55 protein-coding genes, 3 tRNA genes and 1 pseudogene (1 of these 59 running past the window's edge) are annotated in these 57,671 nt (G+C 37.3%); 24 read left to right on the top strand and 35 right to left on the bottom strand.

The annotated features are described in order from the left end of the window. The 13 genes from ACUW6H_RS09000 to ACUW6H_RS08940 form a co-directional block, all read right to left on the bottom strand. Nucleotides 1-100: the 5' portion of a nitronate monooxygenase gene (locus tag ACUW6H_RS09000; protein ID WP_255261433.1), read on the bottom strand. It extends 881 nt beyond the left edge of the window; the window shows 100 of its 981 coding nt (coding positions 1-100); its start codon is at nt 98-100; the stop codon falls past the left edge of the window. Nucleotides 101-164: 64 nt separating this feature from the next. Next, nucleotides 165-1,082, bottom strand: coding sequence for an MBL fold metallo-hydrolase (locus ACUW6H_RS08995; RefSeq protein WP_447266784.1), 918 nt, complete (start codon nt 1,080-1,082; stop codon nt 165-167). A gap of 3 nt (nt 1,083-1,085) precedes the next feature. Next, on the bottom strand, nt 1,086-2,198 hold the full coding sequence (locus ACUW6H_RS08990; RefSeq protein WP_454364226.1) for an acyl-CoA dehydrogenase family protein: 1,113 nt from the start codon (nt 2,196-2,198) through the stop codon (nt 1,086-1,088). A 15-nt stretch (nt 2,199-2,213) separates the two neighbouring features. Beyond that, nucleotides 2,214-3,122, bottom strand: a complete 909-nt coding sequence (locus ACUW6H_RS08985; protein ID WP_160312967.1) for a LysR family transcriptional regulator — start codon at nt 3,120-3,122, stop codon at nt 2,214-2,216. A 194-nt stretch (nt 3,123-3,316) separates the two neighbouring features. Then, nucleotides 3,317-3,967 carry a 3-oxoacid CoA-transferase subunit B gene (locus ACUW6H_RS08980; protein WP_000644729.1) on the bottom strand — a complete coding sequence of 217 codons (651 nt, stop codon included), beginning with the start codon at nt 3,965-3,967 and terminating at the stop codon, nt 3,317-3,319. Between the two features lies 1 nt (nt 3,968). After that, a complete protein-coding gene (locus tag ACUW6H_RS08975; protein WP_000869892.1) occupies nt 3,969-4,691 on the bottom strand; it encodes a CoA transferase subunit A in 723 nt (240 codons plus the stop codon). Between the two features lie 15 nt (nt 4,692-4,706). Beyond that, nucleotides 4,707-5,486, bottom strand: a complete 780-nt coding sequence (locus ACUW6H_RS08970; RefSeq protein WP_000048041.1) for an enoyl-CoA hydratase-related protein — start codon at nt 5,484-5,486, stop codon at nt 4,707-4,709. A gap of 321 nt (nt 5,487-5,807) precedes the next feature. Further along, entirely contained in the window at nt 5,808-6,986 is a 1,179-nt protein-coding gene (locus ACUW6H_RS08965; protein ID WP_096408710.1) for an acetyl-CoA C-acetyltransferase, read from the bottom strand. A gap of 18 nt (nt 6,987-7,004) precedes the next feature. After that, on the bottom strand, nt 7,005-7,853 hold the full coding sequence (locus ACUW6H_RS08960) for a 3-hydroxybutyryl-CoA dehydrogenase (protein WP_096408713.1): 849 nt from the start codon (nt 7,851-7,853) through the stop codon (nt 7,005-7,007). Between the two features lie 80 nt (nt 7,854-7,933). Then, the gene (gene fadE, locus ACUW6H_RS08955; protein WP_000201480.1) at nt 7,934-9,142 is read right to left on the bottom strand and encodes an acyl-CoA dehydrogenase FadE; all 1,209 of its coding nucleotides are present in this window, start codon (nt 9,140-9,142) and stop codon (nt 7,934-7,936) included. 245 nt (nt 9,143-9,387) lie between these two features. Further along, nucleotides 9,388-9,936 carry a ribosome hibernation-promoting factor, HPF/YfiA family gene (gene hpf, locus ACUW6H_RS08950; RefSeq protein WP_000599113.1) on the bottom strand — a complete coding sequence of 183 codons (549 nt, stop codon included), beginning with the start codon at nt 9,934-9,936 and terminating at the stop codon, nt 9,388-9,390. A 79-nt stretch (nt 9,937-10,015) separates the two neighbouring features. Next, complete coding sequence (locus ACUW6H_RS08945; protein ID WP_096408716.1) at nt 10,016-10,678, bottom strand: ComF family protein; 663 nt, start codon at nt 10,676-10,678, stop codon at nt 10,016-10,018. Then, nucleotides 10,675-11,973, bottom strand: a complete 1,299-nt coding sequence (locus ACUW6H_RS08940) for a DEAD/DEAH box helicase (RefSeq protein WP_454364222.1) — start codon at nt 11,971-11,973, stop codon at nt 10,675-10,677. The genes ACUW6H_RS08945 and ACUW6H_RS08940 overlap by 4 nt, the downstream gene beginning before the upstream one ends. Before the next feature lie 56 nt (nt 11,974-12,029). Here ACUW6H_RS08940 and ACUW6H_RS08935 point away from each other — a divergent pair, with 56 nt between their 5' ends. The 3 genes from ACUW6H_RS08935 (at nt 12,030) to cysK (ending at nt 14,147) form a co-directional block, all read left to right on the top strand. After that, nucleotides 12,030-12,665 (top strand): YigZ family protein, encoded by a 636-nt coding sequence (locus tag ACUW6H_RS08935; protein WP_454364220.1) that lies wholly within the window; start codon nt 12,030-12,032, stop codon nt 12,663-12,665. 15 nt (nt 12,666-12,680) lie between these two features. Beyond that, nucleotides 12,681-13,124 carry a PH domain-containing protein gene (locus tag ACUW6H_RS08930; protein WP_000863904.1) on the top strand — a complete coding sequence of 148 codons (444 nt, stop codon included), beginning with the start codon at nt 12,681-12,683 and terminating at the stop codon, nt 13,122-13,124. A gap of 96 nt (nt 13,125-13,220) precedes the next feature. After that, entirely contained in the window at nt 13,221-14,147 is a 927-nt protein-coding gene (gene cysK / locus ACUW6H_RS08925) for a cysteine synthase A (protein ID WP_454364217.1), read from the top strand. 88 nt (nt 14,148-14,235) lie between these two features. Here the strand turns inward: cysK and tsf are convergent, their stop codons facing one another. The 12 genes from tsf to yfmF form a co-directional block, all read right to left on the bottom strand. Then, nucleotides 14,236-15,276 (bottom strand): translation elongation factor Ts, encoded by a 1,041-nt coding sequence (gene tsf / locus ACUW6H_RS08920; protein WP_454364215.1) that lies wholly within the window; start codon nt 15,274-15,276, stop codon nt 14,236-14,238. Nucleotides 15,277-15,355: 79 nt separating this feature from the next. Then, nucleotides 15,356-16,135, bottom strand: coding sequence for a 30S ribosomal protein S2 (gene rpsB / locus ACUW6H_RS08915; RefSeq protein ID WP_000268475.1), 780 nt, complete (start codon nt 16,133-16,135; stop codon nt 15,356-15,358). 220 nt (nt 16,136-16,355) lie between these two features. Then, the gene (pcsB, locus tag ACUW6H_RS08910; protein ID WP_061407739.1) at nt 16,356-17,567 is read right to left on the bottom strand and encodes a peptidoglycan hydrolase PcsB; all 1,212 of its coding nucleotides are present in this window, start codon (nt 17,565-17,567) and stop codon (nt 16,356-16,358) included. A 93-nt stretch (nt 17,568-17,660) separates the two neighbouring features. After that, nucleotides 17,661-18,155, bottom strand: a complete 495-nt coding sequence (mreD, locus tag ACUW6H_RS08905; protein WP_447266792.1) for a rod shape-determining protein MreD — start codon at nt 18,153-18,155, stop codon at nt 17,661-17,663. 2 nt (nt 18,156-18,157) lie between these two features. Then, nucleotides 18,158-18,973, bottom strand: a complete 816-nt coding sequence (gene mreC, locus ACUW6H_RS08900; protein ID WP_454364212.1) for a rod shape-determining protein MreC — start codon at nt 18,971-18,973, stop codon at nt 18,158-18,160. Between the two features lie 59 nt (nt 18,974-19,032). Beyond that, complete coding sequence (locus ACUW6H_RS08895; RefSeq protein WP_000377879.1) at nt 19,033-19,827, bottom strand: energy-coupling factor transporter transmembrane component T family protein; 795 nt, start codon at nt 19,825-19,827, stop codon at nt 19,033-19,035. After that, a complete protein-coding gene (locus tag ACUW6H_RS08890) occupies nt 19,820-20,659 on the bottom strand; it encodes an energy-coupling factor transporter ATPase (protein ID WP_454364210.1) in 840 nt (279 codons plus the stop codon). Before ACUW6H_RS08890 ends, ACUW6H_RS08895 begins: the two co-directional genes overlap by 8 nt. Next, a complete protein-coding gene (locus ACUW6H_RS08885; RefSeq protein WP_454364208.1) occupies nt 20,644-21,471 on the bottom strand; it encodes an energy-coupling factor ABC transporter ATP-binding protein in 828 nt (275 codons plus the stop codon). The genes ACUW6H_RS08890 and ACUW6H_RS08885 overlap by 16 nt, the downstream gene beginning before the upstream one ends. Further along, nucleotides 21,468-22,013 (bottom strand): CDP-diacylglycerol--glycerol-3-phosphate 3-phosphatidyltransferase, encoded by a 546-nt coding sequence (pgsA, locus tag ACUW6H_RS08880; RefSeq protein ID WP_049536489.1) that lies wholly within the window; start codon nt 22,011-22,013, stop codon nt 21,468-21,470. Before pgsA ends, ACUW6H_RS08885 begins: the two co-directional genes overlap by 4 nt. Nucleotides 22,014-22,023: 10 nt before the next feature. Then, nucleotides 22,024-22,845, bottom strand: coding sequence for a cytoskeleton protein RodZ (gene rodZ, locus ACUW6H_RS08875; RefSeq protein ID WP_172842409.1), 822 nt, complete (start codon nt 22,843-22,845; stop codon nt 22,024-22,026). A 36-nt stretch (nt 22,846-22,881) separates the two neighbouring features. After that, a complete protein-coding gene (gene yfmH / locus ACUW6H_RS08870; protein ID WP_454364205.1) occupies nt 22,882-24,165 on the bottom strand; it encodes an EF-P 5-aminopentanol modification-associated protein YfmH in 1,284 nt (427 codons plus the stop codon). Further along, nucleotides 24,162-25,412 carry an EF-P 5-aminopentanol modification-associated protein YfmF gene (gene yfmF / locus ACUW6H_RS08865; RefSeq protein ID WP_454364203.1) on the bottom strand — a complete coding sequence of 417 codons (1,251 nt, stop codon included), beginning with the start codon at nt 25,410-25,412 and terminating at the stop codon, nt 24,162-24,164. Before yfmF ends, yfmH begins: the two co-directional genes overlap by 4 nt. Before the next feature lie 158 nt (nt 25,413-25,570). On the opposite strand from yfmF, the gene yaaA reads away from it, so the two are divergent. Both yaaA and recF read left to right on the top strand, forming a co-directional pair. Then, nucleotides 25,571-25,939 carry a S4 domain-containing protein YaaA gene (yaaA, locus tag ACUW6H_RS08860; RefSeq protein ID WP_000455885.1) on the top strand — a complete coding sequence of 123 codons (369 nt, stop codon included), beginning with the start codon at nt 25,571-25,573 and terminating at the stop codon, nt 25,937-25,939. Between the two features lie 2 nt (nt 25,940-25,941). Next, a complete protein-coding gene (recF, locus tag ACUW6H_RS08855; RefSeq protein WP_096408752.1) occupies nt 25,942-27,039 on the top strand; it encodes a DNA replication/repair protein RecF in 1,098 nt (365 codons plus the stop codon). Between the two features lie 52 nt (nt 27,040-27,091). Here recF and guaB read toward each other — a convergent pair whose 3' ends face one another. Both guaB and trpS read right to left on the bottom strand, forming a co-directional pair. Next, on the bottom strand, nt 27,092-28,570 hold the full coding sequence (gene guaB / locus ACUW6H_RS08850; RefSeq protein WP_061407768.1) for an IMP dehydrogenase: 1,479 nt from the start codon (nt 28,568-28,570) through the stop codon (nt 27,092-27,094). 153 nt (nt 28,571-28,723) lie between these two features. Next, nucleotides 28,724-29,749 carry a tryptophan--tRNA ligase gene (trpS, locus tag ACUW6H_RS08845; RefSeq protein WP_000165461.1) on the bottom strand — a complete coding sequence of 342 codons (1,026 nt, stop codon included), beginning with the start codon at nt 29,747-29,749 and terminating at the stop codon, nt 28,724-28,726. 195 nt (nt 29,750-29,944) lie between these two features. On the opposite strand from trpS, the gene ACUW6H_RS08840 reads away from it, so the two are divergent. Beyond that, nucleotides 29,945-31,567 carry an ATP-binding cassette domain-containing protein gene (locus ACUW6H_RS08840; RefSeq protein WP_096408755.1) on the top strand — a complete coding sequence of 541 codons (1,623 nt, stop codon included), beginning with the start codon at nt 29,945-29,947 and terminating at the stop codon, nt 31,565-31,567. A 61-nt stretch (nt 31,568-31,628) separates the two neighbouring features. Beyond that, complete coding sequence (locus tag ACUW6H_RS08835; protein WP_096408757.1) at nt 31,629-34,181, top strand: YfhO family protein; 2,553 nt, start codon at nt 31,629-31,631, stop codon at nt 34,179-34,181. 21 nt (nt 34,182-34,202) lie between these two features. On the opposite strand, the gene ACUW6H_RS08830 is transcribed toward ACUW6H_RS08835, so the two are convergent. Next, nucleotides 34,203-36,857, bottom strand: a complete 2,655-nt coding sequence (locus tag ACUW6H_RS08830) for a YhgE/Pip family protein (protein WP_454364199.1) — start codon at nt 36,855-36,857, stop codon at nt 34,203-34,205. A 128-nt stretch (nt 36,858-36,985) separates the two neighbouring features. On the opposite strand from ACUW6H_RS08830, the gene ACUW6H_RS08825 reads away from it, so the two are divergent. Beyond that, a complete protein-coding gene (locus ACUW6H_RS08825; protein ID WP_061407778.1) occupies nt 36,986-37,528 on the top strand; it encodes a TetR/AcrR family transcriptional regulator in 543 nt (180 codons plus the stop codon). Nucleotides 37,529-37,566: 38 nt separating this feature from the next. Here the strand turns inward: ACUW6H_RS08825 and ACUW6H_RS08820 are convergent. The 7 genes from ACUW6H_RS08820 to rlmH form a co-directional block, all read right to left on the bottom strand. Next, nucleotides 37,567-37,640: transfer RNA gene (locus ACUW6H_RS08820), tRNA-Asn, on the bottom strand. A gap of 5 nt (nt 37,641-37,645) precedes the next feature. Next, a tRNA-Glu gene (locus tag ACUW6H_RS08815) sits at nt 37,646-37,717 on the bottom strand. Between the two features lie 51 nt (nt 37,718-37,768). Next, on the bottom strand, nt 37,769-38,521 hold the full coding sequence (gene comE, locus ACUW6H_RS08810) for a competence system response regulator transcription factor ComE (protein WP_000866077.1): 753 nt from the start codon (nt 38,519-38,521) through the stop codon (nt 37,769-37,771). Then, complete coding sequence (gene comD, locus ACUW6H_RS08805; protein ID WP_096408763.1) at nt 38,518-39,837, bottom strand: competence system sensor histidine kinase ComD; 1,320 nt, start codon at nt 39,835-39,837, stop codon at nt 38,518-38,520. The genes comE and comD overlap by 4 nt, the downstream gene beginning before the upstream one ends. Nucleotides 39,838-39,857: 20 nt before the next feature. Further along, entirely contained in the window at nt 39,858-39,983 is a 126-nt protein-coding gene (comC, locus tag ACUW6H_RS08800; RefSeq protein ID WP_096408765.1) for a competence-stimulating peptide ComC, read from the bottom strand. Between the two features lie 163 nt (nt 39,984-40,146). Beyond that, nucleotides 40,147-40,220: transfer RNA gene (locus tag ACUW6H_RS08795), tRNA-Arg, on the bottom strand. 43 nt (nt 40,221-40,263) lie between these two features. Continuing rightward, complete coding sequence (rlmH, locus tag ACUW6H_RS08790; protein WP_096408768.1) at nt 40,264-40,743, bottom strand: 23S rRNA (pseudouridine(1915)-N(3))-methyltransferase RlmH; 480 nt, start codon at nt 40,741-40,743, stop codon at nt 40,264-40,266. 185 nt (nt 40,744-40,928) lie between these two features. Here rlmH and ACUW6H_RS08785 point away from each other — a divergent pair, with 185 nt between their 5' ends. From ACUW6H_RS08785 to ACUW6H_RS08710, 16 genes and pseudogenes are all read left to right on the top strand, one after another. Then, nucleotides 40,929-42,119 carry a S1C family serine protease gene (locus tag ACUW6H_RS08785; RefSeq protein ID WP_096408770.1) on the top strand — a complete coding sequence of 397 codons (1,191 nt, stop codon included), beginning with the start codon at nt 40,929-40,931 and terminating at the stop codon, nt 42,117-42,119. Between the two features lie 57 nt (nt 42,120-42,176). Continuing rightward, the gene (locus tag ACUW6H_RS08780; protein WP_004239627.1) at nt 42,177-42,935 is read left to right on the top strand and encodes a ParB/RepB/Spo0J family partition protein; all 759 of its coding nucleotides are present in this window, start codon (nt 42,177-42,179) and stop codon (nt 42,933-42,935) included. Between the two features lie 216 nt (nt 42,936-43,151). Further along, nucleotides 43,152-44,513, top strand: a complete 1,362-nt coding sequence (gene dnaA / locus ACUW6H_RS08775; protein WP_096405645.1) for a chromosomal replication initiator protein DnaA — start codon at nt 43,152-43,154, stop codon at nt 44,511-44,513. A 158-nt stretch (nt 44,514-44,671) separates the two neighbouring features. Beyond that, nucleotides 44,672-45,808, top strand: coding sequence for a DNA polymerase III subunit beta (dnaN, locus tag ACUW6H_RS08770; RefSeq protein WP_000581142.1), 1,137 nt, complete (start codon nt 44,672-44,674; stop codon nt 45,806-45,808). Nucleotides 45,809-45,872: 64 nt separating this feature from the next. Then, entirely contained in the window at nt 45,873-46,067 is a 195-nt protein-coding gene (locus tag ACUW6H_RS08765; protein ID WP_000285177.1) for a DUF951 domain-containing protein, read from the top strand. An 84-nt stretch (nt 46,068-46,151) separates the two neighbouring features. Continuing rightward, nucleotides 46,152-47,267 (top strand): redox-regulated ATPase YchF, encoded by a 1,116-nt coding sequence (ychF, locus tag ACUW6H_RS08760; protein ID WP_001218699.1) that lies wholly within the window; start codon nt 46,152-46,154, stop codon nt 47,265-47,267. A gap of 72 nt (nt 47,268-47,339) precedes the next feature. Then, nucleotides 47,340-47,909 (top strand): aminoacyl-tRNA hydrolase, encoded by a 570-nt coding sequence (pth, locus tag ACUW6H_RS08755; RefSeq protein WP_096405649.1) that lies wholly within the window; start codon nt 47,340-47,342, stop codon nt 47,907-47,909. Then, nucleotides 47,910-51,413: a transcription-repair coupling factor gene (gene mfd, locus ACUW6H_RS08750; RefSeq protein ID WP_454364193.1), complete on the top strand. Its 3,504-nt coding sequence runs from the start codon at nt 47,910-47,912 to the stop codon at nt 51,411-51,413. 57 nt (nt 51,414-51,470) lie between these two features. Then, nucleotides 51,471-51,737 (top strand): RNA-binding S4 domain-containing protein, encoded by a 267-nt coding sequence (locus ACUW6H_RS08745; protein WP_001234973.1) that lies wholly within the window; start codon nt 51,471-51,473, stop codon nt 51,735-51,737. Then, nucleotides 51,730-52,098, top strand: a complete 369-nt coding sequence (locus ACUW6H_RS08740; RefSeq protein WP_000041917.1) for a septum formation initiator family protein — start codon at nt 51,730-51,732, stop codon at nt 52,096-52,098. Before ACUW6H_RS08745 ends, ACUW6H_RS08740 begins: the two co-directional genes overlap by 8 nt. Before the next feature lie 4 nt (nt 52,099-52,102). Continuing rightward, on the top strand, nt 52,103-52,225 hold the full coding sequence (locus ACUW6H_RS08735) for an SP_0009 family protein (RefSeq protein ID WP_000429343.1): 123 nt from the start codon (nt 52,103-52,105) through the stop codon (nt 52,223-52,225). Next, nucleotides 52,218-53,486, top strand: a complete 1,269-nt coding sequence (locus ACUW6H_RS08730; protein WP_454364190.1) for a serine hydrolase — start codon at nt 52,218-52,220, stop codon at nt 53,484-53,486. The genes ACUW6H_RS08735 and ACUW6H_RS08730 overlap by 8 nt, the downstream gene beginning before the upstream one ends. After that, nucleotides 53,483-54,760, top strand: coding sequence for a tRNA lysidine(34) synthetase TilS (gene tilS, locus ACUW6H_RS08725; RefSeq protein ID WP_096405655.1), 1,278 nt, complete (start codon nt 53,483-53,485; stop codon nt 54,758-54,760). The genes ACUW6H_RS08730 and tilS overlap by 4 nt, the downstream gene beginning before the upstream one ends. Before the next feature lie 4 nt (nt 54,761-54,764). Then, nucleotides 54,765-55,307 carry a hypoxanthine phosphoribosyltransferase gene (gene hpt / locus ACUW6H_RS08720; protein ID WP_096405657.1) on the top strand — a complete coding sequence of 181 codons (543 nt, stop codon included), beginning with the start codon at nt 54,765-54,767 and terminating at the stop codon, nt 55,305-55,307. A gap of 15 nt (nt 55,308-55,322) precedes the next feature. Next, nucleotides 55,323-57,281, top strand: a complete 1,959-nt coding sequence (ftsH, locus tag ACUW6H_RS08715) for an ATP-dependent zinc metalloprotease FtsH (protein ID WP_000744576.1) — start codon at nt 55,323-55,325, stop codon at nt 57,279-57,281. Between the two features lie 39 nt (nt 57,282-57,320). Then, nucleotides 57,321-57,566 (top strand): annotated as a pseudogene (locus tag ACUW6H_RS08710) (23S rRNA (uracil(1939)-C(5))-methyltransferase RlmD); the annotation flags it as partial. Nucleotides 57,567-57,671 lie beyond the last annotated feature (105 nt).

Genomic DNA, 57,671 nt, shown 5'->3' with positions numbered 1-57,671 from the left:
GAGCCATGGCCCCTTGGAAAATTGGATATTGAATCTGTAAAAGTTTTGTAATTGACATATGAGTCCTCCTTTTATTTTCTGTTGATTCTTGTTGGCAAATGGATGCACGATGCACCAATATCCCCGTCAACAAGAAAATGTTACATTTGTCTCCTCATATTCTGCTATCCTAAAAAGTCTGGCTTACGATCCTGCTGATCTGTAAAAGGAATAAGTGGGAGGCGAGAACGTAGAACATAATCTACAAATTCCTTCCCATCCTTGTCAAACTCTACCACCGCGAAAAATTGATCATGGTAAAAGAAAAACTTATAATGATTCTCAAAAGCTTGACGCAACCACTTCTCTTTGGCTAAAATTGATTTCATAGGATAATCATCAACTGCTGGAACCCAGAGAGGATTTCGATGAACATGTGATAACATCAAGTCCCCCATATGGATCATCGTATCTTTCCCCTGTTTGAGCAAGATAATACTGTGGCCATTGCTGTGACCACTTGTATGAATCATTTGGATTTCTGGAATGACATTGATATACTCTGAGAAAGTCGTCACCTGATCTTGAATCGGTTCCCAATTTTCTCTTAAATAAGTTCCCCGCGTTCGATTATTAGGGTTTCTCATCTCATACCATTCGACATCATTCACAATAATCTTGGCGTTTGGATACTTGGAAACCAGCTTCCCTTGATCATTCACATACGTCAAGCCACCAGAATGATCATGGTGCATATGTGTCATCAGCACGATGTCAATGTCTTCAGACGATAGTCCCAAAAGAGCTAAACTTTCTTCTACCCGACTTTCAGACAAGATTCCTAAGTTGCGCCTTTGTTTATCGGATAATTTTGCTGTATCAAAACTTGCATCTATCAAGTAATTTTTACCCTTGTACTGGATCAAAATAGGATCCGTCAATTCCGCCATCATATTAGCATCATTTGTTGGGTAGTAACGAGACCACACAACTTTCGGAACCGGACCAAAAAGAGTCCCTGCATCCGTCAATTTATCGGCTCCACGTAGCCATGTCAGTTTCATATCATGAAATTGATATTCCTGTAAGGTGAGTTCTGCCATGCTTTACTCCTTTATCCATTGGGCTGCTATTCTTTTACGAATCGAATCCCCAGATTTTCCATAGATTTCAATCGTTTTGGCATCCTTTAGATAACGGTCTATGGGGATGTCATCCAAGGTTTGAAGAGGTCCAATTAATCTAATAATTTCCTCAGAAATCTCAATTGCTACTTTTGTCGTATAAAGTTTTATCTGAGATACAAAGAGAGAATCCGCATTCATCCTGTCCTTGTAGGAAGCAAAGTAAGATTCAGCCGCACACAGCTTAGTATACAAGTCTACAAATTGATTCTGATAGACTGTCGCATCGATTAATCGTTTCCCAAATCCTCTTTTGACCTTTACAAAAGCCAGACCTTTTTCAAAAGCTCCCTCAGAGATACCAATAGAGATTGCGCTTAATCCTAGCTGTAATTTTTTGATAATATCATTTAACTGAGTTTCCCCATTTAAGGTCAATCCAAGCAGACTATCTTCTGGCAATATGACCCGATCAAAAGTTACCGAATTCACAGGTAAACCCTGTAAACCAGGTTTTGCTATATCATCTCCAAAAGCAACCCCCGGTCGAGTCGTATCAACAATGAAAAATCCATATCCATCTTCTCCGTTAGTTTCCTCAACCTTGGCTAAGATTAACAAAATATCTGTATAGCGGCAATTTGATACAATTGACTTCTTCCCAGTTAAAGACCAACCTGCCTCTGTTTTCCTTGCGGTTGTTGCAATAACCTCCAAGCTTTCCATCAATTTCCCTTCAGAAAATCCCAAGCCAGCTAAGATTTCTCCCCTCACTAATGGTTCTACATAACGCGATTTTTGTTCCTGACTCCCATATTGTAAAATAGGATAGATACCATAACATGCCTGAGTTAGTAGAACAGCAGAAAAAGCAGGAAAATCTTTTGAAATCAAGCGAATAAAGGTCAAAAACTCGGTTCTCAAAACAGAATCTTGACTATCTAAAAGCAAGGAAAAGATATCAAATTGCTCAATAAACTGATAAAGCAATTCTCTAGGGAACTGTTGTTCATCCTCACGAGACTTAAAATAGTCCCGAATCAACACTTTCACGTCTGCCTTCAATTCTCGCGCCAGCACGTCATTATAGGTCATCGCATTCACCTCATCTTAGTTGTCAGAAAACGGTTGGTAATAATCTTTCAACAATTCTTCATACACATAAGACTCTACTTCATTGTAGGAGTTTTTATAGGGTCTACAAAACCAAATATTAAATGGAATCGGATCCTTGAATCTAACCGCCTTAAAACGACTCTTATCCACAAAATATTCAACCGGCCTTGGCAAAAGGGCAATCAAATCTGTCTGATGAGTTGATTCAACTAGGAAGTCCCAAGTAGAGGAAAGATAAGCAAATTTAGCCTCTATTCGTTGTGAACGAAGTTTTTCTGTCACTAAATCATAAGTCGTAAATGTTTTGTTGAAGGTTGCCAATTCATAACTAGCAATATCAGACCATTCCAACAAGCTTTTCTGAGCCAGCGGATGATCCTTATCCATATAAGCAACGTATTCATCCAATTGAATGATATGTTGTTCATATTTTTTAGCATCCAGGCTCGTAGGCTCTATCAGAATAGAGAGATTCAAATCTCCATCAACCATTTTTTGACGAATTTCCTTCCCTCCACCTTCCGTAACCTGGATATGGATATGAGGATTATTTTTCAGAAAATGAGGCAAAGCACTAGCAAAGTAAACTCGTAAAATCAAGGACGGAATACCAAGATTAATGGTGCCTTTTTGCTTTTGAGCTTCTATATGGATCATGGAAAGCATTTCTTCATGTCGATTCACAATCTCGGTCGCATAACGATAAATTTTGCGTCCCGCCTCTGTTAAACTTTCTAACCTTCCATTCTTGCGATTGAATAATTGAACCCCTTCAGCTGCTTCAAAATTTGTCACGAACTGACTCAAGGCTGATTGACTAATGTGAATCTTCTTTGCAGCAATGGAAAGGTTGCATCCGCATTCTATGATATTGATGAAATAGTTCATTTGGATAATATCCACTTACCCATCACCTAGCTTTCCTTCACTATTTTAGCAAGTCAATTAGACAACTATTCTAGTGTTTGATAGTTGTCTACTGACTTTTTATCGAAATAACATTTCGAATACTTCATTTTAACGTTGTATATAAAGCGCTTACAATATTATCTAGTTTATATCATAACACACTAAGTAGAAAATAGCTCTTTTTTTGCTTAAATCGGCATTGTTTTTAGGTCTTCTGAGACAATGACTTCCCCAGCTGTTTTTTCAAGAACTTCTTCTAATGTCACACCAGGAGCCAGCTCTTTCAACAGGAATTTACCATCTTTGAATCCAAAAACAGCTAATTCTGTGATGACAAGATCCAATACTCCTTTAGCTGATAGCGGTAATGTGCACTCTTTCAATAATTTAGATTCACCACCTGTAGTATGTTGGATCGCTGCAATTACACGCTTAGCACCTACCAATAAGTCCATTGCACCACCCATACCAGGAGCAAATTTCCCTGGGATAATCCAGTTGGCAATGCTTCCATCTTGACTTACTTCAAGAGCTCCAAGAACAGTTGCATCCACGTGTCCACCACGAATAATGGCAAAGGAAGTTTGTAGATCAAACAAGGCTGCTCCGGGCAACAATGTGATAGGAGCTCCACCTGAGTTCGCTAAATTGGCATTATAGTTGTCCTTGGTTGGTGTTTCTCCAAATCGAAGGGCGCCATTTTCTGCCTGCAAAATAACATTTACACCTTCAGGGATGTAATCAGCAGAGGCGTTTGGAATCCCAAATCCAAGATTGACCACATCTCCATCTTTAAATTCAAGCGCTACACGTCTTGCGATAATTTCTTTTGCTTTCATCTTATTTCACCCCCGCCAGTTTGTTTGTCTCTGTCCACAAGTCTCCCATCATCTGATGATGTTCTTGTGGTGTCAATCCTTGAACGACATAGTCAACTAGGATACCAGGGATGTAAATATCATTTGGATCAATTTCTCCGGCTTCAACCAACTCGTTTGTCTCAACAATGACTGTGTCAGCCGCTAGAGCGAGTTGAAGAGAGATATTTTTAGTAGTCCCATCTAGATAAAGGTTGCCATACTTATCCGCCTTAGTAGCTTTAATCAAGGCAACATCGATTTTCAATGGATCATAAATCAAATATTCTTTTCCATTTCGAGTCACTTTTTCGTGCTCATCTTCAAGAATTGTTCCTACACCTGTTGGTGTTAAGACTGCTCCAAGACCCGCACCCGCAGCATGCAAACGTTCTACGACAGTTCCCATCGGAGTGAACTCCACTTTCATGGCTCCTGAGAAATAATCATGCTGAGCAGCAGCAGATGTCCCTACATGGGCTGCAATGTATTTTGTAACCTGATGGTTTTCACAAAGACGACCAACTCCAACTTCCTTACCGGGTTGAGAGGTTACAACAGACACCAAGGTCAAATCTTGCTGGTTTTGACGAACCAGTTCCTCAATTAACTCAAGTGGTTCTCCTACTCCGAGAAATCCAGAAATACCAACTTTATCTCCTGAATGAATCAAGGAAATAGCTTCAGACAATGTTACAACTTTCATAACCTATCTCCTCTCTTATTTACGTTGAAAGACAGCTTTGCGTTTTTCAACAAAAGCGCGCATTCCTTCTACCTTATCTTCTGTTGAGAAGAGTAGAGCTTCCGCTTCTGTTTCCAAACGAATAGCATTTTTCAGAGGGAGTTCTGAGCCAACTTGGATAATATGTTTAGCTTTTTCAACTGCTAGCGGTGCATTTTTCATAATCGCTGCTGCTAGCTCTTCTGCCGCAGGCAATAGTTCTTCTGCTGCTACCAACTTGTTAAGAATTCCAAGATCATATGCTTCTTGTCCTTTAACCATTCTAGCAGTGAAGATTAATTCCTTTGTTTTACTAGTACCAATCAAACGAGACATTCTTTGAGTACCTGCAAAACCAGGAATGATTCCCAAGCCGACTTCAGGGAAGCCAACCATTGTCTTGTCATAGCCGATTCGGATATCAGTTGAAAGAGCTAATTCTAAACCGCCTCCCAAAGCATAACCATTCAATACTGAAATAGTTGGCTGAGTCAATTCAGATAAGCGGGTAAAGGTGTCGTTCGCATAGGTCATGTATTCATGAGCCTGAATTGGAGACATTTGGTCCATCTCTTTAATGTCTGCTCCCGCGACAAATGCTTTCTCTCCTTGACCGGTCACAATGACAACACGAATGTCCTCGCTTGCTTCAATTTGGTCTAAAGCGAGATTCAAATCCTTTAAGACTTCTGAACTTAAAGCGTTCAAAGCCGATGGACGGTTAATTGTTAGATAGCCAAGACCATTCTTAACCTCTAATAAAACAGTTTTACTCATTGTTCTGCTCCTACTTGATTTATTTTGAGTACAGAGTACAGCGTCAACAAATACCAACACAAAATGTAAGAGCTTACATTTTCATCATAAACCTTTTTTCCCCATCCGTCTACTTAATCTTTATTTATAGAACTATAAGTTCAGCTTATAGGACATGGTCGTCCAATCCATCCTTAAAGTCTTAGAAAAAAATAAAAATACCTTATCAAGCCCTTTTAGAGAAAGACACTTGATAAGGTATGTAACTATGAGATCGGATCAAAATCTCATTTTGTAATCGTAATATTGAAAAAGAGGAAATGACATTCAGTTTTCTAATAACTAACGTTCAACGATGAGGGCTGTTCCCATCCCTCCTCCGATACAGAGAGTAGCTAAACCAGTTTTAGCATCACGTTTCATCATCTCATGTACCAGAGTCACTAGGATACGGCAACCTGAAGCCCCAATTGGGTGACCAAGAGCAATCGCACCACCATTGACATTGACAATATCGGTATTGAAGCCAAGTGTTTTTCCAACCGCACAAGCCTGAGCAGCAAAGGCTTCATTTGACTCGATCAAGTCAAGATCATCAACTGTCAAATTACCTTTTTCAAGAGCTTTACGGGTCGCATAAATCGGTCCACATCCCATAATCTTAGGATCCAAACCTGCACTTGCATACGAACGAATGCGCGCAATGACTGGAAGTCCTAATTCTTCAGCTTTTTCAGCACTCATGACCAAGACAGCCGCCGCCCCGTCATTGATACCTGAGGCATTTCCCGCTGTAACAGAACCGTCTTTTTTAAAAACAGGACGCAGCTTAGACAGACTCTCCAAGCTAGCATCTTTTCTAGGAAATTCATCTGTATCAAAGACGATAGGATCGCCTTTACGTTGAGGAATGACCACCGGAACAATCTCTTCCTTAAAGCGTCCAGATTCTATAGCCGCCACTGCTCGTTTTTGTGATTCCAAAGCAAGCGCATCTTGATCAGCCCGGCTAATACCATATTCTTCTGCCACATTCTCAGCTGTAATCCCCATATGGTATTCGTTAAAGGCATCAGACAAACCATCCTTAATCATGGTATCTACCACTTTCGAATCTCCCATACGGCCACCCCAACGGAAGTTTGGCAAAACATATGGAGCCTGGCTCATGTTTTCTGCACCACCAGCCACGACAATATCTGCATCTCCGCACTGAATCGCTTGAGCAGCTAACTGCACTGCCTTCAAACCGGAGCCACAAACCTTATTAATGGTAAAGGCTGGTGTAAATTCAGGAAGCCCAGCATGAATACTCATTTGGCGAGCCACGTTTTGGCCTAAACCTGCGCCTAGGACATTCCCCATAATCACTTCATCTACCTGCTCTGGTTTAATATTCGCTTTTTCCAAAGCACTCTTAATTACCAAAGATCCCAAATCAACAGCAGAAACATTCTTCAAGCTCCCACCAAAGGAACCTAAAGGTGTTCGCACTGCCGAAACAATAACTACGTCTTTCATGACTACCTCCATCAGTGTCTAGTAAGTAAAGAAGCCTTCTTTTGTCTTCCGTCCCAATTTTCCTGCTTCGACCATTTTCTTAAGAAGAGGAGCAGGACGGTATTTTTGATCACCAAACCCTTGGTTTAGGACGCCCATAATAGCCAAACAAACATCCAATCCAATCAAATCAGCAAGAGCCAAAGGTCCAATAGGATGATTTGCACCAAGTTTCATCGCTTCATCGATTTCCCCGGCACTAGCCACTCCTTCACCTAGAATGTAAATGGCTTCATTGATCATAGGAATCAAAATTCTGTTCACAACAAAACCATAAGAATCTTTAACATTAACTGGTGTTTTACCAATTTTCACTGTCAGTTCACGAACCGCCTGAACCACTTCTTCTGAAGTCTGCAAGGCCTTAATAACCTCTACAAGTTTCATGATTGGGGCAGGATTAAAGAAGTGCATTCCAATCACGCGCTCCTGATGTTTAGTAGCAGCAGCTATATCCGTGATTGACAAAGAGGATGTGTTTGATGCTAAGATAGTTTTAGGATCTGTCAATTCATCCAATTGTTTGAAAATATTCAACTTAATCTCACGATTCTCAGTTGCAGCTTCAATCACCAATTGGACTTGTTTCGCATCTTCATATGAAACAGATGGAAGCAAATTGGCCAATACCTGATCCTTCTCATCCGCAGACATCCGTCCTTTTTCAACTGAACGTTCCAATTGTTTTGTGATATTATTCAAGCCTCTTTGAACAAATTCTTCTTTAATATCGTTTAAGTAAACTGTAAAACCAGCCTGAGCAAATACTTGAGCAATTCCGCTTCCCATTTGACCAGAACCAATAATCATCACCTTAGATATCATTATTTTCTCCTTCTTATTTTACAAAAATCCAGTGCATGAAGCAAGGACGATTGAACAGAAATCCTTCAATCGCCCTTCTGACATTAAACAAAGGCACCTAGTCCAGTAATCTCACGACCAACAATCAAGGCATTCACTTCGTGTGAACCTTCATAGGTATAGATTGATTCAGCATCTGCAAAGAAACGAGCAACATCTGTCTCAAGTGTAATACCATTACCTCCGCAAGTTTCACGAGCAAGGGCAACTGTTTCGCGCATCACCAAGGAATTGTGCATCTTAGCAAGAGCAGAGTTAAGCATCAATTCATTCCCTTTCTCTTGCATTTCAGCAATACGAGTTGAATAAGCAATAACTGCTACAGCATTTGCTTGCATACGAGCCAATTTTTCTTGAACAATTTGGAATTTGGCAATTGGACGTTTGAACTGTTCACGATCTTTAGCATATTTAAGAGCTGCTACATAAGATCCACAAGTCACTCCCATAGCAATGTGAGCAACGTCCGCACGAGTGAAGGTCAAGATACGGGCTACATCACCAAAACCATTGATATTTACCAAACGATCTGAATCTGGAACCTCTACATTCTTCATAGTAATATGGCCATTGCGGACACAACGAAGAGCAATCTTATGTGGGATTGGTTCTGCATGATATCCAGGAGCTCCCTTACGAACGATAAAGCATTTCACCTTGCCATCCGCAACATCACGAGCAAATACAGGAACGACATCCGCAGTATCTGAACCACCAATCCAGCGTTTTTCACCATTTAGAATCCACTTGTCTCCAACACGTTCTGCAGTAGTTGCAAGTCCTCCAGCAATATCAGAACCTGAAAGAGGTTCAGTTAAAGCGAAGCAACCTTGCCAATCAAATGCAGCTAGTTTTGGAAGAAATTCTTTTTGTTGACGCTCATCACCACCCAAGAGAATTGTGTTGTAGCAAAGTCCGCCATGAACGGTATAGAATGTTGCCATAGAAGCATCGAAGCGAGCAAGTTCAAGATACAAGAAAGCAATATAAAGTTCAGATGGTTTCCAGCTACCTTCACGTCCCTCAAACAATTTTGGATTGTTCATAATTTGAGCGCCCTTAGCCACAGCATAGAATTCTTCAAAAGGAAAATCAGGTTTTTCCCAGTATTCATTAATAACCGGACGGAGATGTTTCTCAATCAAACGGCGAGTTTCTTGTAAAACCTCTGCTTCTCCCAAAGTTAGACCATCCGCATAGTGAAAAAGGTCCTCAGGATATAGTTCGCGTAAAATTTCTTCTTTTGTTGCCATAGTCATGACTCCTTTATTTGTTATAAGAGCGCTTACATTTTTGTATTCGCTATTTGTTGACAACCCCATTCTATCCCTTAGGGTATTATTTTGTCTACTTAATAAATATAAACACCCCTATAAGTTCAGGTTATAGGGTCCGATTCTGACTGTTTAATCAAGGATTTCCTCGTTTTTCTACTTACTTAGGCACAAGAAAAAGTGGTTTACAAATCAGTAAACCACTCTTATTAGTTATTTCAATTTTATGATTCTTTTACTTCGAGCAAACCAACTTCACCATCTTCACGACGATACAAAACATTTGTTGTTTGATCTTCTACGTCTACATAGATAAAGAAATCATGTCCCAACAAATCCATTTGAAGAAGCGCTTCTTCTAAATCCATTGGTTTTAAATCAATTTGTTTTGAACGAACTACTTTTGGTTGCACAACATTTGCCTCTTCAACTAGGGCATCTGTAAAGAGTTGGCTTGTCGCAACTTTATTTTTATTTTTACGTTCGATTTTTGTTTTATTTTTACGAATCTGACGTTCAATTTTATCAGTTACAAGATCGATAGATCCATACATATCTTGAGAAATATCTTCTGCACGGAGAGTAATAGATCCAAGTGGAATCGTTACTTCAACTTTTGCTGTTTTTTCACGGTAAACTTTCAAATTCACACGTGCATCCAACTCTTGCTCAGGTTGAAAATACTTTTCGATCTTTTCGAGTTTAGAAACTACATAATCACGAATCGCTTCTGTTACTTCTAGGTTTTCACCACGGATACTATATTTAATCATATAAGTACCTTCTTTCTAAACATTTTTGTTTTTCTAACTATATTATAGCGCTTTCATTTTCATTTTGCAAATTTTTTCCTCATCTTACAAGGGAAAAAGTTTTAACATCCAAAGCTCCTGCTTCTTCAAAAAGACGCTTCACACGATTGACAGTCGCACCTGTTGTATAGATGTCATCAACAACCAAAATTTTCTTAGGAAGAGGGGCTTCAGTTTTTATAAAAAATGGAATTTCGGTAGCTAATCGTTCCGAGCGATTTTTAGAAGAACTAGCCGTCTCTTCTCTTTTCCCTAGTAAATCTTGAAAAGAAAACCCTGCTGCCTCAACCAAACCTTCAACCTGGTTAAATCCCCTCTCAAGCAATCTTTCAGGACTTAGGGGAATGACAACAAATTGATAGTCTCCATACTTTTTCAATTCATTAGCTAGAACAGGAGCAAAAACCTTTCTAAGTAGAAAATCCCCATCAAACTTATATCGACTAAAGAAGTCTTTCATAGCTTGATTATAGGTGAAGATTGCATTATGATCGACTCGAATCTTTTCTTTACACCAAAATTTACAATCTTGACACATAGTTGACAGGCCTGTTTTCATACAGTTCGGGCAATAGTCCTCACCAATTTTCTCAAAAGTAGACTCACAATCTGAACAAAGATAGTTGTTCTCATTCTTAAACAGCAAAAGGTGACAAAATATCAAGTCACTCTTTATTGTCTGTCCACATAATAAACAGTTCATAAACCTGCCTCCTTGTTCATCTGCTTAATTTCCTTGATTGCTTTTTTAATGGAAACATTTAATCCATCATAAAAGAAGAGCAGTTCACCAGTCGGTCTATCCATACTGCGCCCAACTCGCCCTCCAATCTGAATCAAGCTAGACTTGGTAAAGAGACGATGATTAGCTTCTACAACAAAAACATCCACACAAGGAAAGGTGACCCCACGCTCCAAAATTGTTGTACTAATAAGGATTGTCAACTCTCCATCTCGAAAAGCTTGTACCTGCTCTAATCGATTTTCTGTGATAGAGGACACAAAGCCGATGTTTTCATTTGGAAACTGTTCCTGCAAGAGTTCTTTTAGTTTCTCGCCTTTCTTAATCTCAGATGCAAAGATTAACAACGGATAACTTGTTCTTCTCTGCTTCTTAATGTAGGACTTTAACTTTGGAGACAACTGACTCTTTTCTATATAGCGATTAAAATCTGATAACCAAACTAGCTTTGGAATAATCAATGGATTTCCATGAAATCGTCTTGGCAAGCTCAATCGTTTTAATTCTCCAGTGCGAACCTTCTTATCTAACTCATCTGTAGAGGTCGCTGTAAGAAATATCTTTAGCCCCTCCTCCTTTACACATTGGTTTACAGCATAGTAAAGAACAGAGTTGTCAACATAAGGAAAGGCATCTACTTCATCCACTATCAGCAAGTCAAAAGCATGATAAAATTTTAACAGCTGATGAGTCGTTGCAACAACTAGTGGTGTTCGAAAATAAGGTTCTGACTCACCATGAAGTAGTGCTATCTCACAAGCAAAGTCATTCTGCAGTCGTTTATACAGCTCCAAACACACATCAATTCGAGGGCTGGCTAAACAAACTGCACCACCTTCATCAATCACTTTAGACACAACTTGATAAATCATCTCTGTCTTTCCTGCTCCTGTTACAGCGTGAACCAAGGTTGGCTCTTTCTTGTCTACCGCTTGAAGAAGTCCCTCTGACACTTTTTCCTGAAAAGGTGTTAACTGACCACGCCATTTGAGGACGTCTTGCTTAGGAAAATCCTCCTGCGGAAAATAGTATAAAGCTTGATCACTCCTGACTCTCTTCATCAATAAACACTCCCTACAATAGTAAGCACCGATCGGTAAATGCCATTCTTCTAGAATACTACTATTACAACGTTGACAAAACAGTTTCCCTTTCTCTTTTCTCATTGCCGGCAGTTTCTCAGCCATCTGACGTTCTTCTTTCGTTAATTCTTTCTCAGTAAACAAGCGACCGAGATAGTTTGGATTTACTTTCATACTTCTTTATTCGTAAAAATCTAGCGCTTTAGGTAATTTTTTAGTACAATTAAATCATGGAATTTAGAACAATTAAAGAGGACGGGCAAGTCCAAGAAGAAATCAAAAAATCACGCTTTATCTGTCACGCAAAGCGTGTCTATAGTGAAGAAGAAGCTCGTGACTTTATCACTGCTATCAAAAAAGAACACTACAAAGCCACCCATAACTGCTCTGCTTTTATTGTAGGGGAACGCAGTGAAATCAAGCGTACGAATGATGATGGTGAGCCTAGTGGTACTGCTGGACTCCCTATGCTTGGCGTCTTAGAGAATCATAATCTTACCAATGTCTGCGTAGTAGTTACTCGTTACTTTGGTGGAATTAAGTTAGGTGCTGGCGGTTTGATTCGCGCTTACGCAGGAAGTGTAGCCTTGGCTGTCAAAGAAATAGGCATTATTGAAATCAAAGAGCAAGCTGGCATAGCCATTCAGATGTCTTACGCTCAGTATCAAGAATATAGCAATTTTCTTAGAGAACATAAACTCACGGAAATCGAGACAAACTTTACGGATCAAATCGATACCATAATTTATGTTGATAAGGAAGAGAAAGAAAATATCAAGTCTGCTCTTGTAGAGTTTTTTAATGGAAAGGTTACTTTAACGGATCAAGGTTTACGAGAAGTTGAAGTTCCTGTAAACTTAGTGTAAATAAAGGAGAAATACATGGCGTTTGGGAAATTTATTCAAGGACTTGCTGGTAACTTCAGCGAGCAAAACAAAGAAGCTCTTATCAAAGAATATGGTCAATACCTACTAGAGAATGAAGAAATCCAAAGTGGATATAAGCTCATTCGTGACGCAATCATCTTTACAAATATTCGTATCATCTTTACAGATAAGCAAGGCGCTACTGGTCGCAAAATGTCTGTTAAATCACTCTTTTTGATGAACATTGTCAACGTTGAAATGGAAACTGCAGGAGCAGGTATAGACGATAGTGAGATTACGATCACTTATTTAGAGAATGTCTTTCTAAAAGCACATAATGAGCATTTTAGTTACCACAAATTTGAATTTCCTAAGAAAACGGATATTCTTCCCCTTTACACCTATTTACTAGAACTTGCTTATCACAATCGATTGAAAATTAATGGCTTAGACCTTTGATATAAAAAAATCCTATCACTTCGATAGGATTTCTATATTTTACAAATAGCCTAGAGCACGTTATACTAGTATCATCTTATACAAAGAGGTATATCTATGACTATCTACAATAATATTACTGAACTAATCGGACAAACACCAATTGTTAAACTCAACAATATTGTTCCAGAGGGTGCTGCAGACGTCTATGTTAAACTAGAGGCCTTTAACCCAGGATCTTCAGTCAAAGACCGTATTGCCCTTAGCATGATTGAAAAGGCTGAGCAGGATGGCATTCTAAAACCCGGTGCTACTATTGTTGAAGCAACAAGTGGAAATACTGGAATCGGTCTTTCATGGGTTGGTGCTGCTAAAGGATATAAAGTTGTTATCGTCATGCCAGAAACGATGAGTGTGGAACGACGTAAGATTATCCAAGCCTATGGTGCTGAACTCGTCCTCACTCCTGGTAGCGAAGGTATGAAAGGTGCGATTGCCAAAGCCCAAGAAATCGCTGCTGAACGTGACGGCTTCCTTCCACTCCAGTTTAATAATCCAGCTAATCCTGAAGTACACGAAAGAACAACAGGAGCTGAAATACTAGCTGCTTTCGGTTCTGATGAACTAGATGCCTTTGTGGGTGGTGTTGGTACTGGTGGAACGATTTCGGGCGTTTCTCATGCACTTAAAGCTGCAAATTCAAACATTCAAGTTTATGCAGTTGAGGCAGACGAGTCAGCTATCTTGTCTGGTGAAAAACCAGGGCCTCACAAAATTCAAGGCATCTCAGCTGGATTTATTCCTGAAACACTTGATACAAAGGCCTATGATGGTATCGTCCGCGTAACGTCAGATGATGCTCTAGCACTTGGCCGTGAAATTGGTGGAAAAGAAGGCTTCCTTGTTGGGATTTCTTCAGCTGCAGCGATTTACGGTGCAATTGAAGTTGCTAAGAAATTAGGTGCAGGTAAGAAAGTCCTTGCTTTAGCACCAGATAACGGCGAACGTTATCTGTCTACAGCACTCTATGAATTTGAAGTGTAGTCTCCTAAATGCACTGAGCCCTTTTAAAGGGCTTTTTGTTTACTCACTCTAAAATAAAAAAAGGAAGCAAATTGCTTCCTTTTCATTATTAGTTATTTAAGGCTGCTGCCATTGTAGCTGCAACTTCTGCTTCGAAGTCGTTCGCAGCTTTCTCAATTCCTTCACCAACTTCAAAGCGAGCGAACTCAACTACTGAAGCGTTAACTGATTCAAGGTATGCTTCAACTGTCTTGCTGTCGTCCATGATGTAGACTTGTGCAAGAAGTGTGTATGCTTGGTCAACCTTAGTGTTGTCAAGCATGAAGCGATCCATTTTACCTGGGATGATTTTGTCCCAGATTTTTTCTGGTTTGCCTTCTGCAGCCAACTCAGCTTTGATATCAGCTTCAGCTTGAGAAATCACTTCATCAGTCAATTGTGCTTTTGATCCATACTTCAAGTGTGGAAGGGCTGGTTTACCAACCATTGCACGGCTTTCGTTATCTTGATCAATTACGTGGTTCAATTGTGCCAATTCATCTTTAACGAATTGTTCATCCAATTCTTTGTAAGAAAGAACTGTTGGTTTCATCGCAGCAATGTGCATTGAGATTTGTTTAGCAAGCGCTTCGTCTCCACCTTCAATAACAGAGATAACACCGATACGGCCACCGTTGTGTTGGTAAGCTCCAAAGTGTTGTGCATCTGTTTTTTCAATCAAAGCAAAACGACGGAATGAGATTTTTTCTCCGATAGTTGCTGTTGCAGATACATACGCTGCTTCAAGAGTTTCACCTGAAGGCATTGTCAAAGCAAGAGCTTCTTCATTGTTAGCTGGTTTTCCTTCAGCAATTACTTTAGCTGTAGCATTTACCAAATCAACGAATTGAGCATTTTTCGCTACGAAGTCAGTTTCAGCGTTTACTTCAACTACTGCTGCAACGTTACCGTTAACATAAACACCAGTCAAACCTTCCGCAGCAACGCGGTCAGCTTTCTTAGCTGCTTTCGCCATACCTTTTTCACGAAGCAATTCAATCGCTTTTTCGATATCACCGTCTGTTTCTACAAGCGCTTTTTTAGCGTCCATAACACCGGCACCAGATTTTTCACGCAACTCTTTTACAAGTTTAGCTGTAATTTCTGCCATTTTGATTCTCCTATATTTTTTAAAAAATAGGAGAGCTGGGCTAGGCCCCGCCCTCCTAGGTAATTACTATTTATATGAATTAAGCGTTGTCGCCTTCTACAACTTCAACGATTTCTTCGATTGAGTCTGCTTGAGCTTCTGAAGCTGCAAATTCTGCTTCAACTGCTGCTGCATCTTCACCTTGACGTCCTTCGATGATAGCGTCAGCCAATTTAGCTGTAATCAATTTAACCGCACGGATAGCGTCATCGTTAGCTGGGATGATTACATCGATATCATCTGGATCAGTGTTTGTGTCAACCATGGCTACAACTGGGATACCCAATTTTTTAGCTTCTTTTACAGCGATTTGCTCTTTATGTGGGTCAACTACGTACATTACATCTGGGATACGAGGCATGTCTTCGATACCACCCAAGAATTTTTCAAGACGTGCACGTTGTTTGTTAAGAAGTGCAACTTCTTTCTTAGGAAGAACATCGAAGATTCCTTCTTCTTCCATACGTTTGATTTCTTTCAAACGAGCAATACGTTTTTGGATAGTTCCCCAGTTAGTAAGAGTTCCACCCAACCAACGGTGGTTGATGTAGTATTGACCTGAACGTTCTGCTTCTTCTTTAACAGCGTCCGCAGCTTGTTTCTTAGTACCAACGAACAATACAACTGCATCGTTAGCTGCTGCATCACGCATAAAGTCGTAAGCTTGGTCAGCGTATTTTACAGTTTGTTGCAAGTCGATAACGTGGATTCCGTTACGCTCAGTAAAGATGTACTTAGCCATCTTAGGGTTCCAGCGACGAGTTTGGTGACCAAAGTGTACACCAGCCTCAAGAAGTTGTTTCATTGAAATTACTGCCATGAGTATTTCTCCTTTTTGTTTTTTCCTCTCCTCGATTTCAACTTGCAAAACGACCCGAGGGCAACAGTTTCACAATTCATCAAGAATGAGTATTATCGTTTACACGACAAGTTTCATTCTACCACATTTTATCAATATTTTCAAGTGTTTTTGCTAGTTTTTGGTCTAACTAAAAACTAAAAAAAAAAGAGACTCAAATCGAGCCTCTTTATTTGGTTCATTAGTTTGGATAGATGTATGTTACGTAACCTTCAGAAGTTGTAGTTGGGTTGAACCATCCACGTTTGTTTCCGATTGTACGATCTCCACCGTAGTTTGATTCTGATACTTGGATACGAGATGATGATGAAACTGCTGTAACAACCGCTACGTGTCCATAACCACCATCATTCCAACATGCAATCGCACCAACTTGTGGAGTTGATCCTGTACGGAATCCTGCTGCAGCTGCACTTGTTGCCCACTGAGCTCCGTTCCCCCAGTAGTCTCCAGCCCAAGGTGCCAATGTTTTAGCTCCCCAAGTACATTCACCAGTTGGGTAACTTGATGCATTTGAGCTATATGTTGGACGTTGTCTAGCAGGAGTTGGAGCAGGTGCTGGAGTGTAGCTTGAATCCTCATCATCAGATGTTGATGTTGATGTTGCTTGTACTTGAGCAGAGAAGCTTGTATTTCCTGAAGCAACTACTGATTGTTGTTGGCTTGCTTGACGAGCTTTATAAGCTGCTTCTGCTTCAGCCGCTGCTTTCGCTTCTGCTTCTGCAGTTGCTTTTTGTTCTAGCAAAGTAGCTTTTTCGCCTTCTGCAGTTGCTTTCTCAGCAGCAAGATTCAACTCAGCAACTTTCAACTCAGCTTGCTTTGTTGTCAATGTTTGTGCATCGTCAGCAAGAGTTTGTTGGTTGGCAATTACGGTATTGATAGCTTCGTTATTCGCAACTTGTTTTTCAGCAATTGATTTTTTATCAGCCTTTTGTTGTTCCAACATTTTGTTGTTAGCTGATACAATCTCGCTCATAGCTGCAACACGTGAAATAGCTTCCGTAATTGATTTTGAGTTTACAATTGTGTTGATGTAGCTAGTTGCAGCACCATTTGTTTGTGCGCTACGTGCTTGTTTTTCCAATGAGTCATTACGAGCAACAATATTCTTAGAAAGCTCTGTAATTTCTCCTTCAAGTTTCTTAGACTCAGCTTGAAGTGTTTCATTTTCAGCTTGCAAGCTTGCTTGTTGTGTTTGAATAGCTGTAACTTGCGTTTGGATTTCATCTACTTCTTTTTGAGCTTCTTTTTGTTTAGCTGACAAGTCACTAATTTTACTATCTTGAGCAGCAATTTTTTCATCAGTTGTTTCAGCATGAACAGTTGTTAATACCGCCGTTTGTGAAACCAATACTGTACTTAACAAAAGTGACGCTAAGATTTTTTTCTTCATATTATGTAGATACTCCTTCTATTTAAGACATTACTAGTATACCAAAAAAAGACATAATAAATATTACGCCTTTGTTACATTTATATTTCTTTCTCATAGATAATATTTTTCAAAAATGTATTGGAAAATCACCATCCATAAGAAGTTCAGAATCATTGATGGGACAAGACTATAGACAATGAAGACTGGCATAGAATCTACCGTCAATCCTACAGCTAAAGCCAGAAGATAACTCCCCATATCAAACAGAAAACTGATTACAATAATAGTCAGCATCCTTGTCCAACGATTTGTCAGAATCACACTGTTAAACTTGTGGAGCGAAGCACCAATCACGATAAACAAAAGCGTGGCAATTCCAATCAAGTGGAAAAAATAAATATCGTAAACCAAACCCACTATACAACAATAGGCTAGATAGAGATACTCTGACACCTCGATTGTCTCAAATAAGAGAAACAAGAAAAGAAAATGACTGGCCAAATGAAAGTGGGGGAAGAAGGATCCCACCAATTGACCAATATGAGCATCAACTAGAACGACAACAGGGAGTAAAAAGAAAATACCAACTTGTTTAAACAGTCTCATTGCTAATTCCCCACTAACTCTACCACATGAAGATCTTTGGTGTCAGCACTCAACTTTACTGTTACCTCTCGTGTTAGATAGTCACTGCTGTGCGATGTGGCAACAACCTCACCAACAGGAATATCCTTAACATTAAAGTTTCCGAGTCCTCCCGTCGTCACCTTGTCTCCCGCGCTAATGTCGCTATTACTATTTAATTGACTAATTTTAAGAAGTTCTGTTTCCTTGTCATAACCAACGATGATTCCATAAATTTCAGTAGAACCATGCAGGATTTTAACGGAAATTTTGTCGGAATTTTCAGTGTTTGTCAATAAGTTGACCGTTGTTGAATGCTCCTCTACTTTTGAAACACTACCAATCAAGCCACCATTTGCAATGGCCAACATGTTTTCAGAAACTCCTTTTGAACTTCCCGCATCAATTGTTAACTCTTGTTTCCAAGACACAGGAGCTCGCATAATCACATCTGCTGCTAGGGTTTTTGTAGCCTGTAATTTTGACTTCATCTCTAGAAGCTGACGTAGTTGTTCATTCTCAGATTTTAAACGTTCTGATTGATTAGAATCCACCTCTAATTGATAGAGTTGTTTTTTTAGACTTTCGTTTTCATTGTAAGCCTGCGTCAAATGACCCAAATCCGATTTGAAAGCATCAAACCACTGAAATGGTTTTTGAACAATTCTATCCACTAAGGAAATGCCATCTCCTAGTTTTGTCACAATAGCACTTGAATAGGTTGTCACTAATAGTACAGAAACTGCCAGAACTGTGACAAAAACGATGATTAGATATTTTGATTTTTTAAAACGGTTCATATTCCTACCTTTTTACTAAAGATCTACTACTGTGATTTTTTATCAATCTTACAAATCCACTAAGATTTTAAGAAAAATAAGAGACATCCCAGCACCAGAATCACAAGAATCGCCAGTGTATCCTTTTGACTCCATCTCAACTGTCTATACTGACTTCTACCCTTTCCTCCCTGATAACCACGCGCTTCCATGGCTATTGCCAATGAATCTGCACGCTTTAAGCTAGTCGCAAAAAGAGGAATTAAAATCGGAATCATAGCCTTTACTTTTTGAACGATACTACCTTCGCCAAAGTCAACTCCACGAGCCTTCTGAGCATTCATAATTCTCGTCGTGTCATCCATCAAGGTTGGAACAAAACGCAAACTCATTGATAACATGAGACCAATTTCATGAACGGGAACTTTCACGCGTTTCAGAGGCGCTAAGAGAGATTCAACTGCAGCTGCCAGACTCAAAGGCATGGTCGTTAACGTTAGCAAAGTTGAAAAGAAAATAATCAAGACAAAACGACAGAAAATAATCCCAGCTTGTTGCAAAGCATAATCCGTTATTCTTATAAAAGAAAACTCAAATAAGACATTACCACTTGAAATGAAAAAGAGTTGAAATAGAGTCGTAAAAGCAATCAAGAAAAACATGGATTTTAATCCCTGCACAAAAAACGAGAGGGAAACGCCCGACAAAGCGATAAATATACCTGTTGCTACAAAAAGAATGAGATTGGCGAGGGGATTATTGGCCCAAAATACAATCAAAATCAACAGGATCATAGCCAGCAATTTACTACGGGGATCCAAGCGATGAATGATGGAATCTCCTGGTATATAACGCCCTAAAATCATACTATCCATTTAGCGACTCCTTAAACTCCTCTATCTTGATTGGCAGTTTTTTAAAAGCTACACCCCTATCTGCCAAGCGTTTACAAAAGGCTGTTATTTTAGGCACACCTAACTGCACCTTTTCCATAGAGGCTACATCTTGGAAAACATCACTCGGTTTGCCACTTTTGACTAAACACCCCTTTTCCATAACATAGACCTGATCAGCATACGTAGCTACATCATCCATCAAATGCGTTACCAGGAGGATTGTCATTCCAGCAAGGTGAAGTTTTTTAAACAGGGTCATCAATTCTTTTCTGCCCAAAGGATCTAATCCAGCTGTTGGCTCATCCAAAACCAAGACAGTAGGCTCCATGGCTAGGATACCTGCTATGGCCACACGTCTCATCTGACCACCCGAAAGTTCAAAAGGACTGCGCTCAAAGAGTGACTCATCGATGCCTACCAAGGCTAACTTTTCACGTGCAATTTTCTTGGCTTCTTCCTCAGAAACTCCAAAATTTTGTGGTCCAAACGCAACATCTTTCAAAACAGTTTCTTCGAAAATCTGATTTTCAGCAAATTGAAACACTAGACCGACTTGCTTTCGAATCTGTCGAATTTCTTTATTTGTTGATGTAGGAGTAATGACGGTATCGAAAACTCGAACAGAACCCTTACTTGGAACCAATAGGCCATTTAAAAGCTGTAAGATCGTCGATTTCCCACTACCTGTATGTCCTATCAAAGCTGTATAGGAGCCGTCCTCAATCGTCAAGGAAACATCAGTCAAGGCTGATGAAGATAGGGGAGTCCCCTCTTGATAGGTAAAGCTCACATTTTCTAGAGTAATTCCCATAACTTGTCCTCTAGCTCTCCTTCTGTCAAATAGCCATCCGGCAACTGATAGCCTGTCTCTCTCAAAGATTCTCTCAATTGATTAGTAAAGGGATCATCTAAGCCTATCTGGTCAAGGTCATCCCGAGAAAAAAGTTCTCTTGGGCTACTGGTTGACTCCACTTGGCCTTTTTTCATGACCAGGACACGGTCACTCATCGCAACTTCTTCCAAGTCATGCGTAATGGAGACAACTGTCATCTGATAGTCTTTTCGAATCTCTTGAACTGTCTGAATCAGTTCTCTGCGCCCCTCGGGATCCAACATACTTGTAGCCTCGTCCAGAATCAAAATAGCAGGTCTCAAGGCAACAACTCCTGCAATGGCTACCCGTTGTTTTTGTCCACCCGATAAGCGGACTGGTTCTCTCTTCTTAAAGTCTAGCATACCTACTAACTCCAAAGATTCAGCCACTCTTTTCTTCATTTCTTCTCGAGGAAGTCCCTGATTTTCTAGGCCAAAGGCAACATCATCTTCAACAGTTGCACCTACAAATTGATTGTCTGGATTTTGAAAAACCATACCAATTTGACGACGCAAGTCCCAAACATTCTCAGGGGACAGCAATTGGCCATCTATCCAGATTTCTCCAGATTCCGCTTCAAGCAAGCCATCAATCAAACGAATAGTTGTTGACTTTCCACTCCCATTATGACCTACGATTGAGAGCCACTCCCCACGTTTCACGTGAAACGTAACGCTGTTAACATCATAATACTCTTGATCTTCTTTGTATCGAAAAGACAGATCTTTTACTTCAATAATCGATTTCATTTCGAACCAAATGTTCCTTTGAATAGATGAGCGCTACCCTTGAAATAATCATAACCAGAGTAGATAGTGAAAAACAAAGCGATATAAAGCAACAGTTGCCCAATTAAATTCCAATGTAAGAGCAAAAAGATAATGGCAAACATTTGACTAAAGGTCTTGATTTTCCCAGGCATCGCTGCCGCCAGAACCGTTCCTCCTGTCTCAACGAGCAACAGACGAAGGCCTGTCACAGCGAGTTCACGACAGATGATAATAGCAACAACCCAAGCTGGAGCCATACCCAACTCAATCAACATGATAAAAGCTGACATAACCAACAACTTATCCGCCATTGGATCTGCAAACTTTCCAAAGTTGCTAACCACATTCCATTTACGAGCAAGGTAACCATCAAGATAATCTGTCACACTAGCAACTGCAAAGATAATCGCTGCCAGCAGGTGACTGCCTTGTGAATGGTCCAAAGTCAAAATAAGAATAAAGAGAGGTATAAAGAGAATTCTACCAATTGTTAATACATTAGGGATTTGTTCTTTTTTCATTGGTTCTTCCTTAATCTGTAGTAAATGTAAGTGTTACAGTTCCAGTCTGAGTTGTCAGCTTCGAGGTATCGATTGTTTGATTGTCCACAGTTAAAGTAACTCCCTTCACTACACCCAAAGTAATCGTCACAGGTTCTTTCGTCGAAACTGTTGTTTTTGCGTTTTTATTGTCTGATGACAAGGTCACACCACCTTCAAGGTCACTTCCTGAAACACTTACCCAGCTAGTTGCATCCGAAACAGTCAGTTGAACCACAGCTGTTTCCTTACTCGTTTTATAGCGGGCTTCAATGCGGTTTCCTTCACCTGAAACGGTAATAGTTGATTCCGCAGTAGGAGATGAGCTTGATACCTGACTACTAAAAGATGAATTAGATGAGGTTGTTGAACTAGTTGAGTTCACAACACTATAGTTAGCTGAAGAAGGACTTGGCTGAGTTTGGATGTAGTTCCAAACATAGTAAGTCACAAAAATTAAAATTGATAAAGCAAATAGCACAAAATAAAACAAAGGGAGATAAGAAGTTTTTTTCTTATTTGATCGTCTACGACCAGACAAGTCTTCTTCATCAACATCGACCTCTTCATAGGTGATCATACTACCTGAATCATAGGCATCCAGTACAATTCTTTCATCTAACTCTACTGCCCAAGCATATTTTCTTAAAAAAGAACGAGCGTAAAAGGTACTAGGAAGTTGATCGAAATCATCCGCCTCCATTGCTTCTAGAAAATTCAACTGAATTTCAGTTTTTTCCTGTAATTCTTCTATACTCAATCCCTGGTTAATTCTAGCTAAACGCAGAACCTCACCAATTGTTTTTTTTCTCATACTTACCATTCCTTCTTTCTAGTGTTCTTGCCTTATTTAGGCCGGAAAAATTGTAAAATCAACTAGATCACCATTATCAATCAAACGATGCCCAGCTTCAATAACATCTTCCAAAGTAATTTCCTGTAAAATTTTCGGAAAATCAAAAATTGTTTCTCCGCGATCCATAGGATCGTATTGAGTTGCAATAAATTCCAAGGAGTTCATACTACTGAAAAATTCTCCAAACATCTCACTCTTAACAAGATCGAGATGCTCCTCAGTAATATCTGCATCACTACTAAACTGACGAATCGCTTTCCGAAATTGGTGCGACAAAGAAACAGGTTCCTTGGTATCCATCGTTAATATCACAAAGTGAAAGCGACTATTTACCTCAACCTCTAATGACAATGAAGCATCTAACTTCCCTGTCTCGTATAATCTTTGAAAACGATCCGAGGTCCAGCCAAACATCATCGTAAATAGCAATTTCAATAAAATGTTGTAACGATAAGACTCCTCTTCCGTTATTTGACCAGTTCCTCTAATAGCAACAGCAAGTTTGGGTAAAGAAACTTCCATACGAAGACTATCTGTTTGCTTCACAGGTTGCAAAGGTAGTTGCTCTTTTGAAACTGTAAACTGCTCTAAAATCTTATTTTCCTTTTTCGAAAAATATTCCTCAATGAGCGCCACATCAATATTTCCAACTAAAAATAGAGACATGTTGACAGGATTGTAAAAGTCTGTAAAGTTTTCTTTTAAATTTGAAACTTGAATCTCAGAAATTGATTTTCCACTCCCAACAATATCTGTCGCTAAAGGAGTACCAGGATAAAGATTGGCTAATGTTGCAAAAAACAAACGCGAATCTGGATCATCTTGATACATTTCTCGTTCTTGCTGGATAATATCTTGTTCTCTCAAAACAGACTCTTCTGTAAAATGAGCATCTCCAACTAACTCATCAAGCAAATCTAAATTCTCTAATAAATGGTCAATTGTTGAAAAAAGATAACTAGTCTTAGTAAAGCTTGTAAAGGCATTGCTGTCTGCACCTAATCGAGTAAAAGCAGCCATCATATCTTCAAAATTTTCTCTTTCAAACAATTTATGTTCAAGAAAATGTGCAATTCCTGCTGGATGATGACGTAAACCTTTTTCCAAGCTTGTATAAGTTGCATCCAAAGAGCCAAATTGAACTGTTACAACCCCATAAACCTCATTAAAATCTTGTTTAGGAAGTAAAGAAACTGTCAACCCATTTGACAATTGTGCTTTATACACTCTTTCCTTTACAGCAGGATAGTATTTTTCTTCAAAAGTAACCCTTGTCATTCTACTCCTTCCATAAAGTAAATCGCTTGTAATTTCAAACTGTTGGCAGCTTTACATACAGCTTCTTTATCAACACTCTCTAATTTTTCCAACAACCGGTCAATGTCAAAAGTCTCTTTTCCAAATAGTGCAGTTAAATAGATTCTTTCAACTAGGGTATGCTGACTATCTTGAGCAATTAATAAAGATCTTCGAATCATCTCCTTGGTTTGATAAAGCTCAAAATCTGTAAAGTTGCCCTTTTTCAAATCCATCAACTGATGATTCATCATTTTTCTAGCTTGATTCCGATTTCCTCTATCGATACCTGTATACATTCTTAACAAGCCACTAAACAAATCCAACTGACTAGAGACCGTATAGGCTATCCCAGCATTCTCACGAACGTTTGTAAAGAGTTTCGAATGTGCAAATTCCCCCAACAAACCATTCATAACAAGCATAGGCAGATGCTGATCATCACCATATTTTACAGGAGAATGATAGCCCATTTCCAAAATAGATTGTCCAACATTTCTCTGAACCATTCCTTCTTGTAAAACATTCGAATAAGACTGATGGTACTGAATGGTAACATCGCTCTTTCTAGCTGTTAAGGGTAATGAATTCAGCGATTCTGTGATTTCTACTTCATTAAAATCACCTAAGAAAAAGAAATCAATCCGATCATTTTTCAGAGCATCTTGAAAGCAAGTGTAGCTACTTTCTGGAGACTCATTTGAAATGCTATTTCGTAAATCACTGTATCTCAATTGAAGACGCTCATCATGGAAGAACAAGCTGTCCAACTCCTTATGAGCAAAATAAAATGAATCATCCATATCAGTAGCTAAGCTAGCCAATAATTGCTTTTTTTCAATTTCAAACAAGGTTGGCTCAAAGGCTCCATCTAGAACTAAGGGGGCAAATAAGATCTGTTCTACCAATTCCAAAATTCGAGAAGTCAAGACATTTTTTTTACTCAAAAACTCATCTCGTACATAGGTAAAGGTTAAGTCAAGAATATGTGCCTGTCCTCTACGATAAGCACTCGTAGAAATATCTGCTCCGTACAAACTTGCTAAATATCTACGAAAAGCTTGAGAAGTTGGGTAAGCTTTATTGGCAGCCTCCAACATACTCGCACTTAACATGCGTCCTGCTACTGTCTCAAGAGATAAGGGAGCAGTAAAACGAATAGTGATTTTATTTGTTTTAAACTTTTTGGATTGAACAAAATGTGCTGAAATTCCAGGCACTAACTCCATACCTTACCTCCTTACATATAGAGTTCTATTATATCACGAAAAGGAAAATATTTCTTATTCTCTTTACCGCTTTTAAAATAAAAATCGTTTTCATTTCCAGTGATTTCGCTCACTTAATTCTAAAAAATATGGTATAATACCTTAGATTGAGGTGAATTATGGAATACAAATTATTTGAAGAATTTATTACGCTCCAAGCCCTCCTAAAAGAGCTTGGAATTATACAAAGCGGTGGTGCTATTAAATCCTTTTTAATGGAACATCAAGTTTACTTTAATGGTGAATTAGAAACTAGACGTGGGAAAAAGATCCGTATAGGAGATATAATTGACATCCCTGATTTAAAGATTGACATCACCTTGACACAACCAAGTTTAAAAGAGCAAGAAGAATACCAAGCAGATAAGATTGAAAAAGAGCGGATTGCTAAACTTGTCAAAGAGATGAATAAGGGTGTAAAGAAAGAAAAACAAAAAACTACTTTATCACCTAAAACCAAACAAGCTCCACGTTTTCCAGGAAGATAATCATGTGGCTCCAACATTTAACAATAAAAACCTTTCGAAACTACAAAGAGACGAAAATTGATTTCAATCCAAAATTAAACGTCTTTTTAGGTCAAAATGCACAAGGAAAGACCAACATTCTAGAAGCAATCTATTTCTTGGCCTTAACACGTAGCCATCGGACTCGGACTGATAAAAATCTCATTCATTTTGATGAAGAACAACTCCATCTTTCTGGCTTGATTCAGAAAAAAACAGGCTCTATCCCTCTAGAAATTGATTTAACACCAAAAGGGCGTGTGACTAAAGTCAATCACTTAAAGCAAGCTCGCCTCTCAGACTACATCGGACATATGAATGTGGTTCTCTTCGCACCTGAGGATCTCCAGTTAATTAAAGGAGCACCCTCTGTCCGTCGAAAGTTTATAGATATCGAACTGGGACAAATTAAACCAATCTACTTGTCAGACTTGTCAAACTATAACCATATACTCAAGCAAAGAAACACTTACCTAAAATCCAGTCAAAAGATTGACGAAACATTTCTATCGGTCTTAGATGATCAGTTAGTAGAGTATGGTTGTCGCGTCATAAAACATCGGATAAAATTCATCAAAGACCTAGAGAAATTCGGTCAAAAAAAACACTTAGAAATTTCAAACCAATCAGAAGAGTTATCAATTTCTTATCAATCAACTGTCAACTTCACTAATGAAGAAGTCTTAATGGATTCTTTTAAAATGGCTTTAGAAAAAAGTAGATCAAGAGATTTATTTAAAAAGAATACTGGTGTTGGCCCTCATCGAGATGACATTGCTTTCTATATCAACGGTATGGATGCCAGTTTTGGAAGTCAAGGGCAACATCGTAGTCTTGTGCTTTCTATCAAACTAGCAGAGATTGAACTAATGGAAAGCATTACTAACGAGTCTCCAATACTCTTGCTTGACGATGTTATGAGCGAGCTTGACAACACACGACAACTAAAATTACTAGAAACTATTTCACAATCTATCCAGACCTTCATCACAACAACAAGTTTAGATCACTTACAAAACTTGCCAGAAAATCTTAGCGTTTTCAACATCCAAAACGGTAAAATATCTGTAAATCAAAATTGACACCTTTGTAAACAAAAAGAACTCCTGAATTTCAGGAGTTCTTTTTTACTTCTTACATAGAGTAGTTTGGTGCCTCATTAGTGATTTGTACATCATGAGGATGGCTTTCTTTGAGACCAGCCCCAGACATTTCAATAAATTGAGCGTTGTCGTGCAATTCTTTAAGGTTGGCTGCACCACAGTAACCCATACCAGAGCGAATACCACCAATCATTTGAAAGACAATATCAGCTGCTGCACCTTTATAGGCAACACGACCTTCAATTCCTTCTGGAACGAGTTTGTTTGCTTCATTGATAGAACCTTGGAAGTAACGATCACTTGAACCTTTTTTCATTGCAGCGATTGATCCCATACCACGGTAAGTCTTAAACTTACGTCCTTGGAAAATTTCAGTTTCACCTGGTGCTTCATCTGTTCCAGCAAACATTGAACCAAGCATAACTGCATTTCCACCTGCAGCAAGGGCTTTTACAATATCTCCAGAATACTTGATTCCACCATCAGCAATAATCGTTTTTCCATATTCGCGCGCAACTGCTGCCGCATCATAAATTGCTGTCACTTGTGGGACACCCACACCTGCAATCACACGAGTAGTACAGATAGAACCTGGTCCAATCCCGACTTTGACAACATCCACACCCGCATCATAAAGAGCACGCGCACCTTCTGCAGTTGCAATATTACCAGCAATCAAAGTGCGATCTGGGAAGTGAGCACGAATTTCAGCAATTTTACGTAGAACCCCAGCAGAGTGACCATGTGCAGTATCAATAACAATTGCGTCAGCCCCTGCTTCAAAGAGAGCCTCTGCACGTTCAAATGTATCTGAAGTGACACCCACCGCACCAGCAACTAGTAGACGACCAAATTCATCTTTGGCAGCATTTGGGAACTCAATAACTTTTTCAATATCCTTAATAGTAATCAAGCCAGAAAGACGGCCTTCTTCGTCAACCAAAGGAAGTTTTTCAATACGGTGTTCTTGAAGAATATGTTCAGCCGTTGCAAGATCTGTACCAACAGGGGCAGTGACAAGATTTTCACTGGTCATATGGTTTGAGATTGGTTGATTGTAATCTGAAATGAAGCGAAGATCTCGGTTTGTTAGAATACCAACCAATTTACGATTTTCAAGTGTTTCTACAACTGGAACACCACTGATACGGTAACGTCCCATCAGTTCGTCTGCCTCAGCAATGGTATGTTCTGGAGTCAAGAAGAATGGATCAATAATAACACCATTTTCAGAACGTTTTACCTTGCGAACTTCGTCTGCTTGTTGCGCAATTGACATGTTTTTATGGATTACTCCAAGACCACCTGCACGAGCAATAGCAATGGCCATTTGGCTTTCTGTGACTGTGTCCATCGCGGCTGTAATAATTGGGATATTTAAAGTCAGATTATCTGCCAATTTTGTTGTTAAATCTGCATCATTCGGCAACACATGACTCTCAGCTGGAATAAGCAATACATCATCAAAGGTAAAACCTTTTTTCAAAAATTTAGTGTCCCAATTAGACATTCGAAGTTTCCTCATTTCTTTCTTTTTGAGCTTGACTCTTTTTGTATTGTATCTATCATACCATTCTATGAAAATTTGTCAAATGATACAAGGACAAATAAAAAAACTATCTTTTCCTGTGCGAAAAAAGATAATTTCTTATAGTATATAAGCTTATTTAAAATAATGAAGTCCCATTGCTTCCTTAACCTCAGATAGAGTTTGTCCTGCAACCTCGCGAGCTTTTTCGCTTCCTTTTTGAAGCATATTATACACTTCTCCCATATCCTGAGCAAATTCGATACGGCGCTCACGAATAGGACCAAGTTCGCGTTCAAGTATTTCGAGTAGATAGCGTTTCGTCTTCACATCACCAAGACCACCACGTTGATAGTGTTCTTTCATCTCTGCAATTTCTTTAGCATCTTCAGGACGACCAAAAACATCTAGATAATGGAAAACCATGTTTCCTTCAATCTTACCTGGATCCTCAACACGAATATGATCCGGGTCTGTATACATACTCATGACTTTTTTACGCAAAGTATCAGCATCATCAGCTAGATAAATACCATTATTGAGGGATTTAGACATTTTGGCATTTCCATCTAGACCAGGTAGACGACCTGCTCTTTCATTTTCTGGGTAAATACCTTCTGGTTCCACCAAAACATCACAGTTATAAGCATGATTAAAGGAACGAACAATCTCACGAGTTTGTTCAATCATTGGTTTTTGGTCTGTTCCTACAGGAACATAATTAGCCTTAAAGGCTGTGATATCTGCTGCCTGAGCGATTGGATAAACCAAAAAACCTGTCGGAATACTTTCCCCAAATCCTTTTTGAGCAATCTCTGTTTTTACTGTCGGATTACGCTCCAAACGAGCTAGTGACACCAAATTCATATAGTACATAGACAGCTCAGCCAACTCTGGAATCTGACTTTGAATGAAGATAGTTGATTTACTTGGATCCAATCCAACTGCTAGGTAATCCAAGGCAACATTCCCAATAGACTCTACAATCGTTTGAGGATCTTTGGCGTGATCTGTCAATGCTTGTTGGTCCGCCAAAAAAACAAACATCTCATACTTATCTTCTTCCTGTAGTAACACTCTATTTTTTAGACTACCAACATAATGTCCAATATGCAGTTTACCTGTTGGACGGTCTCCTGTTAAAATAATGGGTTTCGTCATTTTTTTCTCCTTCGAAATGGTCTCTTCAATTATAGCATTTTTTTGTTAAAATAACAGAAAATTATTTAAATCAAAGAGCCGATTCGCTGTAAATATAACTGTAAACTTAGTTGACATAAAATTGACAAAGAAAAATTTGAATATTTCTCTCTTTTCTAGTAGAATAAATGTATTACATATTATAGGAGAAAAACATTGCTTACAGTATCTGATGTTTCACTACGTTTTAGTGATCGCAAACTTTTTGATGATGTCAACATCAAATTTACAGAAGGAAATACATACGGATTAATTGGTGCTAATGGTGCTGGGAAGTCTACATTCTTAAAAATTTTAGCTGGAGATATCGAACCTACAACTGGTCACATTTCTCTTGGTCCAGATGAACGTCTCTCTGTTCTTCGTCAAAATCACTTTGACTATGAAGATGAACGTGCAATTGATGTCGTTATCATGGGAAATGAAAAGCTTTATAGCATTATGAAAGAGAAAGATGCTATTTACATGAAGGAAGATTTTTCTGATGAAGATGGTGTTCGTGCAGCTGAACTCGAAGGTGAGTTTGCTGAACTTGGAGGTTGGGAAGCAGAGAGTGAAGCATCTCAACTGCTTCAAAATCTAAATATTCCAGAAGAATTGCACTACCAAAACATGAGCGAATTGGCCAATGGTGAAAAAGTAAAAGTTCTCCTTGCCAAAGCACTTTTTGGCAAACCAGATGTTCTTCTCTTGGACGAGCCAACCAACGGTTTGGATATCCAATCAATTACATGGCTAGAAGACTTCTTGATTGACTTTGATAACACTGTCATCGTTGTATCCCATGACCGTCACTTCCTCAACAAAGTATGTACTCACATGGCAGACCTTGACTTTGGAAAAATCAAACTCTATGTCGGAAACTATGACTTCTGGAAGGAATCTTCTGAGCTTGCTGCTAAATTGTTAGCAGACCGTAATGCCAAAGCGGAAGAAAAAATTAAGCAATTGCAAGAATTCGTTGCTCGATTCTCTGCCAATGCTTCTAAGTCAAGACAAGCAACGTCTCGTAAAAAAATGCTTGACAAGATTGAACTAGAAGAAATTGTTCCATCCAGTCGTAAATATCCATTTATCAACTTTAAAGCAGAGCGTGAGATTGGTAATGATCTCTTGACAGTAGAAAATCTAACTGTAAAGATTGATGGTGAGACTATTTTAGATAATATCAGCTTTATCTTGCGTCCAGGTGATAAGACGGCTCTTATTGGACAAAATGACATTCAAACGACTGCACTAATTCGTGCGATCATGGGTGACATTGACTATGAAGGAACGGTTAAGTGGGGAATTACTACCAGTCGCTCTTACTTACCAAAAGATAACTCTGCTGATTTTGCAGGGAGCGAGTCAATTCTTGACTGGTTGCGTCAATTTGCAAGTAAAGAAGAAGACGATAATACCTTCTTACGCGGTTTCCTTGGTCGTATGCTCTTCTCTGGTGATGAGGTTAACAAACCTGTAAATGTCTTGTCAGGGGGAGAAAAAGTTCGTGTCATGCTTTCAAAACTTATGCTTCTGAAATCAAATGTCCTTGTACTTGATGATCCAACAAATCACTTGGACTTGGAATCTATTTCAAGCTTAAACGATGGATTGAAAAACTTTAAAGAATCAATCATCTTTGCCAGTCATGACCACGAGTTCATTCAAACTTTGGCAAACCATATTATTGTTTTATCTAAGAATGGCGTCATCGATCGTATCGATGAAACCTATGATGAATTCCTAGAAAATGCAGAAGTACAAGCAAAAGTCAAAGATCTTTGGAAAGACTAAATAAGACTTCAAAACTCAGTTGGGTTAACCAACTGAGTTTTCTATCATTCTACGAGGTAACATGAAATCATTTTTAAAAACATATCGAACCTATTTTATTTCTTTCATCATTCCTGTAGTGATTATGTCTGGAGTATATCTATCTCAAGGGATTTACTGGAATAGCAATACATCCCCACTATTAGGAGATGGTTTCCACCAATACGTTATTTTTGATGTGGCTTTACGGAATATTCTACATGGAAATGGTAGTTTGTTTTACACCTTTACAAGTGGCCTCGGACTGAATTTCTATGCTCTATCTAGTTATTACTTGGGTAGTTTTCTCTCACCTCTGGTTTACTTTTTTAATCTGTCGAATATGCCAGATGCTGTTTATCTAACAACTCTATTAAAATTTGGATTGATTGGACTGTCAACCTTCTTTAGTCTAAATAGATTATTTAAAGATATTCCGAAATATTTAAAACTGTCCTTATCTACTTCCTATGCTCTAATGAGCTTTACAGTCAGTCAGTTAGAGATAAAAACCTGGCTAGATGTTTTTTTCTTGATTCCTTTAATTATAACTGGCTTACACCTACTTATAACACAAAAGAAGCGTCTACTATACTTTACAAGTCTGTCAATCTTGTTTATTCAAAACTATTATTTTGGATATATGACAGCATTGTTTCTTATTTTCTGGTATCTCTGCCAAATTTCATGGGATTTTAAAAATAGAAAATCATCTTTTCTTGATTTTGTTGTTGCCTCATTTTTAGCAGGAATGGCTAGTTTGATTATGACTCTTCCTACATTGTTTGATTTACAAACTCATGGGGAGAAGTTAACTGCCATTACAAAATTAAAGACAGATAGTAGTTGGTATTTGGATATTTTTGCAAAACAATTCATTGGATCTTTTGATACAACTAAGTATGGATCTATACCAATGATTTTTGTTGGATTGCTTCCTTTTATTTTAACCATTCTATTTTTCACAATAAAATCCATCAAGTTTCACGTGAAACTTACTTATGCAATTTTCTTTATTTTTTTAATAACAAGCTTTTACATAGAGGCACTTGATTTATTTTGGCAGGGGATGCATACTCCAAATATGTTTTTGCATCGCTATGCTTGGATTTTTTCCACTCTGTTAATTTATACTGCAGCAGAAGTCTTAAATCGTCTGAAAAAACTGAAGCTCTGGAATCTATTTATCTCACTTTTTCTTGTACTAACAGGATTTTTGGCTACTGTCTATTTTAAATCACACTATTCTTTTTTAACAGATCTGAATATCCTACTCACCCTTGAATTTCTCCTAGTTTATGCTCTTTTACTCCTTGCAGTCATCAGAAAATTTATCTCTGTAAAACTATTTGCAATTCTTTTACCTTTATTTATAACAGTTGAGATAAGCCTAAATGCTTCAGCTCAAATGGAAGGAATAGCTAAAGAATGGGCCTTTGCTTCTCGTAGCGCCTATAATAGAGATATAACCGCTATGGAATCCGTTCTAAACCAAATTGACAATCCATTTACACGTACTGAGAAACTGCAAATTCAAACAGGAAATGACAGTATGAAATTTAACTACAATGGAATCTCTCAATTTTCATCTGTACGAAATCGTTCAGCTAGCACTAGTTTGGATAAACTTGGATTCAAATCCTCTGGAACCAACCTCAATCTTCGTTATGCAAATAATAGTATTTTAGCAGACAGTTTATTTGGAATCCAGTACAATATTTCTGAAACCTCACTTGATAAGTATGGCTTTCAAGAGATTTATCAAAAGGATCATTTAACCTTATATAAAAATCAACTTTCCCTCCCCATTGCTTTTGCTACTCAATCTATTTACACAGATGTAAACTTTAATAATCATACTCTGGATAATCAGGCTTTATTTATAAACCAGCTTGCTAATCTCAACTTAGATTACTTCTATCTAATAGCATATGATAAAACAGATAATTCTGATGGTTTAACAAGTATCACGAGTTCTACGAATGAGGATGCAAGGATTGATTATCAAATTGAGGTTCCTCAAAATAGTCAAGTCTATCTCTCTTTTTCAAACCTTCATTTTACTAATGATAAACAAAAGAAGGTTGACATACTTGTCAATGGAGAAAAGAAGACTTTTACAACTGACAATGCATTTAATTTCTTTAATTTGGGTTATACTGAGGAACAAAAAACTTTCAATATCAGTGTTAGTTTCCCTGAAAATTCTCAGGTGTCATTTGAATCTCCAACCTTCTATCGTTTAGATACTCAGGCTTTTACTGAAGCAATCCAAAAAATTAAAGAACAACCTGTAGAAGTATCCACCTCTAAAAATAAAGTCTTTGCTACATATGAAGTAAAACAAGATACCTCTATTTTCTTCACCATTCCTTATGACAAAGGTTGGTCTGCATACCAAGATGGGAAAAAACTTGAAATCAAGCAGGCTCAAACTGGTTTTATGAAAGTTGATGTTCCAAAGGGAAAAGGAACCATTACACTTTCCTTTATTCCCAATGGTTTTGTTATTGGAGCAGTCTGCTCAGTAACTGCCCTTCTTCTTTTTGGAATCTATAATTACAGACAAAATTTATCTAATACAGAAAAAGATTGACCAAGGAATTGGTCAATCTTTTTAATCTTCCTCCATTTTCTTAGGTTGATAAGCTAGCATACCTAAAGCAGTAAAGAAAGCTAGTGTTATAATAAGGAAAATCACTTGGTGATGAATATTTCCTGTCATAGAGATTGTTTGTCGTAAGCCTGATACAGAGTAACTCATTGGTAACCATGGATTAATACCTTTAAAGAAATCATTTGTCAAAGCAAGTGGATAAGTCCCTGCACTTGATGCTAACTGTAATAATAGTAAAATAAGAGAGAAGAAGGCTCCTAAACGGCTATTCCAAGTTGTTAAAGCTGTCACCATAGACATAAAAGCTAAACTTGTGATTATAATTAAAATTAAGGTTCTCATCTCATGGTTAGCAGTTAAACCAATCAGATGGACACCGCCATAAACTAAAACACCTGCTAAGACAGCTATAATGCCATTTATTTCAGATCGAGACTTCAACCAAGCCAAACGACTCTCTGGATGACGTCCAGAAGGCAACTTGGCAAAAATCATATTGGTAGATATAGCAGCAACAAAAAGAGCAACTGATATCATATAAGGAGCCATAGCAATCCCATTTACAGGAACTTGGTCGTTATCTGTTTTTGAAAGAACTAGAGGTTCAGATAATGTTTCTGCATTTTCAGATTCTGTTGATGCTGATTTGAGCTGATTATTAGCATTTCCTAATCCTTGTCCTAATGAACCAACTCCTGTCTGTAAATCTTCAAGACCAGAGGTTAAGCTTGTTCCACCTTCTGCTAGTTTTCCAGTACCATCTGAAATCTTCATAGCACCACTTCCTAGTTGAGATGCTGCGGAAAGTAACTGTGTTGATTTGTCTGTTAATTGACCAGAGCCAAATTGTAATTTAGTAAGACCTGCTGTCAGCTCTGGACTCTTATTATTCAATTGAGCAGATCCAGATGACAAACTTTCTATACCTGATACTAATTCTGGAGCTTTTCCAGCTAACGTATCTACTCCATTTGTCAAGTTTGATGTGTTTTGTGTCAACTTACTTGATCCAGAAACTAATTGATCTAGACTAGTTGTTAAGTTTGCATTCTTTTCACTTAGTTTATTGGCACCTATAGAAATTGTGTCCAGCCCCTTAGTATAGTTTACAACTCCTTTTTCAATTGACTGACTTCCTGGAACCAACTGATTATCTACAGCAGTTTGCAATTTTGTAAATCCATTTGACAAGGTTGTCAAGGAGCTAGATGCTGCAGGTAAGAGTTGATTTGCTTTCGTCTGCACATCAGATAGATTAGATACTTGTTGTTCTGAATTCTCTAAACTTTCTTTCAATCCTCCTACTGTCGTTAAAATTGTTTTTGCTGACTCAATAGTAGAACTAGAATTTTTAGAAATAGCTTCTATCAGTTCTTTCTTTTGTTCATCTGTGAGAGATTGATAAGTAGCTGTTGATTGAAGGTTAGCAATAGTTTTCTCTTGTTCTGTCTGACTTTTGGTCACAATATCCTGTGCAAGAGTTGTTAGATTTGGCAAAACTTCTGACAATGTACTTTTCAGTTGAGTATTATCTGATATCGTAAGAGCTTGTAGTGTTTTATTTAGCTCTCCTAGACTAGTTGCCAATTGAGCTATTTCTTCATTTTGTTGAGATGAGGACTCCAATTGACTTGAAATTTCTTTAATACCAGTATTTAATTGCTCCATTCCATCTCTTAGGGCAGCTGATTGATTGGATAATTGACTTGTTCCGTTAGAAAGTTCTTTCACACTACTTGTATAAGCATTTACACCAACTGAAAATTGATTGAGGCCTGTATCCAGTTGTGAAACGCCACCTGTGTAGGACTTTATACCTGTATTTAGTTGATTTACACCTGTCACCAACTCGGGAGTTTTTGACGCTAATTGACCCAGTCCAGTGTCAACCTGTGAAACGGCATTTGTATAACTTTGTAAACCACTATCAAAAGTCCCTAAACCAATATGTAATTGCTCTATAGCAGATACATAGCTAGATAAACCTTTTGTAAATTGATCTACTCCATTTGAAAAAGTTACACTTGAGTTTGCTAGAGTATTAAGATTTGCAGATAATGTTTGACTTCCCGTCACCAATTGATTCGCTCCATTAGCCAGTTGTTCACTTCCATCAGCTGCCTTATTTACTCCAGACTTCAAGTCATTCATTTTTTGAAATAAAGCCTTGGAATACGTTTCAGTTACATTAGTAGAAACGGTTTGTTTTAATTGTGTCATTGCAGAATCACTCATCTTGCTTGCAATAAAGCTATGCCCACTTGAAGTCTGATAATCAATCTGCATCTGTTCAGGATGATTTGTTAGGATAGAAGTAGCTTTTTCAGATAAGTCACTTGGTAAAGTCACTACCATATAGTAGTCACCATCTTCTAGCCCTTTTTCCCCTTCCTCTTCATTTACAAAATGAAAATCTAAAGCCTTATTTTCTTTCAAATTAGACACCATGTCTTCACCTATTGTCATTGTCTGTCCATTATAAGAAGCTTCCTTATCTTTATTGACAACTGCCACAGGTAACTCCGATACTTGACCATATGGATCCCACATGGAAGATAAAAATATAATGTTGTATAAAGCTGGAATGAGAGAAATCCCTATCATTACAATGATAAAGGTCGGTTTTTTAAATATTGCTTTCCATTCTTTAAACATATTTCCTCCTTTTTTAAACATATTGTCTAAAATTTTGATATAATAGATTATACATAAAAAAATCCAAATTACAAGGTAAAAAATATTTTTTTAGACATATAGTCTATTTTTGTGTAAAAGGAGAAATTATGAAAGAAAGTAACAAACGCTTAAAAACAAAACGTATTATCGAAAATGCCATGGTTCAATTATTGACGGACTACCCCTTTGATCAAATTTCTACTGTCAAGTTAGCAGAAAAAGCCGGAATTAGTCGTTCCAGCTTTTACACTCACTACAAGGATAAGTATGATATGATTGAGCACTACCAAAGTAAACTCTTTCATACCTTTGAATATATTTTTCAAAAACATGTTCATCATAAAAGAGATGCTATTTTAGAAGTATTTGAATATCTAGAATCAGAACCACTTCTGGCTGCTCTTCTTTCTGAAAATGGAACCAAAGAAATTCAAAATTTCTTGAGAAATAAACTGCATATTATGCTTAGTACTGATCTTCAGAAACGTTTTATGCAACTACAACTCAATCCAATTGAACTAGAATACAGTAGCATTTATCTAACAAATGCCCTATTCGGAGTTTGCCAGACGTGGATTGCACACGGAAAAAAAGAAAGCCCGCAAGAAATGACAGACTTCCTTATGAAAATGTTAGGTGATACAAACTAAGAATAAAAAGAACACCACCTGGTGTTCTTTTTATCTGACTCCGCCAGTAGGACTCGAACCTACGACATCATGATTAACAGTCATGCGCTACTACCAACTGAGCTATGGCGGATAAAATAGTCCGTACGGGATTCGAACCCGTGTTACCGCCGTGAAAAGGCGGTGTCTTAACCCCTTGACCAACGGACCATCTATCTGTAGCAGATATAACCATTATATCAATTTCTTACTAATTGTCAATCACTTTTTAGATTTTTTCTCTAGAATATCTTTTAGTTTGCGAATTTTCAAACGAGTGATGGGACAGCGATGATCTTCATAAAAGACAACTTCTAAATTCTTTCGATCAATTTCTCTCACATTTCCCACATTGACAAGGAAAGATTTATGGGAGCAATAAAATCGCTGGGTATGTTTATCCTTTTCCTGAATATCTGTCATAGTTCCATAGAATTCTTTTGCAAAATTCTTACCAATAATCCGAAGTTTATGAGAAACTCCTGTGGTTTCGATATACAAAATGTCATGGTAAGGAATTTTCAAATCATTTCCTTTATAGTTGTAATCAAAATAGTCTACAACATCTTCGTTTTCAAGCAGCATGCTCTTAGTGTAAAAAATACTCTGCTCAATGCGTTTTTTGAATAATTCATCATTGATATCTTTATCAACAAAATCTAGGGCTGATACCTGGTATTTGTACGTTAAGGTAGCAAATTCAGATCGACTGGTAATAAAGACAATAATAGCATAAGGATTGTGATGACGGATAAATTGAGCCACTTCAAAGCCTTTTTTCTCGATTCCATGAATATCAATATCTAGGAAATAAAGCTGGTTTACTTCATCATTTTCGATATATTCCTTAAACTCACGAACTTTTCCTGTTGTCTTGTACGAAATAGGAATATTTGATTCCTCAGAGATTTCATTCAATATTCTCTCAAGTCTCACTTGATGTTCAATAACATCTTCTAAAATTAGTACTTTCATTCAAATTCCCTCTTAAATCTAATAATTTGTCTAAATGTGTTGTCTTCCATCTCTGTTTCTAGAATAATGTTGTCATACTTGTCTAAAATCTCATTGACATTATTAAGTCCTAGACCTCTATTTCTTCCCTTAGTAGAGAAACCTAAGGCAAATAAGTTTTCTGAAGGCGTCATAGTGATTTTACATGAATTCTGGATGACTATAACTGTTTCAAAATCCATTTTAATAACTGCAACTTCCATTTGTTTCAAGTAACTATCCGCAGCACCTTCAACAGCATTATTTAAGAGAATGCTCATGATGCGAACAAGATCAAGTAAATCTATTGACAATCTAGTAATAACATCCTTTACTTCCAATGTAAACTCTACATCATTATTTCGTGCATAGACAATGGATTGAGCAATCAAACTACGTAAAGCTGAATCTTCTATATTATTCAAATCAAAGTAAGTATATTTCTCTGAACGCAGTTTTTGATTCGCTTTTACTAATACTTCATTGTAAACCCTGTTAATTTCTTGTAAATCTTCACTGTCAATTGCCATTTGCATGCTGACAAGCATACCTGCATAATCATGACGAAAACCTCGAATTTCATTATACAAACCTACAATTTCATCTGTATAAGTCTGTAAATACTTTTGTTCAAATTTCTTTTGTTTTAGAGCAATCTCTTTTTCAACTTGAACCTTATAAGAGTTCATTGCGAAGAAGCACAGTAATAAACATATAAAAATGATGGCTGCTAAAATACTTCCGAAGCTATTTAAATGATGAGTTGTACTTACTATATCTGAAATAAACAATAAGATATGCAAACCAAAGAAAGCAACTATTACTTTTTTTAAAAAAGGGTACAGATAATCTTTATCAAAATATTTAATTTCCAGATGAAAATAACGAATTATTACTAGAATAGAAAAATAAGTCATCAACAATACTACTAAAAGGAATGTACTCTTATAGTGTAATACTACTTCATCTCCTGTTATAGAAGATAAAGTTACGGATATAAAAGTATGAGTACTGTGATATAATAAAGACAATAGTAAACTGATAAAAATTCCTTTGTATTTTTCAGACTTCTTTAACTTTCTTAAATAAAGGTACACAACCAAAGGAAATAAAAATTTAGACAAAGCAAAACTATTAGAAAATACTAGTGTAATAATTTCTTCAAGTATAAAAACTGAGATACATGTGTAACAGAAAAAAACAATTTGTTCTTTTCTATTTATTTTACAAATCCATTCATAACTTTTGCTAATGATGAGAAAATAAAAAATAGCTATCCCTAATCCAAATAAATCCATTACTCTCTACCTTTATTTCATTACTTTCTTCTTGGAAAAATAAGATTACGAATTGTTTCTGAAATTCTCCAATCCCCACCTCGAATCTCCTGCAATTCTGTTTCTGTTACCTCTTTAAATTGTTCCAATTTAACTGTGTTTTTCATAATAAAGTCTCCTGTATTGTTTTTCTTGTAAATTAACTTACAACCCTATTATACAAAATGAAGACCATGTAAGAAAAATTTCTTCCCAACTGTACATTTTTGCACCTGAAACGCACTTTTTTAAGAAAAAAGCTGGGAAAACTCCCAGCTTTACATCTAAAATTGATCCCAGCAGGATTCGAACCTGCGACCGTTCGCTTAGAAGGCGAATGCTCTATCCAGCTGAGCTATGAGACCTAACATGAACATTCTATCAAAAAACAAGAGCTAAGTCAATCTTCTATTTGTGATAAGGAGATCCCTGTTGAATTGTAAAAGCTCGATAAATTTGTTCAACTAAAACCAATCTCATTAACTGATGTGGTAAGGTTAGACGTCCAAAACTGACAGAAAGGTTAGCCCTATTTTTTACACTAGGTGCCAGACCTAAACTTCCTCCAATGATAAAAGTAAGAGTTGAGTAGCCTTTTATAGAAGCCTCTTCTAGTTGCTTACTAAATTCCTCTGAGGAGAGTGTTTTTCCTTCAATGGCTAGTACAACGACAAAGTCCCTTTCTCCAACCTTAGAAAGAATTCTTTCACCTTCTGTTTCCAAGATTTTTTGATTTTCTAATTCACTGGCTTTGTCAGGTGTCTTCTCATCAGTGAGCTCAATCATTTCTAATTTGGCGAAACGTGAAATTCGTTTGGTATATTCAGCAATACCATCTTTAAGGTATTTTTCTTTTAATTTTCCCACTGTTACAATTTTTATTTTCATTCTTCTATTCTATCATATCCACACTTTATTTCACATCTTATACACATAAAAATCATCCTAAATTTCTAGCAAATTCACAGAATAAAGCGAGTTATCCACAACTTGTGTAAAACTTTAAGCTTTTAAGTTTGGATTAAGTTAATAGGTTTATAATCTGAGTAAATAAATAACAAACGGAGGCGTTTATGAAACACTTACAAAAATTTTACAAAAAAGTAGTTAAAGTTCTTGCAATCATTCTAATAGGATTTTTAAGTGGTGCCTTAGGAAGTTTCGTAACATTACAACTTTATCAAAAACAAGGAAATCAAGCTACAAATAATAATTCCAACACTGTTACCCAAACATCCTATAAGAATGAAACTTCAACTACCCAAGCAGTCAATAAAGTTAAAGATGCCGTTGTATCTGTTATTACTTATTCATCAAATAGACAAAGTAGTGTATTTAATGGTGATGAAACTAATTCTGATTCAGACAATCAACAAATCGCGAGTGAGGGATCAGGTGTTATCTATAAAAAAGATGATAAAGATGCCTATCTTGTAACTAATACTCACGTTATCAATGGAGCTTCAAAAGTTGATATCCGCTTGGCAGATGGTACCAAGGTTCCTGGTGAGATTGTGGGATCTGATACTTTCTCTGATATTGCTGTCGTTAAAATTTCTTCAGAAAAAGTTACAACAGTAGCAGAATTTGGGGATTCAAGTCAACTTAGTGTTGGAGAAACAGCGATTGCTATCGGTAGTCCTCTAGGTTCAGAATATGCTAATACAGTTACACAGGGGATTATTTCAAGTCTTAATCGAACTGTATCTCTAAAATCTGAAGATGGTCAAGCTATTTCTACAAAAGCTATTCAAACAGACACTGCTATTAACCCAGGTAATTCTGGTGGTCCACTTGTAAACATTCAAGGTCAAGTAATTGGTATTACATCAAGTAAAATTGCAAGTAATGGTGGAACATCTGTAGAAGGTCTTGGTTTTGCAATTCCTTCAAACGATGCACAAAATATCATTAAACAGCTTGAAAGTGATGGTAAAGTGACTCGTCCAGCTCTTGGAATTCAAATGGTCAATTTGGCTAATGTTGGAGCGAATGATCTGAGAAAACTCAACATCCCAAGTAGTCTTACTTCAGGTGTAGTTGTTCGATCTGTTCAAAGTAATATGCCAGCAAATGGACATCTTCAAAAATACGACGTCATTACTAAAGTTGACGACAAAGAGATTGCCTCATCAACAGACCTACAACACGCTCTTTATACTCATGCTATCGGAGATACTATCAAAGTAACCTACTACCGTAATGGTAAAGAGGAAACAACCTCTATTAAGCTTGATAAGAATTCAGGTGATCTAGAGTCTTAATTGACATCAGTGTAAAGAAAACTTTACAGATAGTAAAAGATATGTTAGTGTAGAATCATGGAAAAATTTGAAATGATTTCTATCTCAGAAATACAAAAAAATCCTTACCAACCTCGAAAAGAATTTGATGCAGATAAATTAAAGGAATTAGCTCAATCAATCAAAGAAAATGGGCTCATCCAACCAATCATCGTTCGTCAATCTCCTGTAATTGGTTATGAAATCCTTGCAGGAGAGAGACGATATCGGGCTTCTCTCTTAGCTGGTCTTACTTCTATTCCAGCCCTTGTGAAACATCTCTCAGATCAGGAAATGATGATCCAGTCTATCATTGAGAATCTGCAGAGAGAAAACTTAAATCCAGTTGAAGAGGCACGCGCCTACGAATCTTTGGTAGAAAAAGGATTTACTCATACTGAGATAGCGGATAAAATGGGAAAATCTCGTCCTTATATCACTAATTTTATTCGTTTGCTTTCCCTACCAGAGCATATCTTATCTGAAGTGGAAAATGGAAAAATCTCTCAAGCTCATGCACGTTCACTAGTTGGTTTGGATAAAGAGCAGCAAGAATATTTCTTCCAATTAATCAAAAACGAAGACATCTCTGTGAGAAAACTAGAAACACTGCTGACAGAAAAAAAACAAAAGAAACAGAAAAAAAGTGACTCTTTCATCAAAGATGAGGAAGATAAATTGAAAAAACTACTTGGAGTGAATGTAGAAATTAAACTTTCTAAAAAAGATACTGGAAAGATTGTTATTTCTTTTTCAAGTCAAGAAGAATACGATAGAATTATTAACAGCCTGAAATAAGGCTGTTCTTTTATTTTCTCAACCCACAAATTTATCCACCAATTTTTTTATCAAAAAGCCTACTAAATCAAGGATTTTTCTATTTATCCCCAACCTGTGGATAAATACTGCTAACATTGTGGATTCTTTTCCCCAATCTGTGGAAAAATCCTACTATCTATGGTAAAATAAGTCTAGCACTAAACTACTAAAATCATAGTAAAGGAGGAAAAATAGTTGAAAGAAAAGCAATTTTGGAATCGTATTTTAGAATTTGCTCAAGAAAGATTGACGCGATCTATGTATGATTTCTATGCTACACCTGCTGAACTCATCAAAGTAGAAGAAAATACAGCTACTATATTTCTACCGAGAACAGAGATGGAAATGGTATGGGAAAAGCAATTAAAAGATATTATTATTGCTGCTGGTTTTGAAATTTATGATTCTGAAATCAAACCTCACTATATTTTCACTAAACCTCAGAGTACAGAATCTCCTCAAGTAAATGATACAAATAGTGTCTCTACTTACGATTATACACCTGCACTACCAACGATTCCCTATTCTGAAACGGGATTAAAAGAAAAATATACCTTTGATAACTTTATTCAAGGTGATGGAAATGTTTGGGCGGTGTCCGCTGCGTTAGCTGTATCAGAAGATTTAGCTCTAACCTACAATCCTCTTTTCATCTATGGAGGACCTGGGCTTGGAAAGACTCACTTACTTAATGCGATTGGAAATGAGATTTTGAAGAATATTCCTGATGCGCGTGTCAAGTACATTCCTGCTGAAAGCTTTATCAATGACTTTCTTGAACACTTGCGACTTGGGGAAATGGAAAAGTTCAAAAAGACTTACCGTAGTCTTGATCTCTTATTGATCGATGATATCCAATCTCTCAGTGGCAAAAAAGTCGCAACCCAGGAAGAATTTTTCAATACCTTCAATGCTCTTCATGATAAGCAGAAACAGATTGTCCTAACCAGTGATCGTAGCCCTAAACACCTAGAAGGCCTTGAAGAGAGACTTGTCACGCGCTTTAGCTGGGGATTAACACAAAATATCACCCCTCCTGACTTTGAAACACGTATCGCCATTCTTCAAAGTAAAACAGAGCATTTAGATTACCATTTCCAAAGCGATACCCTAGAATACCTAGCTGGCCAATTTGACTCAAATGTTCGAGAATTGGAAGGAGCAATCAACGATATCACTTTAATTGCCAGAGTCAAGAAGATTAAGGATATAACTATTGATATCGCTGCAGAGGCTATCAGAGCACGTAAACAAGATGCCCGCCAGATGCTTGTTATTCCAATTGAAAAAATCCAAACTGAAGTTGGTAATTTTTATGGAGTGAGTGTCAAAGAAATGAAGGGGACGAGACGAGTTCAAAACATCGTTTTGGCGCGTCAAGTTGCTATGTATCTAGCTAGAGAACTGACAGATAATAGTCTTCCTAAAATCGGAAAAGAATTCGGCGGAAAGGATCATACTACCGTGATTCATGCTCATGCTAAAATAAAATCATTGATTGACGAAGACGATAATTTACGTTTAGAAGTAGAATCAATCAAAAAGAAAATTAAGTAGCTTGTGGATAACTCTCACTTTCCTATCTTTTTTATCCACATTTTTTAAACAAGCTAGGAATCTTGAATTTACTAAATAGAAATCAGTTTTCCACAGAATTCACAGACTCTATTATTACTATTAACTTTCTAATACTAAGAATAAATAAAGGAGAATCCATGATTCATTTTTCAATTAATAAAAATTTATTTCTACAAGCCTTAAATACCACAAAACGAGCAATTAGCTCTAAAAATGCTATTCCAATTTTATCAACAATCAAAATTGATGTTACCAATGAAGGAATTACTTTAATTGGATCAAATGGGCAAATCTCCATTGAAAATTTCATTTCTCAAAAAAATGAAGATGCTGGTCTTTTGATTACTTCCTTAGGTTCGATTCTTCTTGAAGCCTCTTTCTTTATCAATGTTGTATCCAGTCTTCCAGATGTAACCCTTGATTTCAAAGAAATTGAACAAAAACAAATTGTCTTAACAAGTGGCAAATCAGAAATCACTCTAAAAGGAAAAGATAGCGAACAGTACCCACGAATTCAAGAAATTTCAGCAAGCACACCTTTGGTTCTTGAAACCAAACTACTTAAGAAAATTATCAATGAAACAGCTTTTGCTGCAAGTACGCAAGAAAGTCGTCCAATTTTGACTGGTGTCCATTTTGTTTTGAGCAATCACAAGGAACTAAAGACAGTTGCAACAGACTCTCATCGCCTTAGCCAGAAAAAATTGACTCTTGAAAAAAATGGTGATGATTTTGATGTGGTGATTCCTAGTCGCTCTCTACGCGAATTTTCAGCTGTATTTACGGATGATATTGAAACTGTGGAGATTTTCTTTGCAAATAATCAAATCCTCTTTAGAAGCGAAAATATTAGCTTCTACACTCGTCTCCTAGAAGGAAACTATCCTGATACAGATCGTTTGATTCCAACTGACTTTAATACGACAGTAACTTTTGATGTTGTCAACTTGCGTCATTCAATGGAACGTGCTCGTCTCTTATCAAGTGCGACTCAAAATGGTACTGTGAAGCTTGAAATTAAAGGTGGTGTTGTTAGCGCCCATGTTCATTCTCCTGAAGTTGGTAAAGTAAACGAAGAAATCGATACTGAGCAGGTTACTGGGAATGATTTGACTATTAGTTTCAACCCGACTTACTTGATTGATTCCCTCAAAGCTTTAAATAGCGAAAAAGTAACTATCAGCTTTATCTCAGCTGTTCGTCCATTCACTCTTGTTCCAGCAGATACTGATGAAGACTTCATGCAGCTCATTACTCCAGTTCGTACAAATTAAGTGAAAGAGGTTGAGCCTAGCTCGCCTCTTTTATGATATAATCGAAAAAGAAAAGGAGAGTAGTATGTATCAAGTTGGAAATTTTATTGAAATGAAAAAGCCACATGCTTGCACCATCAAGTCAACAGGAAAAAAAGCCAATCGTTGGGAAATTACACGTGTTGGGGCAGATATCAAAATCAAATGTAGCAATTGCGACCACCTTGTTATGATGAGCCGCCATGATTTTGAACGAAAAATGAATAAGATTATTGACTAAGAACCCTTAGCTAGAGAGTTAGCAAGTTTTCCCTTTTTGTGTTATAATGTTAGGGATTGAAATGAGAACGGAGAATGAGAAAATATGGCTTTAACAGCAGGTATCGTTGGTTTGCCAAACGTTGGTAAATCAACCCTTTTTAATGCAATTACAAAAGCAGGAGCAGAGGCAGCAAACTACCCATTTGCGACTATTGATCCAAACGTTGGAATGGTAGAAGTTCCAGATGAACGCCTACAAAAACTAACGGAAATGATTACTCCTAAAAAGACAGTTCCAACAACTTTTGAATTTACAGATATTGCAGGGATTGTAAAAGGCGCATCGAAAGGAGAAGGTCTAGGGAATAAATTTTTGGCCAACATCCGTGAAGTAGATGCGATTGTTCATGTTGTGCGTGCATTTGATGATGAAAATGTTATGCGCGAGCAAGGACGTGAAGACGCCTTTGTGGATCCACTTGCAGATATTGATACCATTAACTTGGAGTTGATTCTTGCTGACCTAGAGTCAGTAAATAAACGCTATGCGCGTGTAGAAAAGATGGCGCGTACGCAAAAAGATAAAGAATCAGTAGCAGAGTTTAATGTCCTTCAAAAAATTAAACCAGTCCTTGAAGATGGAAAATCAGCACGTACCATTGAATTCACAGATGAAGAACAAAAAGTAGTCAAAGGTCTCTTCCTTTTGACGACTAAACCAGTTCTTTATGTTGCTAATGTAGATGAGGATGTCGTTTCAGATCCAGACTCTATCGACTATGTCAAACAAATTCGTGAATTTGCAGCGACAGAGAATGCTGAAGTAGTAGTTATTTCCGCGCGTGCTGAAGAAGAAATTTCTGAGTTAGATGATGAAGATAAGCAAGAGTTTCTTGAAGCACTTGGTTTGACAGAATCAGGTGTTGATAAATTGACTCGAGCTGCTTACCACTTGCTTGGACTTGGAACTTACTTTACAGCTGGTGAAAAAGAAGTCCGTGCTTGGACCTTTAAGCGTGGTATGAAAGCTCCTCAAGCTGCTGGTATCATCCACTCTGACTTCGAAAAAGGATTTATCCGTGCAGTAACCATGTCTTATGATGATTTGGTGAAATACGGATCTGAAAAGGCTGTAAAAGAAGCTGGGCGCTTGCGTGAAGAAGGAAAAGAATATGTCGTTCAAGATGGCGATATCATGGAATTCCGCTTTAATGTCTAATAACATTTAACAAATAGTGTCAATTAGGTTGGAAAAAAATTCCAACCCTTTTGGCTTTTGAAAGGAAAATAAATGACTAAATTACTTGTTGGATTAGGAAATCCAGGGGATAAATATTTTGAAACCAAGCACAATGTTGGCTTTATGTTGATTGACCAATTAGCTAAAAAACAAAATGTCACTTTTACACACGATAAGATATTTCAAGCTGACCTAGCATCTTTTTTCCTCAATGGAGAAAAAATTTATCTTGTCAAACCTACGACCTTTATGAACGAAAGTGGAAAAGCGGTTCATGCTTTATTGACTTACTATGGTTTGGATATTGAAGACTTACTGGTTATTTACGATGACCTTGACATGGAAGTTGGAAAAATTCGCTTAAGAGCTAAGGGATCAGCAGGTGGTCATAATGGGATCAAATCTATTATTCAACATATAGGTACTCAGATCTTTAACCGTGTTAAAATAGGTATCGGAAGACCTAAAAAAGGAATGTCAGTGGTTCACCATGTTTTAAGTAAGTTTGATCAGGATGACTATGTAGGTATTTTACAGTCAATTGACAAGGTTGACAAAGCTGTAAACTACTATTTACAAGAGAAAAACTTTGAAAAAACAATGCAGAGGTATAATGGATAAATGGTGACTTTATTAGATTTATTCTCAGAAAATAATCAGATAGAAAAATGGCATCAAAATCTGACAGATAAGAAAAGACAACTAATACTAGGTCTGTCAACTTCTACCAAGGCTCTTGCAATTGCAAGCAGTCTAGAAAAAGAAAATAAGATTGTGTTACTGACTTCAACTTATGGAGAAGCAGAACGAATTATCAGTGATCTTCTTTCTCTCTTAGGAGAGGAACTTGTCTATCCATTTTTGGTTGATGACTCTCCTATGGTAGAGTTTTTGATGTCTTCGCAAGAAAAAATCATTTCGCGGGTTGAGGCCTTGCGTTTTTTGAGTGATCCGTCTAAGAAAGGGATTTTAGTTTGTAATATCGCAGCGAGTCGGTTAATTTTACCCTCTCCGACTAGATTTAAAGAAAGTACTATAAAAATTGCAGTTGGCGAAGAATATGACCAACGCGAGCTACTTCACCGGTTAAAGGAAATTGGATATCGAAAAGTTACTCAAGTACAGACACAAGGTGAGTTTAGTATTCGAGGAGATATTTTAGATATTTTTGAGATGTCTCAGTTAGAACCTTTCCGAATCGAGTTTTTTGGTGATGAAGTAGATGGAATTCGGACTTTCGAAGTAGAAACACAATTATCAAAAGAAAATCAAACAGAACTCACTATCTTTCCAGCTAGTGATATGCTTTTAAGAGAAAAGGATTATCGACAAGGTCAGTCAGCTTTGGAAAAGCAAATTTCGAAGACTCTATCACCGATTTTGAAATCCTATCTAGAAGAAATTTTGTCAAGTTTTCATCAAAAACAAGTACATTCAGATAGTCGAAAGTTTTTATCTTTATGTTACCATAAAACATGGACTATATCTGATTATATTGAAAAAGATACACCAGTATTCTTTGATGATTATCAAAAATTGATGAATCAGTATGAAGCATTTGAAAGAGAATTAGCACAATACTTTACAGAAGATTTACAGAATGGTAAAGCATTTTCTGACATGCAGTATTTTGCAGATACAGAGCAAACCTATAAAAAACAAAGTCCAGTTACCTTTTTCTCAAATCTACAAAAAGGATTAGGAAATCTCAAATTTGATCACATTTATCAATTTAATCAATATCCTATGCAGGAGTTTTTCAATCAATTTTCTTTTCTTAAAGAAGAAATTGAGCGATATAAAAAAATGGACTACACTATTATCTTGCAGTCTAGCAATTCAATGGGAAGTAAAACATTGGAGGATGTTTTAGAGGAATACCAGATTAAATTGGATTACAGAGATAAGTCAAGTATCTGTAAAGAATCTGTAAACTTGATTGAGGGTAATCTAAGACATGGTTTTCATTTTGTAGATGAAAAAATTCTCTTGATCACTGAACATGAGATTTTTCAAAAGAAATTAAAACGTCGTTTTAGAAGACAACATGCGTCAAATGCAGAGCGATTAAAAGATTATAATGAACTTGAAAAAGGGGACTACGTTGTTCACCATATTCATGGAATTGGTCAATATCTAGGCATTGAAACAATTGAAATCAAAGGGATTCACCGTGATTATGTCAGTGTTCAATATCAAAATGGGGATCAAATCTCCATCCCAGTTGAGCAGATTCAGTTACTGTCAAAATATGTTTCAAGTGACGGTAAAGCGCCAAAACTTAATAAATTAAATGATGGTCATTTTAAAAAGGCCAAGCAAAAAGTTAAGAACCAGGTAGAGGATATAGCTGACGATTTAATCAAGCTTTATTCTGAGCGTAGTCAGTTGAAGGGGTTTGCTTTCTCAGCTGATGATGATGAGCAACATGCTTTTGATGATGCTTTCCCTTATATTGAAACGGATGATCAACTTCGTAGTATTGAGGAAATTAAGAGAGATATGCAGGATTCTCATCCCATGGATCGACTTTTAGTTGGGGATGTTGGCTTTGGGAAGACTGAGGTTGCAATGCGAGCTGCTTTTAAGGCGGTCAATGATCATAAACAAGTTGTCGTTCTAGTTCCGACGACGGTTTTAGCGCAACAACACTATACAAATTTTAAAGAGAGATTCCAAAATTTTGCTGTTAATATTGATGTGTTGAGTCGTTTTAGAAGTAAAAAAGAGCAGGCAGAGACACTTGAAAAATTAAAGAATGGTCAAGTCGATATTTTCATTGGAACGCATCGTGTTTTGTCAAAAGATGTTGTGTTTTCAGATTTGGGATTGATGATTATTGATGAAGAGCAACGATTTGGTGTCAAGCATAAGGAAACGTTGAAAGAACTGAAGAAACAAGTGGATGTCTTAACCTTGACAGCAACTCCAATACCTCGTACTCTTCATATGTCTATGTTGGGAATCCGAGATTTGTCTGTTATTGAAACACCTCCGACCAATCGTTATCCAGTGCAAACCTATGTTTTGGAAAAGAATGATAGTGTGATTCGTGATGCAGTCTTGCGTGAAATGGAGCGTGGAGGTCAAGTTTACTATCTTTACAACAAAGTTGACACTATTGATCGGAAGGTTTCAGAATTACAGGAGTTGATTCCAGAAGCTTCGATTGGGTTTGTTCATGGACAAATGAGTGAAATTCAGTTAGAAAACACTCTATTGGACTTTATTGAAGGTCAATATGATATTTTGGTGACAACTACTATTATTGAAACAGGTGTTGATATTCCAAACGCCAATACCCTGTTTATTGAAAATGCAGATCATATGGGCTTGTCAACCTTGTATCAATTAAGAGGAAGAGTTGGTCGTAGTAATCGCATTGCTTATGCCTATCTCATGTATCGTCCAGAAAAATCAATCAGTGAAGTCTCTGAAAAGAGATTAGAAGCAATCAAAGGATTTACAGAATTGGGATCTGGATTTAAGATTGCGATGCGAGATCTTTCTATCCGTGGGGCAGGAAACCTCTTAGGAAAATCCCAATCAGGTTTCATTGATTCTGTTGGTTTTGAATTGTATTCACAGTTATTAGAGGAAGCTATTGCTAAACGCAATGGCACTGAGAACACAAGAAATAAAGGAAATGCTGAGTTGATTTTACAAATTGATGCTTATCTTCCTGATACTTATATTTCTGACCAACGACATAAGATTGAAATTTACAAGAAAATTCGTCAAATTGACAACCGTGTCAACTATGAAGAACTACAAGAAGAGTTGATGGACCGCTTTGGAGAATACCCAGATGTAGTAGCCTACCTTTTAGAGATTGGTTTGGTCAAATCATACTTGGATAAGGTATTTGTAGAACGTGTGGAAAGAAAAGACAATAAGATTACAGTTCAATTTGAAAAAATCACTCAACGATTGTTTTTGGCTCAAGATTACTTTAAATCCCTATCTGCAACCAATTTAAAAGCAGCTATAGCGGAGAATAGAGGATTAATGGAAGTTGTATTTGATGTCCGAAACAAGAAGGATTATGAAATTTTAGAAGGGCTGATGATTTTTGGAGAAAGTTTATTAGAGATAAAAGAATCAAAGGAAGCTAATTCTCTTTGACGTTTTTCTTCTATAAAAGGGATAAAAATGGTACAATAATAATTTGAGGTAATAAAAATGAGATTAGACAAGTATTTAAAAGTATCACGAATTATTAAGCGCCGCACAGTCGCAAAGGAAGTAGCAGATAAAGGTAGAATCAAGGTAAATGGAATTTTGGCCAAAAGTTCAACAGATTTGAAAGTTGATGACCAAGTTGAAATTCGCTTTGGAAATAAGTTGTTGCTTGTAAAAGTACTGGAGATGAAAGATAGTACAAAAAAAGAAGATGCAGCAGGCATGTATGAAATTATCAGTGAAACACGGGTAGAAGAAAATGTCTAAAAATATTGTACAAATGAATAATCCTTTTATTCAAAATGAACACCAACGTCGTCGCTACCTGATGAAGGAAAGACAAAAGAGGAATCGCTTTATGGGTTGGGTTCTTATTTTGATGATTTTATTGTTTATTTTACCGACCTATAATCTGGCCCAAAGCTATAATCAGTTACTGCAACGTCGTCAGCAATTGACAGAGTTGAAAGAACAGTATCAAACTCTCAGTGATGAAAAGGATAAGGAATCCGCTTTTGCTGCAAAGTTGAAAGATGAAGACTATGTAGCAAAATATGCACGCGCCAAGTACTATTACTCAAAGAAACGAGAAGCGATTTACACAATTCCTGATTTGCTTCCGAGGTAATGTCATGGAAAATTTATTAGAAGTTGTTGAGCAGTTTCTAAGTTTATCAGATGAAAAACTAGAAGAATTAGCAGCTAAAAATCATTTATTACGATTACAAGAAGAAAGGGAAGAGAAGAATGCGTAAGTTCTTAGTAGTTTTATTGCTACCTGCTTTTATCATAACCTCAAGAGTAGTTAGCACAGAAAAACAGCTTCCTTACTCTTCACAAGAAATTTATTATCTAACCGAGTCTGATTATGGATTCTACTATAAAGAAACTCTGGAATCCCCAATGGTATATGGAGAAACAGCTGTCTATGCTAATGAGGAACTTGTCAAGGAGTCTGGTAAATTGACTCCTGGAACCACCTTTAAAATAGTAGAGTGGCGTTTGAATAGACAAGGTGTTCCTATTTTTAAATTAGATAATCACCAGTTTATCCTTGCAGATAAGCGGTTGGTCTATGATCAAAGTCAAGTTCAAACTCAAAATAGACAAGTATGGTTGGAACCGGGGTTTGTTATCTATAACAGCCCTTATGGCACTAAAGAAATTTCTTCTACCCTCTCCCCCTATCAACACGTACTAGTGGATAGAACCCTCTTTGCTGAGGGACAAGAATTTCTTCATATTGATCAAGTTGGGTGGGTATCAAAAGGGTTCGTCTCAGAAGAAGACAATCGCATCCAGAAGGTTCAAGAAGTTTTATCAAACAACTATCAGAATGAAAATTATTCTATTTATGTTAAACAACTGAGTACAGGTAAAGAGGCTGGGGTGAATGAAGACAGCAAACTCTATGCAGCTAGCATCTTGAAACTGGCCTATCTTTATTATGCTCAAGATAAGATAAATCAAGGGGAATATACGCTAGAAAGTAGCTTCAAGTATATCCCAGAAGTAAATAGTTTCCCTGGTTCCTATAAACCAGAAGGTAGTGGTAGTTTACCTAAAAAAGAAGACAGCAAAGATTACAGTCTTCAACAGTTAATTACCAAGGTAACAAAAGAGTCTGATAATGTTGCTCATAATATTTTAGGTTATTATGTGACCAATCAGTCTGACGGGGCTTTCAAAGAAAAAATGTCCACTATTATGGGTGAAGATTGGGATGTGAATGACAAATTGACTTCTTCAAAAATGGCTGGAAAAGTCATGGAAGCTATTTATAATCAGAATGGTTTTGTCTTAGAGTCTATGAGTAAGACTGATTTTGACAACCAAAGAATCGCAAAAGGAGTTTCGGTTAAGCTAGCTCATAAAATTGGAGATGCCGATGAGTTTAAACATGACACTGCCATTGTCTATACTGATTCTCCTTTCGTTCTTTCTATTTTCACCAAAAATTCTGATTATGACACCATTTCTAAGATAGCCAAGGATGTCTATGAGGTTCTAAAATGAGGGAACAGGATTTTTTAAATCATTTTCTCCGAAAAGAGTATTTTAAAAAACATTCTAAAGTCCTATTGGCTCTGTCTGGTGGACTGGATTCGATGTTTTTATTTCATCTATTGTCTACTTATCAAAATGAGTTGGGAATTGAGTTGATTTTAGCACATGTCAATCACAAGCAGAGAAGTGAGTCTGACTGGGAGGAAAATGAACTAAGGAAGTTAGCTGATGCAGCTGAACTTCCTATTTATATTACAAGCTTTTCAGGAGACTTTTCAGAAGCGCGTGCTCGAGAGTTTCGTTATGATTTTTTTAGGAAAATCATGAAAGAAGTTGGAGCGACTGCCTTGGTTACTGCCCACCATGCAGATGATCAAGTTGAAACGATTTTGATGCGCTTGATTCGTGGAAGTCGGTTACGTCATTTAATAGGAATAAAAGAAAGTCAAGTAGTTGATAATATTGAAATCATCCGTCCCTTGTTGCATTTTCATAAAAAGGATTTTCCACCAATTGCTCATTTCGAAGATCAAACAAATCAGGAAAGTACCTATTTTCGCAATCGCATTCGAAATAAGTATTTACCAGAACTTGAAAAAGAAAATCCCCGTCTTAGATCTGCTCTTTTAAATCTAGGAAGTGAGATTTCAGATTACCAAGCAGCCATAACGGAGCTTTCTGAACAGATTGATGTAGAAGATTTGAATGAGCTCTTTTCATACTCAAAACAAACTCAAGGGGTCTTGCTCCAGAACTATCTCAATCAATTCCCAGACTTAAATCTTACGAAGTCTCAGTTTGATGAAGTTCGACAGATTTTAGCAAGGAAAAGCCAGTATCGTTATCCATTGAAAAATGGCTATGAATTGATAAAAGAGTATCAGAATTTTCGAGTTTGCAAAATCAGTCCTCAGGCTGATGAAAAGGAAGATGAACTTGTGTTACACTATCAAAATCAAGTTCGACATAAGGGCTATTTATTTTCCTTTGGTATTCCTATTGAAGGAGATGTTGTTCAAAAAATAAATGTTTCACGAGAAACCTCAATACGGATTAGAGGTCGAAAACCTGGTGATGTTATTAGGCTGAATGGTCATCGAAAGAAACTGAGACGCTTGTTTATAGATTTGAAAATCCCTATTGAAAAACGAAAAACAGCTCCTATTATTGAGCAATTTGGAGAAATTGTCTCAATTTTAGGAATTGCGACCAGTGATTTGAGTAAAAACACGAAAAATGATATAATGAACACTGTACTTTATATAGAAAAAATAGATAGGTAAAAAGATGTTAGAACACGATATTAAAAAAATCCTCGTTTCACATGATGAAATTACAGAAGCAGCTAAAAAGCTAGGTGAACAACTAACCAAAGACTATGAGGGGAAAAATCCAATTCTTATTGGAATTTTGAAAGGATCGATTCCTTTTATGGCTGAATTGGTTAAGCATATTGATACACATATTGAGATGGACTTCATGATGGTATCTAGCTACCATGGTGGAACTGCAAGTAGTGGTGTAATCAATATCAAGCAAGACGTAACTCAAGATATCAAAGGAAGACATGTTTTATTTGTAGAGGATATCATCGATACAGGTCAAACTTTGAAGAATTTGCGAGATATGTTTATTGAAAGAGAAGCAGCTTCTGTTAAAATCGCGACTTTGTTGGACAAACCAGAGGGACGTGTTGTTGAAATTGAGGCAGATTATACTTGCTTTACTATTCCAAATGAGTTTGTAGTAGGTTATGGTCTAGATTATAAAGAGAATTATCGTAACCTTCCTTATGTCGGAGTATTGAAAGAAGAAGTTTATTCAAATTAGAAAGATCTATCTTTAATGAAAAAACAAAATAACGGTTTAGTTAGAAATCCATTTTTATACTTGTTAATTATCTTCTTCCTTGTAACAGGATTCCAGTATTTTTATTCTGGAAATACTGCGGGACGAAGCGAAAAAATTAACTATACAGAATTGGTAAAAGAAATTACAGCAGACAATGTAAAAGAATTAACCTATCAGCCGAATGGTAGCATCATTGAGGTGTCTGGTGTTTATAAAAATCCTAAAACTAGTAAAGAAGAAACAGGAATTCAATTTTTCACTCCTGCTGCTACAACAGTAGAAAGATTCTCAAGTACCATTCTTCCGTCTGATTCAACAGTTGCAGAATTGCAAAAACTTGCTTCTGAACATAAGGCAGAGGTAACGGTTAAACATGAGAGTTCAAGTGGTATGTGGATCAATATCCTTGTCTCTGTTGTGCCATTTGCTATTCTCTTCTTCTTCCTATTCTCTATGATGGGAAATATGGGAGGAAACAATAGTAGAAATCCAATGAGTTTTGGACGTAGCAAGGCCAAGGCTGCTAACAAAGAAGATATCAAGGTACGATTTTCAGATGTTGCAGGTGCCGAGGAAGAAAAACAAGAATTAGTAGAAGTTGTTGAATTCCTAAAAGATCCAAAACGATTTACCAAACTTGGCGCGCGTATTCCTGCGGGTGTTCTTTTAGAGGGACCTCCGGGAACAGGTAAGACTTTGCTTGCTAAGGCGGTTGCTGGAGAAGCAGGTGTTCCATTCTTTAGCATCTCAGGATCAGACTTTGTAGAAATGTTTGTCGGAGTTGGTGCAAGTCGTGTTCGTTCTCTTTTTGAGGATGCTAAAAAAGCAGCACCAGCCATTATCTTTATCGATGAAATTGATGCTGTTGGTCGCCAACGTGGTGTCGGCCTCGGTGGAGGAAATGATGAACGTGAGCAAACCTTGAACCAGCTCTTAATTGAAATGGATGGTTTTGAGGGTAATGAAGGAATTATTGTTATCGCTGCGACAAACCGTTCAGATGTTCTTGATCCAGCTCTTCTCCGCCCAGGACGTTTTGATAGAAAAGTCTTGGTTGGTCGCCCTGATGTTAAAGGTCGTGAAGCAATCTTGAAAGTTCACGCTAAAAATAAACCTCTAGCAGAAGATGTTGATTTGAAATTAGTTGCCCAACAAACTCCAGGTTTTGTGGGAGCTGACTTGGAAAATGTTCTAAATGAGGCAGCCTTGGTTGCAGCCCGTCGCAACAAGTCAGTTATTGATGCTTCAGATATTGATGAGGCAGAGGACAGAGTGATTGCTGGACCGTCTAAGAAAGATAAAACAGTATCACAAAGAGAACGTGAATTGGTTGCCTACCACGAGGCTGGACATACCATTGTTGGTTTAGTCTTGTCGAATGCCCGTGTTGTTCATAAAGTGACTATCGTACCACGTGGACGTGCAGGCGGATACATGATTGCACTTCCTAAAGAAGACCAAATGCTTCTTTCTAAAGAAGATATGAAAGAGCAATTAGCAGGTTTGATGGGAGGTCGTGTTGCTGAGGAAATTATCTTTAATGTCCAAACGACAGGAGCTTCAAATGACTTTGAACAAGCTACACAGATGGCGCGTGCAATGGTCACTGAATACGGTATGAGTGAAAAACTAGGTCCAGTTCAATATGAGGGCAATCATGCTATGTTTGGTGCACAAAGTCCTCAAAAATCAATTTCAGAACAAACAGCCTATGAAATTGATGAGGAAGTTCGTTCATTATTAAATGAGGCACGAAACAAAGCTGCTGAAATTATCCAATCAAATCGTGAAACTCATAAGTTGATTGCAGAAGCATTGTTGAAATACGAAACATTGGATAGTACACAGATTAAATCTCTTTACGAAACAGGAAAAATGCCTGAGACTGTAGAAGAGGAATCTCACGCCCTATCTTATGATGAAGTAAAATCAAAAATGAGTGAAGAAAAATAAATTTAGAGAGGTTCAACCTCTCTTTTTATGTTCTAATGTGAAGGTTACCGAGCAGATGCCCTGATAGTTGCCCCTCCTCATACAGGCTTAGATGATAAGCTATTGGATACCATTCTGACCTATGTTCCAGAAAAAATGGTCTATGTATCTTGTAATGTTTCAACATTAGCACGAGATTTGGTTAAAATAGTAACTGTCTATGATCTGCAGTATATCCAGTCGGTCGATATGTTTCCTCGCACTGCACGAACAGAAGAAGTGGTTAAGTTAGTGAAGAAAAATTAAATTCACTGGGAAAAGTTCTTGACAAAGGGAGAAAAGAAGGTATAATAGAAAGAGTCGAAAAGCTCAGGTCCGTTGGTCAAGGGGTTAAGACACCGCCTTTTCACG

Source organism: Streptococcus sp. 151470009-6 (assembly GCF_053628175.1).
Note: the sequence above shows the minus strand (reverse complement) of the source record. Positions and strands in the feature narration are given on the sequence as shown.

What these genes read in the sequence shown, in the direction of transcription:
- ACUW6H_RS08995 (WP_447266784.1), bottom strand. Translation starts at nt 1,082, where the DNA reads ATGGCAGAACTCACCTTACAGGAATATCAATTTCATGATATGAAACTG.
- ACUW6H_RS08990 (WP_454364226.1), bottom strand. Translation starts at nt 2,198, where the DNA reads ATGACCTATAATGACGTGCTGGCGCGAGAATTGAAGGCAGACGTGAAA.
- ACUW6H_RS08980 (WP_000644729.1), bottom strand. Translation starts at nt 3,967, where the DNA reads ATGAAAGCAAAAGAAATTATCGCAAGACGTGTAGCGCTTGAATTTAAA.
- ACUW6H_RS08975 (WP_000869892.1), bottom strand. Translation starts at nt 4,691, where the DNA reads ATGAAAGTTGTAACATTGTCTGAAGCTATTTCCTTGATTCATTCAGGA.
- ACUW6H_RS08970 (WP_000048041.1), bottom strand. Translation starts at nt 5,486, where the DNA reads ATGAGTAAAACTGTTTTATTAGAGGTTAAGAATGGTCTTGGCTATCTA.
- ACUW6H_RS08965 (WP_096408710.1), bottom strand. Translation starts at nt 6,986, where the DNA reads ATGAAAGACGTAGTTATTGTTTCGGCAGTGCGAACACCTTTAGGTTCC.
- fadE (WP_000201480.1), bottom strand. Translation starts at nt 9,142, where the DNA reads ATGGCAACAAAAGAAGAAATTTTACGCGAACTATATCCTGAGGACCTT.
- hpf (WP_000599113.1), bottom strand. Translation starts at nt 9,936, where the DNA reads ATGATTAAATATAGTATCCGTGGTGAAAACCTAGAAGTAACAGAAGCG.
- ACUW6H_RS08945 (WP_096408716.1), bottom strand. Translation starts at nt 10,678, where the DNA reads ATGAACTGTTTATTATGTGGACAGACAATAAAGAGTGACTTGATATTT.
- ACUW6H_RS08940 (WP_454364222.1), bottom strand. Translation starts at nt 11,973, where the DNA reads ATGAAAGTAAATCCAAACTATCTCGGTCGCTTGTTTACTGAGAAAGAA.
- ACUW6H_RS08935 (WP_454364220.1), top strand. Translation starts at nt 12,030, where the DNA reads ATGGAATTTAGAACAATTAAAGAGGACGGGCAAGTCCAAGAAGAAATC.
- ACUW6H_RS08930 (WP_000863904.1), top strand. Translation starts at nt 12,681, where the DNA reads ATGGCGTTTGGGAAATTTATTCAAGGACTTGCTGGTAACTTCAGCGAG.
- cysK (WP_454364217.1), top strand. Translation starts at nt 13,221, where the DNA reads ATGACTATCTACAATAATATTACTGAACTAATCGGACAAACACCAATT.
- tsf (WP_454364215.1), bottom strand. Translation starts at nt 15,276, where the DNA reads ATGGCAGAAATTACAGCTAAACTTGTAAAAGAGTTGCGTGAAAAATCT.
- rpsB (WP_000268475.1), bottom strand. Translation starts at nt 16,135, where the DNA reads ATGGCAGTAATTTCAATGAAACAACTTCTTGAGGCTGGTGTACACTTT.
- pcsB (WP_061407739.1), bottom strand. Translation starts at nt 17,567, where the DNA reads ATGAAGAAAAAAATCTTAGCGTCACTTTTGTTAAGTACAGTATTGGTT.
- mreD (WP_447266792.1), bottom strand. Translation starts at nt 18,155, where the DNA reads ATGAGACTGTTTAAACAAGTTGGTATTTTCTTTTTACTCCCTGTTGTC.
- mreC (WP_454364212.1), bottom strand. Translation starts at nt 18,973, where the DNA reads ATGAACCGTTTTAAAAAATCAAAATATCTAATCATCGTTTTTGTCACA.
- ACUW6H_RS08895 (WP_000377879.1), bottom strand. Translation starts at nt 19,827, where the DNA reads ATGGATAGTATGATTTTAGGGCGTTATATACCAGGAGATTCCATCATT.
- ACUW6H_RS08890 (WP_454364210.1), bottom strand. Translation starts at nt 20,659, where the DNA reads ATGGGAATTACTCTAGAAAATGTGAGCTTTACCTATCAAGAGGGGACT.
- ACUW6H_RS08885 (WP_454364208.1), bottom strand. Translation starts at nt 21,471, where the DNA reads ATGAAATCGATTATTGAAGTAAAAGATCTGTCTTTTCGATACAAAGAA.
- pgsA (WP_049536489.1), bottom strand. Translation starts at nt 22,013, where the DNA reads ATGAAAAAAGAACAAATCCCTAATGTATTAACAATTGGTAGAATTCTC.
- rodZ (WP_172842409.1), bottom strand. Translation starts at nt 22,845, where the DNA reads ATGAGAAAAAAAACAATTGGTGAGGTTCTGCGTTTAGCTAGAATTAAC.
- yfmH (WP_454364205.1), bottom strand. Translation starts at nt 24,165, where the DNA reads ATGACAAGGGTTACTTTTGAAGAAAAATACTATCCTGCTGTAAAGGAA.
- yfmF (WP_454364203.1), bottom strand. Translation starts at nt 25,412, where the DNA reads ATGGAGTTAGTGCCTGGAATTTCAGCACATTTTGTTCAATCCAAAAAG.
- yaaA (WP_000455885.1), top strand. Translation starts at nt 25,571, where the DNA reads ATGGAATACAAATTATTTGAAGAATTTATTACGCTCCAAGCCCTCCTA.
- recF (WP_096408752.1), top strand. Translation starts at nt 25,942, where the DNA reads ATGTGGCTCCAACATTTAACAATAAAAACCTTTCGAAACTACAAAGAG.
- guaB (WP_061407768.1), bottom strand. Translation starts at nt 28,570, where the DNA reads ATGTCTAATTGGGACACTAAATTTTTGAAAAAAGGTTTTACCTTTGAT.
- trpS (WP_000165461.1), bottom strand. Translation starts at nt 29,749, where the DNA reads ATGACGAAACCCATTATTTTAACAGGAGACCGTCCAACAGGTAAACTG.
- ACUW6H_RS08835 (WP_096408757.1), top strand. Translation starts at nt 31,629, where the DNA reads ATGAAATCATTTTTAAAAACATATCGAACCTATTTTATTTCTTTCATC.
- ACUW6H_RS08830 (WP_454364199.1), bottom strand. Translation starts at nt 36,857, where the DNA reads ATGTTTAAAGAATGGAAAGCAATATTTAAAAAACCGACCTTTATCATT.
- ACUW6H_RS08825 (WP_061407778.1), top strand. Translation starts at nt 36,986, where the DNA reads ATGAAAGAAAGTAACAAACGCTTAAAAACAAAACGTATTATCGAAAAT.
- comE (WP_000866077.1), bottom strand. Translation starts at nt 38,521, where the DNA reads ATGAAAGTACTAATTTTAGAAGATGTTATTGAACATCAAGTGAGACTT.
- comD (WP_096408763.1), bottom strand. Translation starts at nt 39,837, where the DNA reads ATGGATTTATTTGGATTAGGGATAGCTATTTTTTATTTTCTCATCATT.
- comC (WP_096408765.1), bottom strand. Translation starts at nt 39,983, where the DNA reads ATGAAAAACACAGTTAAATTGGAACAATTTAAAGAGGTAACAGAAACA.
- rlmH (WP_096408768.1), bottom strand. Translation starts at nt 40,743, where the DNA reads ATGAAAATAAAAATTGTAACAGTGGGAAAATTAAAAGAAAAATACCTT.
- ACUW6H_RS08785 (WP_096408770.1), top strand. Translation starts at nt 40,929, where the DNA reads ATGAAACACTTACAAAAATTTTACAAAAAAGTAGTTAAAGTTCTTGCA.
- ACUW6H_RS08780 (WP_004239627.1), top strand. Translation starts at nt 42,177, where the DNA reads ATGGAAAAATTTGAAATGATTTCTATCTCAGAAATACAAAAAAATCCT.
- dnaN (WP_000581142.1), top strand. Translation starts at nt 44,672, where the DNA reads ATGATTCATTTTTCAATTAATAAAAATTTATTTCTACAAGCCTTAAAT.
- ACUW6H_RS08765 (WP_000285177.1), top strand. Translation starts at nt 45,873, where the DNA reads ATGTATCAAGTTGGAAATTTTATTGAAATGAAAAAGCCACATGCTTGC.
- ychF (WP_001218699.1), top strand. Translation starts at nt 46,152, where the DNA reads ATGGCTTTAACAGCAGGTATCGTTGGTTTGCCAAACGTTGGTAAATCA.
- pth (WP_096405649.1), top strand. Translation starts at nt 47,340, where the DNA reads ATGACTAAATTACTTGTTGGATTAGGAAATCCAGGGGATAAATATTTT.
- mfd (WP_454364193.1), top strand. Translation starts at nt 47,910, where the DNA reads ATGGTGACTTTATTAGATTTATTCTCAGAAAATAATCAGATAGAAAAA.
- ACUW6H_RS08745 (WP_001234973.1), top strand. Translation starts at nt 51,471, where the DNA reads ATGAGATTAGACAAGTATTTAAAAGTATCACGAATTATTAAGCGCCGC.
- ACUW6H_RS08740 (WP_000041917.1), top strand. Translation starts at nt 51,730, where the DNA reads ATGTCTAAAAATATTGTACAAATGAATAATCCTTTTATTCAAAATGAA.
- ACUW6H_RS08735 (WP_000429343.1), top strand. Translation starts at nt 52,103, where the DNA reads ATGGAAAATTTATTAGAAGTTGTTGAGCAGTTTCTAAGTTTATCAGAT.
- ACUW6H_RS08730 (WP_454364190.1), top strand. Translation starts at nt 52,218, where the DNA reads ATGCGTAAGTTCTTAGTAGTTTTATTGCTACCTGCTTTTATCATAACC.
- tilS (WP_096405655.1), top strand. Translation starts at nt 53,483, where the DNA reads ATGAGGGAACAGGATTTTTTAAATCATTTTCTCCGAAAAGAGTATTTT.
- hpt (WP_096405657.1), top strand. Translation starts at nt 54,765, where the DNA reads ATGTTAGAACACGATATTAAAAAAATCCTCGTTTCACATGATGAAATT.
- ftsH (WP_000744576.1), top strand. Translation starts at nt 55,323, where the DNA reads ATGAAAAAACAAAATAACGGTTTAGTTAGAAATCCATTTTTATACTTG.